The 57,671-nt window shown below is 69.3% G+C and carries 39 protein-coding genes, 1 tRNA gene and 3 pseudogenes (2 of these 43 only partly in view); 29 read left to right on the top strand and 14 right to left on the bottom strand.

What is annotated here, in order from left to right:
• Positions 1-306: the end of a hypothetical protein gene (locus tag O7615_RS06200; RefSeq protein ID WP_278176346.1), read on the top strand. The gene continues 444 nt to the left of window position 1, outside the view; only the last 306 of its 750 coding nucleotides appear in the window; its start codon lies off the left edge, out of view; its stop codon occupies positions 304-306.
• Between the two features lie 4 nt (positions 307-310).
• On the opposite strand, the gene O7615_RS06195 is transcribed toward O7615_RS06200, so the two are convergent.
• Together O7615_RS06195 and O7615_RS06190 are read right to left on the bottom strand one after the other, a co-directional pair.
• A complete protein-coding gene (locus O7615_RS06195) occupies positions 311-1,462 on the bottom strand; it encodes a hypothetical protein (RefSeq protein WP_278176345.1) in 1,152 nt (383 codons plus the stop codon).
• The gene (locus O7615_RS06190; RefSeq protein WP_278176344.1) at positions 1,459-2,589 is read right to left on the bottom strand and encodes an XRE family transcriptional regulator; all 1,131 of its coding nucleotides are present in this window, start codon (positions 2,587-2,589) and stop codon (positions 1,459-1,461) included. Before O7615_RS06190 ends, O7615_RS06195 begins: the two co-directional genes overlap by 4 nt.
• Positions 2,590-2,805: 216 nt before the next feature.
• Between O7615_RS06190 and O7615_RS06185 the strand changes: the two genes are divergently transcribed.
• Positions 2,806-3,246 (top strand): AAA family ATPase, encoded by a 441-nt coding sequence (locus O7615_RS06185; RefSeq protein WP_278176343.1) that lies wholly within the window; start codon positions 2,806-2,808, stop codon positions 3,244-3,246.
• A 363-nt stretch (positions 3,247-3,609) separates the two neighbouring features.
• Here O7615_RS06185 and O7615_RS06180 read toward each other — a convergent pair.
• Positions 3,610-3,783: pseudogene (locus O7615_RS06180) on the bottom strand (IS630 family transposase); the annotation flags it as partial.
• 521 nt (positions 3,784-4,304) lie between these two features.
• Here O7615_RS06180 and O7615_RS06175 point away from each other — a divergent pair.
• Entirely contained in the window at positions 4,305-11,075 is a 6,771-nt protein-coding gene (locus O7615_RS06175; RefSeq protein WP_347405073.1) for a polymorphic toxin-type HINT domain-containing protein, read from the top strand.
• A 695-nt stretch (positions 11,076-11,770) separates the two neighbouring features.
• Positions 11,771-13,012, top strand: a pseudogene (locus O7615_RS06170) (IS701 family transposase).
• Between the two features lie 139 nt (positions 13,013-13,151).
• Here O7615_RS06170 and O7615_RS06165 read toward each other — a convergent pair.
• Positions 13,152-13,467 (bottom strand): annotated as a pseudogene (locus O7615_RS06165) (IS1634 family transposase); the annotation flags it as partial.
• A gap of 423 nt (positions 13,468-13,890) precedes the next feature.
• Between O7615_RS06165 and O7615_RS06160 the strand changes: the two are divergent.
• Positions 13,891-15,399 (top strand): ISL3 family transposase, encoded by a 1,509-nt coding sequence (locus tag O7615_RS06160; RefSeq protein WP_278176342.1) that lies wholly within the window; start codon positions 13,891-13,893, stop codon positions 15,397-15,399.
• Positions 15,400-15,468: 69 nt separating this feature from the next.
• On the opposite strand, the gene O7615_RS06155 is transcribed toward O7615_RS06160, so the two are convergent.
• Positions 15,469-16,770 (bottom strand): IS256 family transposase, encoded by a 1,302-nt coding sequence (locus O7615_RS06155; protein WP_278176341.1) that lies wholly within the window; start codon positions 16,768-16,770, stop codon positions 15,469-15,471.
• Between the two features lie 50 nt (positions 16,771-16,820).
• On the opposite strand from O7615_RS06155, the gene O7615_RS06150 reads away from it, so the two are divergent.
• Positions 16,821-17,291 (top strand): hypothetical protein, encoded by a 471-nt coding sequence (locus O7615_RS06150; RefSeq protein WP_278176340.1) that lies wholly within the window; start codon positions 16,821-16,823, stop codon positions 17,289-17,291.
• Between the two features lie 63 nt (positions 17,292-17,354).
• On the opposite strand, the gene O7615_RS06145 is transcribed toward O7615_RS06150, so the two are convergent.
• Positions 17,355-18,227 (bottom strand): hypothetical protein, encoded by an 873-nt coding sequence (locus O7615_RS06145; protein WP_278176339.1) that lies wholly within the window; start codon positions 18,225-18,227, stop codon positions 17,355-17,357.
• A gap of 345 nt (positions 18,228-18,572) precedes the next feature.
• On the opposite strand from O7615_RS06145, the gene O7615_RS06140 reads away from it, so the two are divergent.
• Positions 18,573-18,644, top strand: a tRNA-OTHER gene (locus O7615_RS06140).
• A gap of 310 nt (positions 18,645-18,954) precedes the next feature.
• Here O7615_RS06140 and O7615_RS06135 read toward each other — a convergent pair.
• Entirely contained in the window at positions 18,955-19,716 is a 762-nt protein-coding gene (locus O7615_RS06135) for an XRE family transcriptional regulator (protein ID WP_278176338.1), read from the bottom strand.
• 137 nt (positions 19,717-19,853) lie between these two features.
• Between O7615_RS06135 and O7615_RS06130 the strand changes: the two genes are divergently transcribed.
• Both O7615_RS06130 and O7615_RS06125 read left to right on the top strand, forming a co-directional pair.
• Positions 19,854-20,024 carry a hypothetical protein gene (locus O7615_RS06130; RefSeq protein WP_278176337.1) on the top strand — a complete coding sequence of 57 codons (171 nt, stop codon included), beginning with the start codon at positions 19,854-19,856 and terminating at the stop codon, positions 20,022-20,024.
• A 4-nt stretch (positions 20,025-20,028) separates the two neighbouring features.
• Positions 20,029-21,249, top strand: coding sequence for a helix-turn-helix domain-containing protein (locus tag O7615_RS06125; protein WP_278176336.1), 1,221 nt, complete (start codon positions 20,029-20,031; stop codon positions 21,247-21,249).
• Positions 21,250-21,290: 41 nt separating this feature from the next.
• Here the strand turns inward: O7615_RS06125 and O7615_RS06120 are convergent, their stop codons facing one another.
• Entirely contained in the window at positions 21,291-24,359 is a 3,069-nt protein-coding gene (locus tag O7615_RS06120; protein ID WP_278176335.1) for a BTAD domain-containing putative transcriptional regulator, read from the bottom strand.
• A gap of 197 nt (positions 24,360-24,556) precedes the next feature.
• Here O7615_RS06120 and O7615_RS06115 point away from each other — a divergent pair, with 197 nt between their 5' ends.
• The 5 genes from O7615_RS06115 to O7615_RS06095 all read left to right on the top strand — a co-directional run bounded on the left by O7615_RS06115 (position 24,557) and on the right by O7615_RS06095 (position 29,392).
• The gene (locus O7615_RS06115) at positions 24,557-25,351 is read left to right on the top strand and encodes a hypothetical protein (protein ID WP_278176334.1); all 795 of its coding nucleotides are present in this window, start codon (positions 24,557-24,559) and stop codon (positions 25,349-25,351) included.
• 291 nt (positions 25,352-25,642) lie between these two features.
• Positions 25,643-26,200 carry a carboxymuconolactone decarboxylase family protein gene (locus tag O7615_RS06110; protein ID WP_278176333.1) on the top strand — a complete coding sequence of 186 codons (558 nt, stop codon included), beginning with the start codon at positions 25,643-25,645 and terminating at the stop codon, positions 26,198-26,200.
• A 138-nt stretch (positions 26,201-26,338) separates the two neighbouring features.
• The gene (locus tag O7615_RS06105; RefSeq protein WP_278176332.1) at positions 26,339-27,472 is read left to right on the top strand and encodes a M20 family metallopeptidase; all 1,134 of its coding nucleotides are present in this window, start codon (positions 26,339-26,341) and stop codon (positions 27,470-27,472) included.
• Positions 27,473-27,533: 61 nt separating this feature from the next.
• Entirely contained in the window at positions 27,534-28,670 is a 1,137-nt protein-coding gene (locus O7615_RS06100; RefSeq protein WP_278176331.1) for a glutamate--cysteine ligase, read from the top strand.
• 122 nt (positions 28,671-28,792) lie between these two features.
• Complete coding sequence (locus O7615_RS06095) at positions 28,793-29,392, top strand: nitroreductase family protein (RefSeq protein ID WP_278181991.1); 600 nt, start codon at positions 28,793-28,795, stop codon at positions 29,390-29,392.
• On the opposite strand, the gene O7615_RS06090 is transcribed toward O7615_RS06095, so the two are convergent.
• On the bottom strand, positions 29,376-30,920 hold the full coding sequence (locus O7615_RS06090; RefSeq protein WP_278176330.1) for an NAD(P)-binding domain-containing protein: 1,545 nt from the start codon (positions 30,918-30,920) through the stop codon (positions 29,376-29,378). The genes O7615_RS06095 and O7615_RS06090 overlap by 17 nt on opposite strands.
• 741 nt (positions 30,921-31,661) lie before the next feature.
• Here O7615_RS06090 and O7615_RS06085 point away from each other — a divergent pair.
• Both O7615_RS06085 and O7615_RS06080 read left to right on the top strand, forming a co-directional pair.
• Entirely contained in the window at positions 31,662-32,477 is an 816-nt protein-coding gene (locus O7615_RS06085; protein ID WP_278176328.1) for an AraC family transcriptional regulator, read from the top strand.
• 39 nt (positions 32,478-32,516) lie between these two features.
• The gene (locus O7615_RS06080; RefSeq protein ID WP_278176327.1) at positions 32,517-32,960 is read left to right on the top strand and encodes an SCP2 sterol-binding domain-containing protein; all 444 of its coding nucleotides are present in this window, start codon (positions 32,517-32,519) and stop codon (positions 32,958-32,960) included.
• Between the two features lie 48 nt (positions 32,961-33,008).
• On the opposite strand, the gene O7615_RS06075 is transcribed toward O7615_RS06080, so the two are convergent.
• The 3 genes from O7615_RS06075 to O7615_RS06065 form a co-directional block, all read right to left on the bottom strand.
• Positions 33,009-34,646: a GMC family oxidoreductase gene (locus O7615_RS06075; protein ID WP_278176326.1), complete on the bottom strand. Its 1,638-nt coding sequence runs from the start codon at positions 34,644-34,646 to the stop codon at positions 33,009-33,011.
• A complete protein-coding gene (locus O7615_RS06070; protein ID WP_278176325.1) occupies positions 34,643-35,212 on the bottom strand; it encodes a DUF5987 family protein in 570 nt (189 codons plus the stop codon). Before O7615_RS06070 ends, O7615_RS06075 begins: the two co-directional genes overlap by 4 nt.
• Positions 35,213-35,369: 157 nt before the next feature.
• Positions 35,370-36,365 carry a DUF1702 family protein gene (locus tag O7615_RS06065; protein WP_278176323.1) on the bottom strand — a complete coding sequence of 332 codons (996 nt, stop codon included), beginning with the start codon at positions 36,363-36,365 and terminating at the stop codon, positions 35,370-35,372.
• A gap of 262 nt (positions 36,366-36,627) precedes the next feature.
• Here O7615_RS06065 and O7615_RS06060 point away from each other — a divergent pair, with 262 nt between their 5' ends.
• Positions 36,628-37,701 carry a carboxymuconolactone decarboxylase family protein gene (locus O7615_RS06060; protein ID WP_278176321.1) on the top strand — a complete coding sequence of 358 codons (1,074 nt, stop codon included), beginning with the start codon at positions 36,628-36,630 and terminating at the stop codon, positions 37,699-37,701.
• Between the two features lie 308 nt (positions 37,702-38,009).
• On the top strand, positions 38,010-38,813 hold the full coding sequence (locus tag O7615_RS06055) for an AraC family transcriptional regulator (protein ID WP_278176320.1): 804 nt from the start codon (positions 38,010-38,012) through the stop codon (positions 38,811-38,813).
• 189 nt (positions 38,814-39,002) lie between these two features.
• Here the strand turns inward: O7615_RS06055 and O7615_RS06050 are convergent, their stop codons facing one another.
• Positions 39,003-39,686, bottom strand: a complete 684-nt coding sequence (locus O7615_RS06050; RefSeq protein WP_278176319.1) for a MerR family transcriptional regulator — start codon at positions 39,684-39,686, stop codon at positions 39,003-39,005.
• A 1,341-nt stretch (positions 39,687-41,027) separates the two neighbouring features.
• Between O7615_RS06050 and O7615_RS06045 the strand changes: the two genes are divergently transcribed.
• The 11 genes from O7615_RS06045 to O7615_RS05995 all read left to right on the top strand — a co-directional run bounded on the left by O7615_RS06045 (position 41,028) and on the right by O7615_RS05995 (position 57,295).
• Entirely contained in the window at positions 41,028-41,831 is an 804-nt protein-coding gene (locus tag O7615_RS06045; protein ID WP_278176318.1) for a TIGR03084 family metal-binding protein, read from the top strand.
• Between the two features lie 104 nt (positions 41,832-41,935).
• A complete protein-coding gene (locus tag O7615_RS06040) occupies positions 41,936-43,006 on the top strand; it encodes a carboxymuconolactone decarboxylase family protein (protein WP_278176317.1) in 1,071 nt (356 codons plus the stop codon).
• A 170-nt stretch (positions 43,007-43,176) separates the two neighbouring features.
• Entirely contained in the window at positions 43,177-43,761 is a 585-nt protein-coding gene (locus O7615_RS06035) for a hypothetical protein (RefSeq protein ID WP_347405072.1), read from the top strand.
• A complete protein-coding gene (locus O7615_RS06030) occupies positions 43,758-44,336 on the top strand; it encodes a copper resistance protein CopC (RefSeq protein ID WP_278176316.1) in 579 nt (192 codons plus the stop codon). The genes O7615_RS06035 and O7615_RS06030 overlap by 4 nt, the downstream gene beginning before the upstream one ends.
• Before the next feature lie 137 nt (positions 44,337-44,473).
• Positions 44,474-45,463: a DUF1702 family protein gene (locus O7615_RS06025; RefSeq protein WP_278176315.1), complete on the top strand. Its 990-nt coding sequence runs from the start codon at positions 44,474-44,476 to the stop codon at positions 45,461-45,463.
• Positions 45,464-45,802: 339 nt separating this feature from the next.
• Positions 45,803-51,631 (top strand): type I polyketide synthase, encoded by a 5,829-nt coding sequence (locus tag O7615_RS06020; RefSeq protein ID WP_278176314.1) that lies wholly within the window; start codon positions 45,803-45,805, stop codon positions 51,629-51,631.
• Between the two features lies 1 nt (position 51,632).
• Complete coding sequence (locus O7615_RS06015; protein WP_278176313.1) at positions 51,633-52,070, top strand: acyl-CoA thioesterase; 438 nt, start codon at positions 51,633-51,635, stop codon at positions 52,068-52,070.
• 55 nt (positions 52,071-52,125) lie between these two features.
• A complete protein-coding gene (locus O7615_RS06010) occupies positions 52,126-52,632 on the top strand; it encodes a flavin reductase family protein (RefSeq protein WP_278181989.1) in 507 nt (168 codons plus the stop codon).
• A complete protein-coding gene (locus tag O7615_RS06005; protein WP_278176312.1) occupies positions 52,629-53,987 on the top strand; it encodes a cytochrome P450 in 1,359 nt (452 codons plus the stop codon). The genes O7615_RS06010 and O7615_RS06005 overlap by 4 nt, the downstream gene beginning before the upstream one ends.
• Positions 53,988-54,338: 351 nt before the next feature.
• Entirely contained in the window at positions 54,339-56,261 is a 1,923-nt protein-coding gene (locus O7615_RS06000; RefSeq protein WP_278181988.1) for a CRTAC1 family protein, read from the top strand.
• Positions 56,258-57,295: an enediyne biosynthesis protein gene (locus tag O7615_RS05995; protein WP_278176311.1), complete on the top strand. Its 1,038-nt coding sequence runs from the start codon at positions 56,258-56,260 to the stop codon at positions 57,293-57,295. Before O7615_RS06000 ends, O7615_RS05995 begins: the two co-directional genes overlap by 4 nt.
• 99 nt (positions 57,296-57,394) lie before the next feature.
• Here O7615_RS05995 and O7615_RS05990 read toward each other — a convergent pair whose 3' ends face one another.
• Positions 57,395-57,671, bottom strand: partial view of a peptidase gene (locus tag O7615_RS05990; protein WP_278176310.1) — the final stretch only. Its footprint extends 515 nt past the window's final position; only the last 277 of its 792 coding nucleotides appear in the window; its start codon lies beyond the right edge, outside the window; its stop codon occupies positions 57,395-57,397.

Raw genomic sequence — 57,671 nt, 5'->3', positions numbered from 1 at the left:
CAGGTCACTCGGTCCGCGGTGGCGCCGGTCGCAGTGGAACTGGCCCTGGTCACGGCGCGTACGTTCCGGCACGGGTTGGAAATTGCGGGCCGGTTCACGCCGTTCTGCGCGCGGGCCATGGTGCTGAACCGGCGGCCACGGAATCTGGCTGATGTCCAGCTGCGGGCCGGCTTCTACGGCGTCGGGGTGATCGTCGCGAACGATCAGGTGACCGAGGTGCTGGTCGAGCCGGAACCGTTTCACCGGGTTCGGTTTGCCGCGGCGGGTTGGCGATTCCTCGAAGATGTCTACCGGGCGGTGCGGTAGCCCGTCAGCTGCCGCTGGGCTCGCCGGGAAGCGGGAGGTTCGCGAGCTTCTTTAACGCCGGTGAGGGCTTGAAGGCGTCGCTTTGCCGCACTCGGGTGTTCTCCTGCTTGTGCGAGTCGACGGCGGCCTTGCAGAAGCCGCGCCACCACTGCTGCCGTTCCGCGTCGGTGGCATGGTCGAGCAGGTCGGACAGCCAGCCGGTCCAGACGGCGGCGTTGTGGGCGTGCGCTTCGGCGCGTACGTCGCCGTTGAGGCTGTCGAACCGGTCGAGGGACGCGCCGTCGCACACCACGCAGTCGCAGCGCGGCGCCGGGGTGTTGGCGTACTTCTCGGCAATGATCCGGCCTCGGACGTACCGCAGCATCGACGGCAGCAGCACGGCCGGGGTGTGCGCCATCGGGTTGTCGGCGTCGGGCTTCTCGTCGGCCGGAATCAGGTGTCGCAGCGAGCCGCCGGCGCCAATGGCCGCGAACGCGCCGCCGTGCGCCAGGCAGTCAAATGCGGCCGGGACGTCCGCGCGCCACAGCCCCACGTTGGTCGTCTCGGCCAACAGACGCCGGAAGTTGGCGGTCGCCGCGGCGACATCGAACGGGTTCTTCTGCGCGCCGAACATGACGGCCTTCGGGTGCGCGATTCGTTGCAGGCCGGCGATCAACTGCGGCAGGTACTGCTTCTGCGTCAGCCAGGGAAGGGCCACCGGCACCGCGACGATCACGTCGTCGCGCTCGATCTTCTGGGCCTGGCGGACCAACGCCTTGAAGGCGGCCGAGTCGCCGGCCTGCACGTACCGGGACGGGGTGATCGCTGCGGCGGCGTGGCGTTGGCGCTGGCCGTCAAACACCGCGCCCAGGTCGCTGCCGAACAGCGTGCCGTCGCTTTCCGGCAGCGCGAAGGGCTCGGCCGCGGTCGCGGCCTGGTCCAGGTAGGCGGCGGGGTCGATCAACAGCAGGCTGCTGGAGTGCCGTGCGATGACATCGGCCTTGGTGTGGCTGCCCCGGCCGCACAGCACCAGGCCGCTGCGGTCCGCTGCCAGAAACGGCGGGACTCGCGGGGTGTATCTGGGGTTGTCCAGCAGGAAGATCCGGCCGAGGACCGTAGCGGTCGCGGATGTGGTGGGCTGCTGGCCCGGGCCGGGGAGCCCGTTCGGTTCGGTCATCGCATCACCTCGACGGGGGAAACGCCGGTTGAGTCGCCGGTGGAATCGTTGTTGTCGACGTACAGCCGCGCGAACTCGTCCGGCAGCAGGCCGGAAGCGTCGGCGAGCTGGTCGGGGCGGTAGCCCTGCTCGTCGCGGAGCCAAGTGACCAGTCCGGGCAAGAACCGTGGGTTTTCCCGGACCAGGTCGCTGGGTTCCTGGGTGCGGTACCCGAGCGCGGACATCTCGACCATCAGGTTGCGGTACTGCCAGTCGGTGACCACACCCAGCGTCGCCGCGCGCCGCAATAGGGCGGCCATCGACACGCCCCAGCGGTGCTTGAGGTCGAGGAGGCGGGCCAGGTCCAGCCGGCCCTGCTTCAGCTCGATACGGACGGCGTCAGCCGGCAGCAACAGCTCGCTGGCGAACTCGTCGGCCTGCCGCTCCTGGACCGCGGTAACGCCCGGTTCACTGTGCATGATCACATGGCCGAGTTCGTGTGCCAGGCTGAACCGGAACCGGTCGGCCGGCGCAAGCGCGTTGATCAGGAACAGCGGCGGATTCCCGTCGATCCATTGGGTGACGGCGTCCAGTTCACGCGCGCCGAGGTCGCGGACCAGCACGAGGCCGCCGGCGGCCTCGATCAAGGGGATCAGCTGGGGGACCGCACCGGGCGACAACCCCCACTCGCGGCGCAGCTCGGACGCCGCGTCAGCGGCGGTGTCAAAGTCGTCGACCACGATGCGGTGGAACCGGTGACGGTGCTCGCCGCCGGCAAGGGTGAGCAGGGCGCGCGTCTGCATCCGGGCCAACGCCAGCTCCGCGTGGATGCGACGAAGTGCGGGTGCGCCCAGCGAGGCGCGCTTGCGGTGGTGGACCAAGCCGACGCCGACGCCGTGCAGCTCCGGGTCGGCGCACAGCACGGCCACCGGGTACCGCAGCGCCTCGGCGTACGCCGCCAGCCGGGGGCCGGTAACCTCCAGCCGACCCGCCTCGGCCTTGCTGATGTAGCCCTGCGACACCGCCGTGCCGGACTGTCGGGTCATGACCTGCGCCAGCTCGGCCTGCGTCATCCCGCGCGACTCCCGGGCGAGAACCAGCATGGCGGCATGGGCCGCCACGTCAAGGTCCACGCCACCGTTGTCCACGCCGTCTCCTACCTACCTCACCTGACTTCCACCAACATTACCGCACGATTAGACCTCGCAAGCAAACCTAAAAATATTTCTCGTCGATTTGACACTCTTGTCACCGTAGTTCTAGTGTCCGGCGTCGTGCCCGCCTGGCGTGCCGGCGGCAGGCACCTCGCGCGCCAGCGACGGCGCACTGATCGGAACCGGTGCCGCGTACTCGAAGGAGCGCTGGTGTACCTGAGTCAGCTCGACGTCGAGGGCTTCCGCTCGCTGTCGCGGGTGTCGGTCGCCCTGGACCGTGACGTGTCGGTGCTCGTCGGCGAGAACAGCGGCGGCAAGACCAACGTCATCGACGCGTTGCGGCTGCTGACCGACCCGGTCGACGGGCGCCGCAACCTCTATCTCGACCGCGACGACCTCTTCCGCGGATCCGGCTGCGGACAGGTGATGCTGCGCGCCACCTACACCGGCTCGGCTGAAGATCTTGCCGCCTACCAGCACGCGGCCGGCCCCGACCTGGACCGCCTGCTGTACACGATGCGCTACATCCCGCCTGGCCCGGGACAGGCCCGCGGCCAGGTCGACTGGGTGGCCGGCAGTGGCGCCGACCCGTGCGATCCGCCCGGACCGCCACATCCTTGTCCACCTGGTCAGGCGAACCGGCTGCGGTGATCTCCTCGTTCAGCCGCCGCACGTCGGCGCGCATCCGGCGCTCATCGCGGTCGTAGGGAATGTCCGCCGATCGCAGGCCGAGTAGATCGTGCACACACGTCATCCGGCTGGACCCCTCGGCCGTCACGGGGATCGTGACGCTCGGGTTGTCGTCCAGATGCTCGAACGTGGTCGCCGCAAGCCATACCTCGGTCATCACGCCCTGATGGCGGATCGAGGACCGCCAGTCATTGTTGTTGATGATGTATTCGCGGGCCTGCTGCGCGGCCCAGGCCAGATGCTCCTGGCTCTGGATCTGCTGGATCAGCTCCGGACGGCCACCGGTTGCGGCCTTTGGCTCACCCAGTGGGCGCAGCCGGGTGCTTCGTCGCCCTGCACCAGACGGGCGATCGCCGGGACGGTGTTACCGCTGGCCGAGGCCATGATGACCATCGCCCGGCGCAACCGGATCGGAGAACCCGTCCCACGCCGCACGATCCGCTGTAATCGCCGGCCCTCGTCATCACTGAGCCGGCGAGCCCGAACAGGTTCCGCCATCCCGACAGCCTGACCCCCGACCACAGCCAACCCGGGAACGCTGACCGGCGTGTCACCCAACCCGGCCAACGTTCCCGGTCACAGCACTACACAACCAGCCGCCGTTCAACGCCACCGCACGTCCGGACCCTGACGGTCACCGCCAGATGCCACAGCAGTGGGCTTGACCCGTTTCGACGTGGTGATCTTCCGCCAACTGAAAATTTTGTTGAAGATCGCTTTGCGTGAGGGTGTCGGCGAGGTGGCGTCGGCGGGGTGGGCTTGTTGTGTGCTTTGTGGCGGTAGCGGGCGGTGGTTGTTCTGGGCTTGAGCACCCGGATGCGTACGGAGGGTGATCGTCCCTGATGGGTGGTGCGCCTCTGGGTGCCGATCTTGCTCTTGTGTCAGCGATCCCGGGTGTCTAGCGTGTCGATCACTTTTCTTGATCGACGGGGAGTGTTGTGATGCTTGCTGGCCGCCGTGGGGGCACTGCGTTCGACCGTTTTGGTGCGCGGGGGCGGGTCAGGGCTGGGGCGCTGGCGGTGGCGGTGTTGCTGGGGTTGTTGCCGGTGGTGCAGCTGCAGGCTCCGGTGGCTGCGGCGGGGCCGGTGTTGGAGCCGGGTGAGTCCCGGTCGGTGGCGAGTGTTGCGGTGCGGCAGCAGGCGCAGGATGCGGATCCGGATGACGAGGTGACGGTGACGGAGCCGCTTCCCGCGGGGACGTTTCCCGAGGGTGGTGAGGCGGTCCTCGATCTTCAGGGTGATGCTGGGGATCGGGAGGCGTTCGGGCTGACGGTCGAATCCGCCGGGGAGGGTGTGGCGGGGCGTGGTGTGGGGGCTGCCGGGGTCGGGTCGGTGCGGGTGCGGTCGTTTGACCGGGCGGTGTCGGTGGCGTTGGGTAACGCGGGTCCGTTGTATTCCCTGGCACGCGCGGATGGTTCGGCGGGTGCGGGTGAGGTGCAGATCGTCGTCGACTATGCGGGCTTCGCGCAGGCGTATGGGGGTTCGTTCGCTGACCGGTTGACGTTGGTGCGGTTGCCGGGGTGCGCGGCGACGACGCCGGAGGTGCCGGAGTGTTCGGCGGATCCGGTGTGGGTGTCGGCGGTCAATGATCCGCATGCGCAGACGTTGACGGCGGTGGTGGAGGTCGGCGGCGACGCCACCGCGGCTGGGAGCCGGACGGGTGCGTTCGAGGGCTTCGCGTCGGCGTCGTCGGTGGAGTCGGTGGGGGTGTATGCGCTGGCGTCGTCGGCGTCGGGCGGGTCGACGGGTTCCTACACGGCGACGGATCTGAAGCCGTCGGGATCGTGGCAGGTGGGGGAGAGCGCGGGGTCGTTCTCCTACTCGTATCCGTTGCCGGAGCCGCCGTTGCCGTATGGGCAGACGTTGGGGCTGCAGTTGTCGTACAGCTCGTCTGCGGTGGATGGGATGACGCACGGTACGAACAATCAGTCGGGTCCGGTGGGGTTGGGTTGGTCGTACTCGCCGGGCTACGTGGAGCGGATGTACAAGCCGTGCCGGACGTATCCGACGGAGATGTGTTGGGAGTCCCCGGACGGTGAGGACGGGGAGTCGGCCACCAACGATGTGGCGGCGTCGCATATCACGATCTCGCTGCAGGGGCAGTCGACGCAGATTGTGAAGACCACGGCGGGGGTGTGGAAGCCGGTCGACGATCTCGGGTGGCGGGTGGAGTTCCTGTCGGGTGGGGCCGAGGACGACGGTTACTGGAAGGTGTGGACGCAGGACGGTACGGAGTACCGGTTCGGGTATGTGCGGGACTCGGTGTGGAAGATGTCGTTCCTCGGCGACGAGGCGGGGGAGCCGTGCCACAACGTGTATCCGGCGTCGTGTCGGGATCCGTGGCGGTGGAACCTGGACCGGGTTCGTGACGCCAACGAGAACGAAACGTATCTGCACTGGACGCGGGAGACAAACCACTACAAGCGCGCCTCGGGTGGGTCGATCCTGGAGTACGACCGGGGCGGGTACCTGTCGGAGATCGAGTACGCGAAGAACGTGACGGAGGCGGGTGCGGTTCCGGTCGGCCGGACGGTGTTCGGGTGGGCGCACCGGTGTGTGGAGCGCACCGCCGAGGATGATCCGTTCAACAACGAGCCGGCCGATTGTCCGTCGTTGTCGTCGAACCCGAACTCCTACCCGGACGTGCCCGGTGACCTGGTCTGTGGGTCGTCGTCGTGTGGGAATTACACCCAGTCGTTTTTCACCGCCAGGATCCTGGACCGGGTCACGTCGTACCAGTGGAACGCCGGCACCGGGGCGTGGAACAACATCGGTCGGGTGCAGTTGCGGTACAAGGTGTCGAACCCGACCGGTCTGACCGAGCGGGTGTTCGTCCTGGACTACATACGGCCGAGCGGCCTGATCGGCGCGGACGCGAACAAGATTGACATGCCGCCGGTGGACTTCGACTACGTCGACGGTGTGCAGCCGAACTTCCGTGACGGCCGCGTCGACTACGACGAAGCCGGGTTGGGTGTGTCCGCGATGCGGATGCCGCGGCTGCTGGTGGTCCGCAACGGCTTCGGTGGTCGCACGGAGGTCACCTACGGCACGCAGAAGCCGTGCCCGCAGGGCGGGTCGAACCAGTCCGGGTTCAACAGCTGGCACAACGGCAAGCAGGGCAACTGGGACGTCAACACCGAGGACTGCTACCCGATCTTCCACACCCCGCCCGGCGCCGACCCCGGCTTCGGCATCTTCCACAAGTACCTGGTCAAGAAGATCGTGGAGAAGGACCAGGTGGGCGGTTCACCGGACCAGGTGACCCAGTACGACTACACGGTCGGGAACCCGGCGTGGAAGAACCCCAACAACCCCCTAGTCCCGGACGCCAACGAGACGTGGAGCATCTTCGCCGGCTACAACCGCGTCCGCGTGCTGCAAGGCTCCGGTACGGACCCCAGCAAGTACACGGTGTGGATGTCGAACTTCTTCCGCGGCATGTACCACGACATCTACGACCCCGGCAGCGGCGGCGGCATCAAAGAAACCACCATCACCGACTACGACGGCAACACCTACGACGACCACTACGCCCGCGCCGGCATGGTCCTGCAAACCCGGCACTACCGGATGACCACCTACAACGCCAACCCCGCCAACGCCGCCTACACCGAAGTCGAAAGCACCCGCTACGACCACGTCATCCAAGGCAGCTTCAACGGCCCCGGCTACGCCAACCCCCGCCAAACTCGCCTCGGCCTGGAAAACCACCGCGTCAAACTCGACGACGGCAGCTGGCGGCACAGCGAAGAAAAGACCATCTACGAGCCCACGTACGGGCTGCCCATCCGGTTCCACCAGTACCACCAGGTCGGAGTCGCGGACAACACCTGCACCTCTTACACCTACGCCCAGCAGGACGCCCCGAACTCTTTCTACATGATCAGCTTCCCGGAGCGGGTGGAGACCTGGACCGGCGACACCTGCGGCTCCGGGACGCTCCTGTCGAGGGAGGTCACGTTCTATGACACCTACACCGTTGAAGGCTCCCAGGCGCCGTTCGACGGCAACGTCGCCGAGACCCGCGTCTACACCAGCCCGACCAGCTACGTCTCCAGCGGCCGCAGCACCTACGACAACACCGGCCGCCCCTTGACTTCGACCGATCCGGCGGGCCTGACCACCACCACCAGCTACAGCCCGGTGGTGAACTGGCCCGACAACGGAATCACCAGCACCATCGGTGGCGGCTTCAACCACACCACCACCACGCTAATCGACCGGCACACCGGCCAACCGTCGAGGATCACCGACCCGAACGGCAAGATCACCGACCTTGTCTACGACCCGCTCGGCCGCATGGCAGAGGTGTACCTGCCGGGCCAGGCCAAGTCCTCCGCGGTGCCGTCGCTGCGATTCAGCTACCAGATCACCTCCAGCGGCATCGGCCAACCCACCGCGCCCGCGCGCACCAGGACCGAAACACTGCAATCCCACAGCGGCAACCCCGTCTACCTGAACTCCTACCAGTACGTGGACGGCCTCGGTCGGACCAGGGAAGCCCAGCAGCCCGGCCCGAACGGCGGACGCATCGTCACCGCCACCACCTACGACACCCGCGGCAACGCCTCCGCCACCACCAGCCCCTTCCACAACAGCTCAGCGGCAGGGTCCGGACTGGTCAACCCCAACCTTGCCACCGTCCCGGCCATCCACGAGACCACCTACGACCACCTGAACCGTCCGACGAGCCAGGTGGACAAGAAACTCGGCACAGCGTGGCGGCAGACGGCTACCACCTACCACGGCGACCGCGTCACGATTGTGCCGCCGGCCGGGGGCACCAAGACCGTCAGCCACGTCGACGTGCGTGGCAACACGACGCGCCTAGACCAATACACCTCGACCACCAACCCGAACACCTACCAGAGCACCATCTACACTTACGACCTGCTTGATCAACTCACTGCGGTCGTCGACTCAGCCGGCAACAGCTGGGGCAACACCTATGACCTCGCGGGCCGCCTTGCCCAGAAGACCGACCCCGACGCCGGCACTACCACTACCCACTACGACAGCGCCGGTCGGCTCTCCTACACCATCGACGGACGGGGACAGAAGGCCTCGGTCCAGTACGACGGCAAGTCCCGGACCATCGGCCGCTGGTCCGGTGACGTCGGCACCGGCACCCGCCTGGCCAGCTACGTCTACGACAGCCTCGCCAAGGGACAGTTGACCTCCTTCACCCGCCACGATGTCGGCGGTAACTACACCACCACGGTGACCGGCTACACCGACCGCTACGAACCCACCGGCACCAGCATCACCATCCCGGCAGCCGAAGGTGCTCTCGCCGGCACCTATACCAGCAGCTTCACCTACGACAAGGCCGGACACGTCACCACCAGCGCCCAGCCCGCCGCAGGTGGGCTACCTGCCGAAACCCTGACCTTCGGCTACGACAACAACGGCTACCCCACCACGATGGCCGGCGTCGACACCTACGTCGCCGCCACCAGCTACTACGCCCACGGCCCCACTCACCAACTCCTCCTCGGCGCCAGCGGCAAACGGGTACGACTCACGCAGAGCATCGACCAGCAGACCGGCCGACTCGACGCCACCAGCATCGACCTCGAAAACACGCCGGGCGCCTTCACCGCCAAGTACGCCACCGGCTACCGCTACGACGCCATCGGCAACGTCACCTCCATCCTCGGCAGCACCGACGGCACCGCCGACCAGATCGAATGCTTCCGCTACGACCCGCTACGCCGACTCACCACCGCCTGGACCGGCAACACCCCGACCGCCGCCGCCTGCGACCAAACCCCGCAACGCGGCGGCAGCATCGACCCCTACTGGCGATCCTGGGAATTCGACACCGTCGGCAACCGCACCAAGCAGACCGACCACAACCCTGCCGGCAACACCACCTGGACCTACACCTACCCCAATCCCGGGGCCAGCCGACCCCACGCCGTCACCAGCATCACCGCCACCGGCCCTCTCGCCGCCACGCCCACCCGATCCTTCACCTACGACACCGCCGGGAACACCCTGACCCGGCATGCCGACACCGGCGTGGCGCAGCAACTGGCCTGGGACGCCGAAGGCCGCCTCGACACCCTCACCGAAGCCACCGACGAAACCAGCTACATCTACGACACCGAAGGCAACCGGCTCATCAGCCGCGCACCCGACAAGACCACCCTCTACCTCGGCGCCACCGAACTCACCCTCACCACCGGCAGTAACCAACCCGACGGCACCCGCTACTACAGCGCGGCAGGCCGCACCATCGCCGTGCGCACCCTGATCGGCCTGGTCTGGAGCGGCAGCGACCACCACGGCACCGAACAAGTCCAGATCAACGCCGACGACCACACCACCAACCGCAAGCGCCTCCTCCCCTACGGCGAAGACCGCAGTACTACCCAGCCCGCCTTCTTCGGCACCCGCGGCTTCGTCGGCGGCACCCAAGACGACACCGGCCTCACCCACCTCGGCGCCCGCGAATACGACCCCACCACCGCCCGGTTCATCAGCGTCGACCCCATCCAAAACCTCGCCGACCCACAACAATGGAACGGCTACCACTACGCCAACAACAACCCCACCACCTTCAGCGACCCCAGCGGCAAAATCTGGACCGACTTCCTAGTCGGCAGTGACCCCCACTTCAACGGCCCGGGAGCGGGAACCGGCTCGATCGGCCCAGTCGGTAAAGGCGCTACCTCCAAGACCAGAAAAACAAACCACTGCGCCAACGGCAGCCCGTACGCCTGCCAAGCAGCCGCCGACAAGAAGGCATACGCCGCATCGGCCAAGACCAAAATAAAGACAAAGCCCGAACCCGGATTCGCCCGGCAACTCGCCAACGACCTAGGGTGCTCGCTGATCCTCATCTGCCGGGGGGCCGAAACGGTATACGGCATCGCCACCCTCGCGTCTGCCGTCTACCGAGGCGATTTCAGAGCCGCCGGCGCAGAAGCCCTCGGATTCCTGCCCGGCTGCACCAGGAAATGCGGCGACTACGCGGAAGACGCCTACAAATGGCTCCAAGGTAAACGCGGCAAACGAGGCACCGACGCCTGTCTCGTGCCCAGCGGGGGCAACAGCTTCGCCCGCGGCACCGAAGTCGTCATGGCCGACCGCACCACCAAACCCATCGAACACATCAATGCCGGTGACTGGGTCCTCGCCACCGACCCCAACACCGACGAAACCCGCCCCCGTCAAGTCACCGCCACCCACATCAACCACGACACCGAACTCGCCGACATCACCGTCGACCTTCCCGACGGCACAACCGCCGTCATCAACACCACCCAACACCACCTGTTCTGGAGCGAAACCCGCGACACCTGGATCGACGGCGGCGACCTCACCGTAGGCGAAGACCTCCTCAGCCTCCACGGCACCACCATCCCCGTCGGTGCAGTGCGCGCATACAACGGCGTCGCCGCCATGTACGACCTCACCGTCGACCAGACCCACACGTACTATGTGATCGCTGGCAACACCCCGGTTCTGGTACACAACACCAACGGTTGCCCACGAAATGGGCACCTAGCTGGTGGAAGCCATCCGAAGACTGGTGTTCCGTTCGATCAAAGTGGATATCCTGACTTCTCGGCCTGGCGTCATCCTGATGTGCCTGACGTCCGGATTGAGCTGTCCGGTAACCGGTCTACAGACTTCGCCCGCGCCAACCGAGCGGCTGGGCTGGATCGTACTCCCGATGGGTACACGTGGCATCATCACCAAGATGCGGGGCTCATGCAGCTAGTCGAGAGAGGCCCCCATGCAAAAACAGGGCACACCGGAGGATTCTCTGCGCGTTAGGGCGAAGTTATGATCGAGGTATTCGAAGATAATGATTACTACACCGGCCCACAGCTGGATGCTGGCAGGGTGCGTCAGGCAGAGGAAAGCTTGGGTGTACGCTTGCCGCGCAGCTACGTTAAGCTGCTGCTTCAGCGCAACGGGGGGGTCCCTCGGCGCCGTTGCTATCCGACCGACTTCAGTACGTCTTGGGCTCCTGATCACATTCAGATTAGCGCGATTCGTGGAATAGGTGGCGAGTGGGGAATTGATTCCACGTCTGGCCTGGGTAGCGCCGATATGATTGCAGAGTGGGGTTATCCGGAGATTGGAGTCGTTATTTGTGACATGCCGTCGGCCGGCCATGATGCGGTCATGCTTGACTATTCGGCGTCCGGTGATGAGGGTGACCCCGCCGTTGCGTACATCGACGAAGACCGAGTAGTCAGGCGTCTAGCTGTATCCTTTGAAGACTTCTTGAGTCGGCTTGTGTCGTGTGATCGTTTCGCCTAATGCCGAGGACGGTGCAGGGCGAAAGCCGTTTGGTTATGGTGCGACGTAGCCACTACGAGCGTGTTGGTAGCGCTGCCCGATGCGCTGACGGTAGTGGTCGTTCGCTCCAGTTGCTGTCACGGTTGCTGTCAAATGCTAGTAGTGCTTTGTCACTTTTTGGTATATTTCGATGATTGTTGGTGGGTTGAGTCGTTGGCTCCGGTGTGGATGTTCGGGAAGTAGAGCGTGTGGGTGACGGTCTGGCCGAGTTCACCGGTGAGGTGTTCGGGTCGTTGACTCGCGCCGGGTGGCAGGACCGGGCTGGGCAGTACGTGCGTGGGTTGATAGTGGACGGGCGGCGTAAGTCGATCCAGCCGATGGCGGGTCGTCTGCCGGGTGTGCATGATCAGGCGTTGAACCATTTCGTGACGAACAGTCCGTGGGACGTGGTGCCGGTGCGGCGGCGGCTGGCGGTGCGGATGAATGAGGCGATCGGGCCGGCGGCGTGGGCTTTGGATGACACCGGTTGGCTCAAGTGCGGCGCGGCGTCGCCGGGTGTGGCCCGGCAGTACACCGGTACGGCGGGCAAGGTCACCAACTGTCAGATCGGGGTGAGTCTGAACCTGGTCACTGATACCGCGTCGTGTCCGGTGGACTGGCGGTTGTTCCTGCCTGAGTCGTGGGACCCCGCCTCGCCGGCCGCTGCGGCTGATGTCGATGCGCGGCGTGCGCGGTCGCAGATCCGTGACGAGGTCGGGCATCGGGAGAAGTGGCGCCTCGGGTTGGACATGATCGACGAGGTGATCGGGTGAGGGCTGACGCCGCCGGTGATCGTGGCGGACGCCGGATACGGCGACAGCGGCGAGTTCCGCCACGGCCTGACGGAGCGTGGCTTGTCCTATGTGGTGCAGGTGGCCACCACGATCGGCGTTCAACGGCAGGAAGCGGCACGGACCGCGCCACCGGCGGCGTGGACAGGCCGGCGACCGACACTCCGATACCGGAGCCGGCGACCTCGGTCAAAGATCTGGTCCTGTGCCACGGCGCGGCCGCAGCCCAGCCGGTGTCCTGGCGTCATGGTTCGCGCACCCGCGCCGGTGAAGATGCACTCCCGGTTCGTGTTCCTGCGGGTCCGTCCAGCCGGACGGACCCTGCTCGCCGCCCACCGCGATCAGGACCTACCCGAAGCGTGGCTGATCGCCGAATGGCCACCCGACCGCGACGAACCCACCAAGTACTGGCTGTCGAACCTGCCCGCCACCACACCGAAACGCACCCTCATCCGATGGGCGAAACTCCGCTGGCGCATCGAACACGACTACCGCGAACTGAAAACCGGACTCGGCCTCGACCACTACGAAGGCCGCACCTGGCAAGGCTGGCACCACCACGTCACCCTCGTCTCCGCCGCCCACGCCTTCTGCACCCTGCAACGCCTCGACCCAAAAGCCCCCGCGCCGGCCTGACCCTCTACGCCCTACTCCGCGAACTACAAGCCCTCCTGACCAGGCTGAACGGCGCGTGCCCCACCTGCAAAACCCGCTTCCCCACCAGACGAAAACGTCCACACCAGCCACGATCATGACAAAGCACTACTAGGCACGTATCGATGATCCGGGCCAACACGAGCTGCCGGAACACGTCGTCTGAGCCCGCGGCGTGCTCGAACCCGAGCACCTGGTAGGCGTGCGTGAGAGCGTCCCACAGGTGACCCATTCGCGATGACGTGATCGGCAATGGACCACCCGCACTCCGCTGGGCGGGCTCAGAGCGCTCCAGGCCTAGGTCCAACTCGCCCTGGCCCGCGGACAAACGCTGCCGAGCGACCGCCCTCAACACCTCCAGCTCGAGCATCGTCGTGCGTCGACCCGATGTGCTTGATGTCGCGCGACCCTCGCCGCGAGGAGTACACGATCTGCACCGCCCTCGCGCCAGACACGGTCCTCACCGTGCGCACATACGGAGACATCAGCCCACCCTACGACCCCAGAATTAGTGCGTAGATCCGCTCACGAGGAGCCAAGAACCCGCAGGTCAGCGCAACGAGCCCGCTCGGGATCCATGATCGTGAGCCAAGTCAGGGCATGGTGCGGATTGCCAGGGGCCTCGGCCGGAAGAGCCAGCGCGAACGCAACGCCCACAGCCTGCTAGTCGGCTCGTTCGTGAAGTACAAACCTCCGCAGCGTCGTCTCTAGCTCCGACCTGGAACCTTGGTACGACAAGCTGTCCAGCAGCTTCGGGTGAAGGGGTCTGTCAAACGAACGGCTCTGTCTCACATTCGGTGGTGACCGAAGGTAATCGATGTCGTTGAGGTCATGTGTGCAAGATCGATGATCTGACGAAGATGGTGTTCTCGGGGTTGTCCCCGCTGGTGATCGATGACGTCACGGACGAGGGCGAGCGGATTCTGGTGCGGGCTCGGACTCCTGAAGCGACGGTGGCGTGTCCGGGCTGCAAGGTGGTGACGGGCCGGGTGCACGGGTATCACCAGCGGACTCTGGCGGATGTGCCGGTCGATGCCCGGCCGGTGGTGCTGCGGGTACGAGTGCGCCGTCTGGTGTGCCCGACGCAGGGCTGCCGTCGCACGTTCCGGGAGCAGCTTCCGGGAGTTCTGGAGCGTTACCAGCGTCGCACGTCCCGGTTGATTTCGCAGGTGGCTGCGGTCGTGCGTCAGCTGGCCGGCCGGGCCGGTGCTCGCCTGATGTCGGTCCTGGCGATGGTCGTCATGTCCCGGCACACTGCCCTGCGGGCGCTGCTGCGTATTCCGTTGCCGCAGCGGCGGGTGCCCCGCGTGCTCGGGGTCGACGACTTCGCGTTGTGTCGTCGTCGCCGTTACGCCACCGTCCTGATCGACGCGGTCACCCGTGAGCGCATCGATGTGCTGCCCGACCGCAAGGCCCACACGTTGGAGACGTGGCTGTGTGAGCATCCCGGTGTCGAGATAGTGTGCCGGGACTCCTCCGGCGCCTACGCCGAAGCGGTCCGCCGCGCCCTACCCCAGGCGGTGCAGGTCGCCGATCGCTGGCACCTGTGGCACAACCTCGCCGAAGCCGTCCGCAAAGAAGTCACCGCACACAGCACGTGCTGGGCCACCACCGGCCTACCGCCCCAGGACGGCATCCGGGCCGTGACCACCCGGCAGCGGTGGCAGCAGGTCCACGATCTGCTCGACAAGGGCGTCGGCCTACTCGAATGCGCCCGCCGCCTCAACCTCGGCCTCAACACCATCAAACGCTACGCCCGCATCAGCCAACCCGAACGTCTGGTCCGCGCACCCCAGTACCGGCCCACCCTCGTCGACCCCTACCGCGCCCACCTACGCCAACGCCGCCAACAGGACCCCGCCGTCGGCGCCACCCAACTCCTCGCCGAGATCAGGGAACTGGGCTACACCGGCAGCCTCAACCTGCTCTACCGCTACATCACCCAAGGCCGCGTCGAAGCCGACCGCCCAGCCCTGTCACCCCGACGCCTCACCCGCTACCTCCTGACCCCACCCGATCAGCTCACAGACCACCAACGGTCGCTCGTCGACGCCCTCACCGCCGCCTGCCCGGAGATGACCACGCTGACCGGCTTCATCGGCTCGTTCGCCAGCCTCCTCACACCCGCAGCCGGCAACGACCACCGTCTCGACACATGGATCACCGAGGTCACAACAACGGACCTGCCCCACCTACACACCTTCACCCGCGGCCTCGGCCTGGACCGCGACGCCGTCAACGCCGCCCTGACAACCCCCTTCCACAACGGCGGCACCGAAGGCGTCAACACCAAAACCAAATTGATCAAGCGGCAAATGTACGGACGCGCCGGGTTCGACCTTCTACGACACCGAATCCTGCTCGGCTAACCGGCACCCTCCGTCACCACCGAATGTGAGACAGAGCCAAACGAACGGTGTAACTCGGGTTGTTGACGTCTACTTGCGGCCTGCGGACAGGCGTCCTTCGAAGGCGATGTCGAAGGCGTTGAGGGCTGGTTTCCAGCGGATCGTCCACCGCCGGCGGCCCTGCCCGGTGGGGTCGAGGCTCATCACGGCGAGGTAGACGCATTTCAGCGCGGCGGCCTCGTTGGGGAAGTGGCCGCGGGCGCGGACGGCGCGGCGAATGCGGGCGTTGACGCTCTCGATGGCGTTGGTGGAACAGACGACGGTGCGGATCTCGGCGTCGAAGGCCAGGAACGGCACGAACTCGGCCCACGCCTGCTCCCACAGCCGCACGATCGCCGGATATTTCCCGCCCCAGGCCTCGGTGAACTCGGCGAACCGGGCTCGGGCAGCCGGCTCGGTCGGCGCGGTGTAGACCGGCCGCAGAGCTTTCGCGATGGCGTCCCAGTGCTGCCGGCCGGCATACCGGAACGACGCCCTCAGCAGATGGATCACGCAGGTCTGCACCACCGCTTCGGGCCACACCTCGCCGATCGCGTCGGGCAGCCCTTTGAGCCCGTCACAGACGACCATGCACGCGTCCGCGACGCCGCGGTTCTTCAGCTTGGTGAGGACCTGCAGCCAGAACTTGGCGCCCTCACCGCCGTCACCGGCCCACAGCCCGAGGATGTCCCGGGTGCCCTCGACGGTGACGGCCAGGGCCAGGTAGATGGGCCGGTTGGCGACCTTCCCGTCGCGGATCTTCACGTGCACCGCGTCGAGGAAGATCACCGGGTAGACCGGGTCCAAGGGCCGGTTCTGCCACTCGGTCATGCCCTCGACGACCTTGTCGGTGATCGTCGAGATCGTCTGCCGTGACACGTCGGCGCCGTAGACCTCGGCGAGGTGGGCCTGGATCTCCCCGGTGGTCAGGCCCTTGGCGGACAGCGAGATGACCATGTCGTCCACGCCGGACAACCGACGCTGCCGCTTGCGGACGATCTGCGGAGCGAACGACCCCTCCCGGTCGCGCGGCACGTCAATCTCGACCGGTCCGACATCGGTGAGCACCGTCTTGGCCCGCACACCGTTGCGGGAGTTCCCGCCGTTCTTGCCCGCCGGGTCGCCCTTGTCATAGCCCAGGTGATCGGTGATTTCGCCCTCGAGCGCTGATTCCAGGACTCGCTTCGTGAGCTGCTGCAGCAGACCACCGTCGCCGGTCAGCTGCAGACCCGCCGCACGGGCCTGCTCCACGATCTGGGCGACGAGTTCCCCGTCGAGACCCTCCGCCGGTTGTCCCGGCCCGTTCTTCACCACCGCGGCAGTATCCACGGCGGCCATCGATCCATCAGACATCAGGTGCTCCTCCTTGATCAGGAGTTACACCGTTCGTCTTACAGTCCCTCGTGAACCGTTTCTGGGAGCAGCGGGCGATCATGAGTCGGCACGAGGGCGAGCTGCGGCCGGAATTGCTGTCTCGGGCGGAGTCGTACGCCCGTCGCGCGGTCACCCTGGTCAGGGACTCGTACAGTCTCACCACGCTCGGCGTCGTGCTGCTAGCCAAGGCGGCGCGTAGCGACGAGACCCTGCTGTCGGCGTACTACGACGACGCGATGGATCAGTTCGAGGCGGCGCACGAACTGGAGACGAGCGACCTGGTTACGTGGATGGCCTATCTTCGGCACACGCTGTCGGTCCTTGAGCGGCTGATGGTCATCGAGACGACGGGCGACCTGCAGGAGCGGATCGTCGACCACTGGCCGCGGATCTACGGCCAAGTCTCCGTCGCCACATCCAGCGACGTCACTCAAAGTGATCTACGGGCGCTGCGTCGCAAGTTCGACGCCATCGAGACAGGCGCGATCCCCAGAGATTGAATCGGTAGGCCCGGCCGGCGGCAGCCCAGGGTCAGCCGAAGGAGGCAGCGTTTGTGTACGGCGTCAGTCGTTGTCCGGCGCTGGGGTTCCGGCCGCTTGCCGGATCAGGTCGAGTAGCAGGCGCTGGTGCGCGGCGATGTGGGCCGAGTTGACGCTCATCCGGTACCGGCCCCACCGCGTCGCGTACGACAACACGTCGAGGCCGGAAGCATCCAACAGGGCGCTGGTCTCGTCGCTGCGTGGCAGCCGGATCTCCAACACCGCGTGACTGCGCCGCGGTCGCACTTGCACGAAGTTGTCGGCGATGCCATCGCGGGCCAGACCGATGTAGTGCTTGTTGTACTTCAGCTGCATACCGGGCGTGATGGTGTTGACCAGCGCCAGCACCTCGTCTGCGATCGATACCGACGCCGACGAGCTGCGTTGCACCCAGTACGACCGGTCGGTCGCCTGCCCTGGCTCGTCTTCTTCATCCGTGCCCAACCGGGTGACGTCCAGTACGGTCGTGGCACTCAACGTCAGCGTCCCGCCCACGTTGAGGGCACGCATTTGAATGGCAACAAGCGGGATGGCCCGGTTGAACAGGCTGATCACGTTCAGGAACCGGCTGGTGATGTCCTCGGCGACCAGCACCGCGACGTGCTCGTACTGCGGGTACCGGGACCGCTCGATGTCCCAGTACTCGATGGTGCGGATGATGTGCGCCTCGTCGGTGGGACCGAGCTGGATCTCCACCTCGTATCGGGTGGGCTCGTCCGGGTCCACGAGGAGCAGGTCCAGCCGGCCTGCCCGCGGTTGCCGCCGCTCCGCCTGCATCAACACCAGGTCGCCCAACCCGAGCAGGCTCGGGTCCTCGGCGATCAAACCTTGTAGCCACTTCTCCGAGAACTGCTGGTTACCCCGCAGGCTGACCGGCTTTGCCTTGCGAAACTCCACCTACGGCACCCCTCTCCTCGCCAAGACGAAACGGCACCGCCGAGTATGCACCCACTCGCGCCCGTCCTTGCATCGACGACGGCGCTTCGTAGCGGGCTACCACCCATCCAGCCACCAGCCCTCCGGCGGAGCGGGGCACGGCATCAGGATGTGACCGTTGATCTTTGCCTGGCCGGCCGCGACAAGCATCTGCCGCGCTGAACCCGAACGGCCGTGACGCAACCGATCCGCCCTGGCGCGATGGCCCCCCGTTTACCCCCCGAAAATCCCTTCCCGACGTTGACCATCAGTGACAGACGCCGATCATCAGCTGCTGGCGTTTGCACAGCTCAATGCCCAGTTCTGGGGACTGATGACAAGTTCGGGGTTGTCACTGTCGGTAAGAGGGGGTCAGGGGTTCAAATCCCCTCAGCTCCACCCAGTTCAAAGGCCGTTTCCCTGGAGGGAGACGGCCTTTTTCGATCTTGCATAGCAGCCGTCGATCGGAGGGGTGTTGGGGCTGGGCGCGAGCTAATCCGGGCAGCGGTGTGGAGTGCATCGTGAGGTAGATCAACCCCTGCTCTTCGTGAACCGTGCGGCCCAGTTCGTAGGGCTCGGAGGACAAGCACCGACGGCACAGGCTGATGTACCGCACGTTCGGAGGCTATCCGGGCCTCCTTTGCAGAAGCGGATGCCCCATTGCGTCAACAGCAACGCCGACAGCAACCGGACCAGGCGGGCAGCAGCGCTATGTCGCGGGCGTGGTGTAGCGATCGAGCGTCGCCTTCGAGGTCGATGCGTCCCGGAAGACAAGCTCCCACGGGCCGGTGTTCACGTCCATGTCCTTGCCGAAGCCGATCCACTTTCCGGCCATCCGTCGGCCGGTGGGCTCGGCGATGAGTTGGATCGCCCCGTGATATCTGGCGCCCCGGTAGTAGCCGGTGGGGTCGGTCTGCTCGACCCAGGTGCCGGTGACGACGGCACCGTCCACGGTCAGGTCCAGCGAGAGCGACGACGACGCCGATCCGGGCAGGCTACGCGCAGTTAGTCGGTCCCCGTGCTGAAGCATCACGACGAAGTGTTGTCCGGCGAAGGAGTCTCCCCGGCCGCTCGAGTGGTACTGGTAGCGGCTGAGCCACACGCCTTCGTACGACCGGTGGGCCGTGCTGGGCTTGGTCGCCGGCGCCGGCGTGGCCAGGCTGGAGACGGGAGACGTCAGGTCATGGCCCCCACGTTCGTCATCGGCGACGTGGCCGCCGGGCACCGCAGCGAAGCCCAGTAGCGAGATGGGTAGCCCGGTGACGACTTCCAGCGCGCGAGCGTAGACAGGGCGCGGCGCAGCGATCGCGCCGGACTCCCATCGCTGGACGAGTCTCTTGTTGGCGTCGTTGGGCTCGCCGACGCGGTGGCCGGCGGCCTGGAGCGCGCGAGCGAAGTCGTCCTGGCTCATGCGCATTCCGGTGCGGACGGCGCGTAGGGCGGTGTTGGGGGCGGTCATGACCGCCACCATAGCGCCATGTCGCCTTAATGTCGCCGCCTATGTGGCCTAATTGTCGGTTCTTGTGCCGTCGCGGCAGGTGACATCCCGACGTCACTGTGGACCTGCGACGGTCGGCGCGCCGCCGCGTACTACTGGCGGAGGTGGGGATGCCCGGTAAGGGTGACGAGCCGGCGGTTAGCCGGGGCGAGCAAATCCAGGCGGCCGAGCGAGATGCGGCCAAGCGGCGGCTTCTCGCCGAGGCGGAGGCCGACCGGATCCCCGTGGAGGAGAACAGCCGGGCCACACCGGATCGGCGGTGGCGTGGTGGGCAGCGTTGAGCTGATGCCAGTCGGACGGCGGGTAGCGTACTGGCGGGGCCGACGGAAGCTGTCGCAGCAGGTGTTCGCCGACAGGCTCGGCAAGTCGAAGAGCTGGGTCGACAAGGTCGAGCGCGGCGTTCGGTCGTTGGACAAGCTGTCCACGCTCCAGGAGATCGCCCGCGTACTCCGCATCGATACCGCCGCTCTGGTCGGTCGGGACGTCGAGGCGACCCAGGCCACGAAACGCGGCGACGGCGTCGACCGGATCAGGGCGGCGCTGTCCCGGTACGACATCCCGTTGGGCAAGCCAGTGGTTCGCCAGGTGTTGCCGGTGGACCGGATGCTGCGGGATGTGGGGTATGCGTGGACGACGTTCCAGTACGCCCGCTACCCGCAGCTGGTCGACCTGGCACCGGACCTGCTCACCAACGCGCAGCGCACCCATGCTATCGATCCGGGCTCGGGCCGGGTGCCGCTCGTGGAGGCGTACCGGATCATCGCCGCTCTGCTGGTCAAACTCGGAGACGCCGAGCTGGCGTGGTTAGCCGTTGACCGGGCAATGCTCGCCGCCACCGGCGACCGGAACCTGGTGGCCGCCGCAGCCGTGCAACTCGGGCAGGTGCTGCGCGCGCTCGGACGGGCGCGGGAAGCGAAGTCGGTGATGCTCAGCGCCGCGTATCGGATCGCCCCGCCCGTGATCGAGCACGGCACGCCGGCGCAGTTGTCCCTGTGCGGAACCCTGCTCATCCAGGCCGCCCTGGCGGCGGCACAGGACGGGAACGAGGCCACCGCCAGCGAGCTGATCGACGAGGCAGCGGGCATGGCGGAGCGGGTCGGCGACGGGTACGACCATCACCGCACCGGTTTCGGGCCCACCGCCGTCGACCTGGCCCGCACCGCCATAGCCGCCGAAGCCGGCGACGCTCGTGATGCGATCGTCTGGCACGAGAAGGCCACCAAACGGCTCGGTTGGCGTGGGCTGCCCGCCGAACACCGCGCTGCGCACCTGCTCGACGTCGCACGCGCCTACCTGCACGCTGGCGATGCGGGCAACGCCGCCCGCGTACTGACCGAGGCCGAGCGCACCGCACCGGCCGAGATCATGTACCGGCCCGTTGCCCGGGATGTCCTTGCCGAGGTTGCCCGCGACCCGCGCGCCACCACAGCTCCACCACGGAGCAGCAGGTCAAGGGGCGGGTTCTCGGATGATCGGGAACGCGTCCTTGATCATTTGTCTGCCTGAGCGTCCGCCGGTCAAAGCGCCAGACCGGTGCAGGGCCGTGCTCAGGTCGGGCCGGTGGCGGTGCCGCAGAGGTCGCGCCGGGCCTGCGCCCGTACGCCGATCGTCGACATCGCCTCGGTGTAGCGCCGGTACGCCTCGCCCGCCTCGCCGTGGCGGCCCGCCGCCACCAGGGTCCGGATGAACTCGCCGTGCACACCCTCGTCGTAGGGCTCCAGATCGAGTGCCCGGCCGAGGTGGCGAACGGCCTCGTCGACCTCGTGCGCACCGCGGGCCAGCGCCGCCAGCGTGCGCACCACCCGCAGATAGACCCGCCGTACGTCGTCGCGGGTCGACCGCGACCAGTCGTCGTACGGTTCGTCCTCCAGGAAGTCGCCCCGGTAACGCCGTTCGGCGAGAAGAAGCGTGGCCCGCGCACCGTCGGTGTCACCCTGCTCGGCGAGCCGGAGGCCGTGGGTGGACTCGGTGAGGAAGTCCTCGACGTCGAGTTCGACGTGGCTGACGTCGAGCGCCAGACTGGCGTGCGCGGCGACGACGAAGTGGTCGGTCGAGGCACGGCGCCCGGGGTCGAGAACCGTACGCAGGGTGGACAGGGCCACGGACAGCCGGTGGCTGACCCGGCCGGGATCCTGACCCGGCCAGAGCAACTCACCGAGCTGTTCCCGGGGCGTCGCGCGACCGCGCCGGCTCGCGAGGATCCGCAGCAGATCTCGGGCCTTGCGCGACTGCCAGGCCACCGTCGGGACCTGCGCACCGTCCACGAAGAGCGCGAACCGGCCGAGCGTGTGGATCCTGACCCGGGCCACGTCGTCCGACCGGCTGACGGTCGGCGCCGGCACCTCGACCAGGACCAACCGCTCGGCAGCCAGTTGGGCGGCGAGACGCTCCGCGGGGTCCGCCCCCGACATCCGCCCCAGCAACACCGTCAGCCGGTCCGCCGCCACCGGCGACCGGATGTCGCGCAGGATCGCCACCGCCTCCCGCCACGCGCGGCGGGTGTCGTCGGTGCCGGTGGCCGCAGCCCCGCGAAGCTCCAACGCCTCCGCCAACGCGGCGCGGTCGCGGTGCCGCCGGGCCGCCTCGGACGCCATCGCCGCGACCTCGGCCGCCCGCAGCCGGTCCCCGGTCTCCAGGACCACCCAGCCGAGCGCGAGCCGGGCGGTCGCCGAGTCCGGGCCGCGTTCCCGCTCGACCGCGCGCTGGGCCAGGGCCGTTGCCGTGGCGGCGTCCTCGCCGGCCAGCACCCGGGCCAGGCCCGCGAGCGCCGGTACCTGGGCCTGCAGGTCGGCGGCCGTCTCGCTGGCCCGCAGCGCCTCCTCGTACGCCGCCCGAGCCAGCGTGGTGCGACCGCGCAGCGCATGGATCTCACCGACGCCCACCAGGGCGTACGCGACGTTCTGGGACCCCATCCGTTGCAGGATCGGTATCGCCCGCTCGTAGCACGCCGTCGCCTCGTCCAGCCGACCCAGGCGGAAGAACGCGGCGCCCTCGTTGCACAGCGCCAGGGCGAGCATCGCGACGTACCCGTTGGCGTACGCCAGTTCCACCGCGGGCCGCAACTCGGCCAGCGCTTCGAGGTAGCGACTCTCGCCGACCAGGGCGGACGCCCGGTTGGTGCGGATGCGGGTCACCTGAACGGTGTCCCGCGCGGCCTCGGCGGCCCGCAGTGCCTTGTCGTGGTGCTCGTCGGTGGCCGGCCGATCACCGCGCAGTTTGGCCTCCAGAGCCAGCGCGGCGTGCGCTGCGGCCAGCGCGTCGTCTCCGCCCACCGCCATCGCCGCCGCCAGCGCCCGTCGGGCACTGTCCCGGCACGCGGTGGCGTCGCCGGTCATCCAGTACGCCGCCGCGCTCCACGACAGGAGCCGCACGTTGTCGATGGACGGATGGGCATCGAGTCGCCTCCGCCGGAAGATGTCGGCGGCGCACCGGGGCTTGCCGCGCAGGTAGTGCACCAGGCCGTACCGCCAGGCGAGACCGGCGGTGAGGCACTCCCGCCGACCGGCCAGCGTCGCGTACTCGGCGATCGAGGCATCGAAGTCGCCGCGGACCTGTAGCGCCTCGCCGTAGAGCAGCCGCAGGTCGGCGGAGCGGGCCTGCTCGGGCAGGGACCGGAACGCCGTGACGATCTCCTCTGCCCCGCCCGAGACGAGCATGCCGGCACCGTGGTCGGCGAGCAGTTGTGCCGTGGCTCTGGCGGCACCGAGCCGTGCGTACGACCGCAGGGCTGGCACCGGGCACCCGTGCTCGACATACCACGGTGCCACCCGCGCGTGCAGGCGGGTCAGCTCCGCGGCGGACAACGGGAGGCAGCGACGGGCGACCTCGGCGACGACCGGCACCACGCGGTATTCCTGCCCGTCCGCCGTCAGGGGGCGGAGCAGGCCGGCGCGGGCCCACTGGGCGAGCAGCCGTTCGCCTCGTCGGTGCCCGAGGATCTGGCACAGGTCGGCGTGGACCGGATCGAGATGCGCGGCGTCCCGCAACAGCCGGCACACCTGCGCCGGCAACTCGGCGAACACCTCCCGCAGCAGGTACGACTCCAACGGCGTGCCCGGACCGGCCCACTCCTGCCCGTCCGCGTTACCGGCACCGGCTGCCCGGGCGGCCAGGGCGACCAGCGCCGGCCAGCCGGCGGTGTGGGCGTGGATCCGGGTCGCGAGCGTCGGGTCGGCCAGCCCGTGGTCGGCGAGGACCGTCATCACCTGTTCGGGCGAGAACGCCAGCTCCGCCGCGGCGTGCTCGACCAGTAGCCCTGCCTGCCGTCGCGGGGCCGGTGCCGGCGGATACCGGGTCAGCACCACCACCCTGAGCCGTCGGGGGAGCAGTTCCACCGTCGCCAGCAGCGTCTGCGACTGGGGGTGGGACAGCCGTGGCACGTCGTCCAGGACGATCCAGCCCGGTCCGTCGGCGGGCAGCTCCGCGACCCAACGGGCACCGAGCGCGGCGAGCCGTTCCGGGTGATCGGTCGTCAGGTCGACGGCCTCGGCGCCGGCACACCAGCGGGCCACGCGGTCGCGCAGCCAACCGCGTACGGTGAGCGTCTTGCCGTAACCGGCGGCGGCGACGACGAAGGTGCACCGCCGGTTCAGCACCCGATCCTCCGCCACGGCCATCCGATGCCTTCCGGGTCGAAGCTGGTCCACCTCCATTGGGCCCCCTGCCGGGGGCGGGGCGTACGTCAGCGTCGCCGTTGCGACAGCACGGGCCGGCGGAATTGACGCCACCTTGACAACGCCTTGAGCTGCGCCGCCGACGATGGCCAGGTCTGCGGGCTGAGCACCGCGGTCATCGATCACCACGAGGAGGTGTCATGAGAAGACTGCTACCGGGACGCGCGCTGCTCGCCGTACTGGTCGTCCTGCCGACGACGCTGGTCACGGCGTCGGCAGGCGCGGCGAGTGCCGCCGACGAGCCGAAGCCGAGGGTCCAGAGCGACGAGCCGGTCGACCGCGAGATCGAGCTGGCGCGGCTGAGCTATCAGAACGGGGTGCGGGTGGTGTTCGCCCGGGACGAGGAGTCCGGTGACTGGGGCCTGCGGGAGGACGGCCAGGTCGAGCGCAACGCGCCGCTGGTCGACGACCGGCTCGGCATGCTGGCCGCGTACCTGAGCATCACGCCGAAGTCCGTGCCGGTCCCGCGTGAGTTGCTCGCGGAGCCCGCGCCGGGCACGCCGACCCCGCCCGAGCTGGCCGGCCGGACCATCGTGCCGGCCCCGGTCGTCGCCGACGACCTTGCCGTGCCACGGGGTGGTCCGGCCACGGCGGCCATCACGACCTGCTGGGACCTGTACTGGAACTCCTACCACTGGTTGGAACTGCCCGGGTATCCCCAACCGAGTTCGGTGTACCACCCGGAACGGGCCTACTACTCGTCCAGCTTCGGCGGGATGGCCATGTACTCGCACAGTTACCTGGCCAACTGCGGCGGCGACGCCGCCCGGCACCGCATCTACTACCGGCAGGCCGGCAACTACAAGAAGCACCATGACTACCAGGTGCCGTCCTGGCACTGGCAGAGCGTGAAGAAGGGCTCGGTGCACCGCTACCGCAAGGTGCTCTACGACGGCGCCTGGGGCGACACCCGCAACGGCCGGTACACGGGCTGACCGCCCGCGCACGGTCACGTTGGGCTCCCGGCGCGCGAGCTTGTGCCGGGTTCGGCGCGGCGGCCATGCCGCGTCGGACCCGCCCACCACTGCCGACGGTGCCGTCCGGTGCCCGCTTTCCGCTGGCGACCGCGGCAACGCCTGTCGATGGCCGACCACGTCAGGTGGGCAGAGCGCACGAATGAAGAACTTCGGATCCTGCGGGGCGTGTTCAATCGTCGTTGGTGCCGCAGCCTGTCCGTGAGCGGCCACGTCTGCCCGGCGGCACCGGACGACTGGAGGTCTGAGGCCATGGCGCATATCGATCTGGGTATCGACGAGAAGCAGTTCCCCGGCATCTCCGGGCCGATGCGGTACCGTCCGGAGACCGCCAAACCCCTCAACGAACTGGCCGAGGTGCTGCTGCGCGGTCCGCACTCGCTCCCGGCCGGTGAGCGTGAGCTGATCGCGGCGTACGTTTCCGGGCTGAACGAGTGCAGGTTCTGCTGCGCGTCGCATTCGGCCTTCGCCGCGGCGCAGCTCGACGAGGGCATGCCCCTGGTCGACCAGGTACGCGCCGACCCCGACGCCGCGCCGATCTCCGCCAAACTGCGGGCGCTGCTGCGTATCGCCGCTGCGGTGCAGGCCGGCGGTCGTAGCGTCACCGCCGAGATGGTCGACGCCGCCCGCGCGACCGGCGCCAGCGACCTGGAGATCCACGACACCGTCCTGATCGCCGCCGCCTTCTGCATGTACAACCGGTACGTTGACGGGCTCGGCACCTTCGCCCCCGAGGGGCAGGACGCCTACGTCGAGTCGGCCCGCCGGATCGTCGAGTTCGGCTACGGTGCCGCGTCATCGCCCAGCTGAGCAGCGCGCCGATCGCCTGAGCACGCGTGAGGATGACCGGATTTCAGCCCCCTGACATGGTCGATGGGCCACACCCGCTCAGGCCCTTCGCCTCGTCACGCTGGGGGATCAATGGACCCATGCGCCCTGCTCCACGCGGTGCGACAACTCCGGACGGAGATGGTGGATCGGCTCGCCGTTCTCGTGGCGTCCGAGTCGGCGCCGGGCTCGCTGCCTCATCTGGAGTCCTGCGCCGATCTGCTCGCCGGGTGGGGAGAGGAGGCGATGGGCCGACCCGCCCAGCGTGTCGTGATCGACGGGCTGCCGCACCTGCTGTGGCCGGCGGCCCGTCAGCGGGTGCTGCTCCTGGGCCACTTCGACACCGTCTTCCCGGTCGGCACCACCCGATCCCGCCCCTTCCAGGTGCGCAACGGCATCGCGACGGGGCCTGGTGTGTGCGACATGAAGGGCGGCATCGTGCAGATGCTCACGGCGCTGCGTCTGATCGAGGACACCTCGGCGGTCGGCCTGCTGCTCACCTGCGACGAGGAGACCGGGTCCGGCACGTCCCGACCGTTGATCGAGCGCGAGGCACGGCGCTCCGGCGCGGTTCTCGTCGGCGAGGCGGCCACCCCGGACGGCAGTGTGAAGGTGGCCAGGAAGGGTGGCTCGGTGTACCGCCTCACCGTGCGCGGCCGGGCCGCCCACGCGGGCACCGAACCGCACCGCGGGGTCAACGCCACGGTCGAGGTCGCCCACCAGGTCCTCACGCTACGGGCGCTCGATTCGGCGGCGCGTACCGGCACCTCCGTCACACCGACCCTGCTCTCCGCCGGCACCACGACCAACACGGTGCCCGAGCGGGCCAGCGTGGCCGTGGACGTCCGGGCCTGGACCGGTGCCGAACTCGACCGCGTCGACCGGGCCATCCGTGGTCTGGTGCCGGTCCTTCCCGACGCGACGCTGGCCGTGGAGGGTGGTGTCAACCGCTACCCGATGTCCCCGACACTCGCCCAGCCCCTGCTGGAAGTCGCCCAGCGGGTCGCGGAGCAGCTCGGCATCCCGACCCTGGCCGGCGCACACGCGGCCGGCGCGTCCGACGGCAACTTCACCGCCGCCCTGGGCGTGCCGACCCTGGATGGCCTGGGCGCGGTCGGCGGCGGCGCGCACACCCCCGAGGAGTACGTCGAACTCGACCGCATGCCGGAGCGGACCGCACTGCTGGCCGGGATCGTCAGCCAGCTGTCCATCATGGAGCGTGTCGGGTCTCCGGCGGCAAGCTCGGCCCCGTAGGGTTTCACACTGTCGGCGACCGGCCGGCGGCGAGGGGCCGAGGCGGGTGACTGTGGGACAGGTGCCGGAATCATCAATCCCCCTGCTCGGGGTCGAGGAGGAGTTCCTCGTCGTTGACGCCGGCCGTGGCGAGGTCGTCCCCGAGGCAGCCACCGTGGTCGAGCGGGCGCGGCGGGCACTGGGCGCCCGGGTGGGCGGTGAGATCACCAAGTTGCAGGTCGAGACCCGTACCGAGCCCTGCCTCCGCCTGGCGGACCTGTCCACACAGCTGACCGAGGGGCGTGCCGCGATACAGGCCGCCGCGTTGTCGGCGGGCCTGCGGGTGATCGCGAGCGGCTCGCCAGTCCTCGGCCGGGCGGTGCCGCCGCCGATCACCGAAGGCCCGCGTCAGGACCGCGGCACCGCGACGTTCCGTGGGCTGCATGACGACATCGCCATCTGCGCCGTCCACGTCCACGTGGCGGAGCACGACCGGGACCGCGCCGTGCTGATCTGCAACCACCTGCGCCAGTACCTGCCGGTGCTGTTGGCGCTCACGGCGAACTCGCCGTACTGGTCGGAGCGGGACACCGGCTACGCGAGCTGGCGCACCATCACCTGGCAGCGCTGGCCGGTCGCCGGCCCGCCGCCGTTCCTGACCTCCGCGCGGGAGTACGACGCCCGCGTGGATGCGTTGCTCGACGCGGGCGCATTGGTCGATCGTGGCACCGTCTTCTGGGATCTCCGGCTGTCCGAGCACAAGCCGACGATCGAGGTGCGGGTTGCGGACGTGCCCGTCACCGCGGGGGAGTCGGCTGCCCTCGCAGCCCTGGTGCGCGCACTGGTGACTGTCGCCGGCGAGGCGGTCGACCGGGGCGACGCAGGACCGAAGCTCGCCTCGGAGGTCATGCGGCTCGCGTACTGGCGGGCGGCCCGCGACGGGATGGGCGGCCACGGTGTCGACACCGTCAGCGGCACGGTGCTACCCGCCGCGGTGCTCGCCGGGCGACTGGTCGAGGTCGCCCGACCGGTGCTGGCGGAGACGGGTGACCTCGGCCGGGTCGAGGGCTGGCTGGCCCGGCTGGCCGAGGAGGGCGACGGCGCGGCCCGGCAGCGGGCGGCCGCGGCCCGTCGCGGGTGCCTCGGTGACGTGGTCGACGAACTCGCCACCCGGACCGCGCCCGGGGTGCCCGTGGCCGAAGACGGCACGCTGGCGTAACGACGGCACGCCCGGCCTCCGTGATGCTGGTGACACGGACCCCGGCCGGGAGGCGACAGATGACCGACACGGTTCCACTACCGACGATTCCGATCCGGTACGACCGCAGGCCGCCGGCGGACATGGTGCGCGAGGCGGAGGGGTTCGCGGAACGGATGGCGCGGCGGCGTTCGGTGCGGGACTTCGCCGCCGATCCGCTGCCCGACGGGGTGATCGAGGCCGCGATCAGAGCCGCGTCGACCGCGCCCAGCGGTGCCAACGTGCAGCCGTGGCGGTTTGTCGTGTTGACCGACCCGGCCCGCAAGCGCCGCCTGCGCGAGGCGGCGGAGGCCGAGGAACGCACGTTCTACCACCGCCGCGCCTCAACGGAGTGGCTGGATGCCATCTCCGCACTCGGTACCGACTGGCACAAGCCGTTCCTGGAGACCGCACCAGCCGTCATCGTCGTCTTCGAGGTGCACCAGGGACCGCACAGCCCGAAGCCCTACTACGTCAAGGAGTCGGTCGGCATCGCGGTCGGCCTGCTGATCTCCGCGCTGCACCACGCCGGCCTGGTCACGCTGACGCACACACCGAGCCCGATGCGTTTCCTCAACGAGGTGTGCGAGCGCCCTCCGGAGGAGCGCCCGTACGTGGTGATGCCGGTGGGCTACCCGGCACCCGATGCCCGGGTCCCCGACCTGACCCGTAAGACGCTGGACGAGATCATGGTGCGTCGGTGAGGTCTTGGGCCAGGAAGTCGACCAGCGGCTCGACGTGCCGGTCCGGGCGGCGCCACTCGGCGAGCAGGTCTTCCAGCAGATGCAGCTCGGCACGCAGGTGCGGTCCGTGGTATCGGCGGATGACCGGATGGATGAAGGCGCTCTCCCTGGCCCGATCGGGGGTCGGGTGACGCTCGATGGCGAAGACGTCGCCGTAGTCGTCGCGACCCCACCGCAGCGCGAGCGTGTACCAGTGCGGGGCGTCCGCGAAGCGCTCGACCGCGTAGTCTTCCGGCAGGTCCTCGTAGTGGTGGAAGTCGCCGGTGGCGTCGTCGCGGACGAAGACGTCGCAGAGGTACTCGAACTGGGTCCACAGCGCCGAGCTCCAGTTGACCCGGTCGAGCATCAACTTGGCCAGGGACGCGGCGTCGGCCGGCGTCGTCGTGGACGGCAGCGGCACGTCGTCGTACCGCTCCCGCAGGATCCGGGTGAACGTGCGCAGGTTGTAGCGGAAGCCGTCGATGAACGGCGACGATGCGTGCTTGACGTCGCGGTCCTGGGCGATCGTGCCGGCGAAGTACAGGTCGTCGACGTTGGCCGACTGCCAGTCGGGACGCAGCCCGGGCATCCGGCCGTCGCGCACCATGTCGGGTCGACACGTCTCGTCGAACAGGGACGTGTCCATCCGGAAGCCGGTACACCGCAGCACCGCGTGGTAGTCGAGTAGGGCCGTCTCCCCGTCCGCATGGGTATAGGTGATCGACACCTGGAACCGTCCGTCGACGGGGCGGATCTCGTCGATGGTGCAGTCGAGCACCGAGTGCAGCGTCTTGAACTGGTAGCTGTCCAGGATCGCGCCGTACTGGCCGCGGACGTCGCCGGGGTGCTTGGTGTTCCACGCCAGCCGAAGCGGTTGCCGGCTGGCAAGGTGCACCATCGACGCCTTCCCGAGGATCGCCGACGCGGTCTCGAACGCCGAGTTGCCCTTGCCGATGATGAGCACCCGCTTGCCGGCGTACGCCTGCGGGTCCAGATCGATCTCCTCGTAGCCGGTGGCGTGTTCGATGCCCTTGATCGCCGGAACGAAGGGCCGACCCCAGCCGGTGGCGACGACGAGACAGCGGGCGCGCAGCGTACCCCGGTCGGTGGTGATCGTGAAGCCGTCGCCGGCTCGGGCGATCCGGTCGACCGTCGTGCCGTACCGGACGTTGAGCTGGTGCACCCGCTGGAACTCGGCGAGGTATCGCACCAGGTCATCCGCTGCGGGAAGGTACTCGTCGCTGAACTTCGGGAACAGCAGGTCCGGGGAGTCGTTGAGCAGGGAGTTCCAGTCCCACCGCAGGCGGATCTCGGGATCGGTGCTGTCGGTGTGCACCTTGTTCAGCGAGATGAGCCGGCGGTGCCGCGGGAAACGCCGGAAGAACGAGCCCGGCCCATCGCCGCGTTCGAGGGTCACGTAGTCGGCGCCCTGCTGCTGGAGGTAGTAACTCAGCTGAAGCCCGGCAGGGCCGGCTCCGACGATGACGTAGGTGTGCTCGCTGTCGACCATCGTGGCCCTTCCACACGGAGACGGATCTACCGACCATGCAGGGGAGCGCTGAGGGGTGTCAATGCGTGGCGGGCCATCATCTCGACGCGTCGACGGCGCGCGGCCCGTCGCGGCGGGGGACGCCCGCCGCGACGGCGCCGACGGCGACCAGGCCGTGATTCGGAGGTGTACGTCGGCCGCCCGTCGCGGGTGCAGGAGGACGGCCGCCCACCATTGTGTGACTGGCCACCGATTTCTCTACACCCTGCCAGCCGCCGGTCGGGCATGCATCTTCATTATTGCCGTGCCGGCGGCCAGGTCGCGCAATTCGCAAGTTGATGCACGGCGCAGCCGTGACCGATTGTCAGCGTGGAATAGTTTCCTGGTGTCCGTTCCGGCCTGCACGGAGGTGCCCACGTGCAATTGCGGGTCGATCTCGACCGTCCCGCACCGCAGGGCCGGCCGGCGAGCGCGCCGGTGGGGCAGTTTTTCCTGGCCAGCGGCGTGTTGGACCGCTGTCCGGAGCCCGACCTTGGGCCCGCGCAACCGCCGTCCTGGATGTACGGAAAGCGAGAAGTGCGGGTATCCATTGTTTACTTCGATATTGCGGAGCGCGGTCGACGTGTTGCCCGCGCATCTTCTGCCCGGCTATTCTTGGCACCGTGAGCAATTTGTAAAAGTAAATTGCTTGCAGCAAACTGCGTAACGCTTCGGGCGGTTTGGGTGGATTACCGCTGGTGGGAATCGGAGGTGTCATTTGTCATGGCAGACGCTGCCGAACGGGCCGTGCTACGCACCATCGAGGTCATGCGGGATCGCTTGGGGGAGCCGCTGACCGTGGACGACCTGGCCAAGGCCGCCATGTTCAGCAAGTTCCACTTCACCCGCCTCTTCCAGCGCGTAACCGGCATCTCGCCCGGACGCTTCCTGTCGGCTCTGCGCCTGCAGCAGGCGAAGCATCTGCTCGTCTCCACCGGCATGAACGTGGCCGACATCAGCGTGGAGGTCGGCTACAACAGTGTCGGCACGTTCAGCAGCCGCTTCAGCCGCAGCGTGGGGATGTCCCCGACGGCGTACCGGCGTCGCGCCGGCTTCGCGCCGGCGATCCACGTCGACGCCGGGGCCCGTGCCGGGTCTCCGTCCAACGCGCGGCTCACCTTCGGTCTGCACACCGTTGGGCCGGACGGCGACGCGCCCATCTTCGCGGGCCTCTTCCCCGGGCCGATCCCCGAGGGGCCACCGGTGCGCTGCGCCGTGCTGGATCGTCCCGGGCGGGTCAGCTTCAGCTCGGTACCGCTCGGCACGTGGTATCTGCTCGCCCAGTCGGTCGGCCGGCACGCGGCGCACCCGGTCGCGGACTGCGCCTGCCCCGACCGCCCGGTGTCGGTGGCGAGTCACGGGCCGGTGCTGGTCCGGTCGAACTCGGTCATCTCCGCCGACCTGGTGCTGCGTCCGATGGGCGCGCTGGATCCGCCGGTGCTGCTGGCTCTACTCGACGTGCGAACGTACGCCCGGGCCACGCAGCAGGCGGAGCAGGCAGGGCGCTCGCCGTACCTGGGTGAGGGTGCCGCGGCCTGATGCGGCCGGGGTTTGTCAGCGAACCGAAGGGAGTGGTCGATGGCGATCACGGTTGATCCGGGCGAGGACCGAATGGTCTTCGCCCGGCAGGTGAAGGCCGCATCGGACGCGGAGTTGACGGAGATGCTCACCGGCCACCGACGGACCGCCGTTCTCGATGGACTCGTGCGCGGGATGCCGGACGTGTTTCGGGCCGACCGGGCCGGAACCCTGGACGCGGTGGTGCACTGGCGGGTCACCGGTCGTGCGGACGGCGCGGACGACGTGTTCGAGCTGCGGATCGCCGACGGCCGGTGCGTCGTGTCCGGGCGGCCGGAGCGCAAGCCCCGGCTCGTCCTCCGCATCGACGGGGTCGACTTCGTGAAGATGACGACCGGCAACGCGGACGCGCGGATGCTGTTTCTGCGCGGCCGCCTGCGGGCGCGCGGGAATCTCGCGCTCGTGAACAAGTTTCCTGGTCTGTTCGAGGTGCCCAAGCCCTGAACGGTTCTCGGCCGGGGCCCGACGCGTCGGGCCCCGGCCGAGTTGTTCCTAGGCCGCGACGTCGACCCGGGAGCCCCGGGCGCTGGTGACGGCCCCTGGCGGATCCGCCACGTAACGGGTCCGTACCCCGCGCCGAGCAGCCGCCTCCACGATTCCCGGCACCGCGCGCTCGGCGAGCGCCGCGATCGTGAAGGCCGGATTGACGGTCAACGCCCCGGGCACGGCCGAGCCATCCGTCACGAAGATGCCGGGATGGTCGCGCAGCTCGTGCGTGTCGTCCAGGGCGGAGGTGTCCGGATCATCGCCGATGCGGCAGGAGGAGAGCGGATGCACGGTGTAGGCGCCGATGACGTCGTTGCTCCACGGCATCACCTCGGCGAGCCCGTCCCGTTCGAGGATGTCACGCACGTCCGCATCGGCCCGTTCCCAGCCGGCCAGCGTGTTGGCCGTGGGCCGGTAGCGCAGGGGGCCCTTGCTCAGCATCTGCTGGGAGATCCGGTCGGCGTTACCGATCGTGGGCGGCGGGCCGAAGACGCCCTCGTTGTCGTCCTCGGACATGATGAAGACGGTCAGCCAGGACTGCCACCGGCGGAGCAGCTCCTTCTTCTCGGTGCCGAACCAGCTCGGCCCGGTCGCGTCGCGTACCTGGGCGAGAATGGTGCCGAAGCCGGGAGGAAAGTACAGCTGTTCCAGCGAGTGGCGGCTGAACTCGGGAAGAGATTCGTCCAGCTTGTCCCAGCTGGCGCAGACCGGTCCCTTGCCGATCTGGTACGCCTCGTAGGCGATGCCGTCGCCCCGGCTGAGGCCGAGCACCTCCCGGATCTTCTGCTCGTTCATCACCGCCGTGTTGAGCCGCTCGCCATTGCCGGAGAAGTACCGGCCCACCGCAGGGGGCATGGCGCCCAGGTCGTCCTCGGAACGCTGCAGGATGGCGGGCGTGGCCGCGGCCCCGGCCGCGACGACGACGATCCGGCAGTCGATGGCGCCGCTGCCCGTGACGACGCGATAGTCCACCTCGTCCACGGTGTTGTAGTGCACGCGGTAGCCCTCGGGGGTACGGGAGATGCGCTGGACCTCGTGCAGCGGCCGGATCTGCGCACCGTGCGCCACCGCGGCCGGCAGGTAGTTGAGCAACAGCGAGCGCTTGGCGTCGAACCGGCAGCCGGACATCATCCAGTTGCAGTTGGTGCACTTGGCGCGGTCGATGGCCGCCGGCACCGGGTTCGCGGTACGGCCGGCATGCGTGCACGCCGCGGCGAACAGGCCGCCGGAGTAGGTGACGTCGTTCCAATCCTGAGGAGTGATCGGCAGCGCCTCGGCGACCCTGTCGTACCACGGGTCCAGCGCGGTCCTGTCGATGGACTTGGGCCACATCCGGCGTCCCGCCCCGCCCATCCGGGAAAAGGCGTGTCGTGGTGCCCGGGGCATGGCCGCGAAGTAGACGACGCTGCCGCCACCGACACAGTTGCCACCAAGGATGTTCATCCCGTCGCCCATGGTGAACTCGAACGCCCGGGTGCTCGAACTGCCGAACTTGAAGTCGTGGTCGAAGTCCTTGCCGGTGAGCCAGGGCCCGCGCTCCAGCACGACGACCCGGGCGCCGCCTGCGGCGAGCCGGTAGGCCGGGATCGAGCCGCCGAAGCCGCTGCCGATCACCAGGACGTCCGTACTTTCGATGGTGGTCATGCGGGATCTCCCGAGGGCGTGGTCTGTGGGTGGACGGAGGCGAGGGGGCGCCGGTAGGAGTAGTCCGGGAAACGCCACAACCCGTCGGCGTCCGGCGGGGCGAAGCGCATGGTGGTCAGGCCGGGGTGCCCGGCCGCCATGGCCTCGGTGGTGTGCACCGACGCTCCGGTATCCCAGGCCATGGCGCTGAACATGGCCAGTGGCACCCACAGGTCCTGCTCGGGGTAGCCGGGCGCCATCAGCTCGGCGGCGAGTGCCGTCCGGTCGGCGAAGTCGAGCGCGACGAAGGCGGGCACCTCGGAGTCGAGCACGCGCCCGTGTCGGTCGGCGTACGCCTGGGCGTGGTCGTTGAGCCCGATCGCCAGGCTCTCCAGCATCCCGGCGAGGCCGCCTTCCACGGAGGTCATGAGGTCGACCGCTCCGCTGGCGACGGCTCCGCCGCCGCTGGCGGCGCCGGCGATGGCCCGGTCCTGTGGGTGTCGGCGTTCGCCCGGGATGATCGTGTCCGCGAAAGCCTCAAGTGTCATGATCTCGGAGACGTCAAGCTCCGTGACTTCGGGTGGCATGGGTACGCCCTCTCGTCAACGTTCCGGGCCGGAACCCCATCGTGGTGCGCCCGGTTGTCGCGGTCACCTCTTGGCTTGCGCGAGGAGGGCGGGCGGGGGGACGAGCGCACGGTCCCGCCTGAGGACCGGCCTGACCGCGACGCGGACCGGAGACCGGTCAGCTTTCGGGACGCCCCTGCCGGATCGGCGTGGCGCCGGTGTGCCCCGAGAACATCTCGGTGATGCGCTCCCGCCACTGCGCATAGGCGGGGACGCCGTTCTCGGTAAGGCCCTCGCGAGCGGTGTCGGTGGCTGCGGCCGCGGTGGCGACGTCGGTCCCGCACAACACCTGGGTCGCCAACTCGTTGTGGGGCACGACCAGTCCCGCCCGGAGCCGGGCCGCGGCCGCGAACGCCGCACCCTGGGCGACCCAGCCACGGTAGGGCCCGGCAGCCCTGGCGAAGGTTTGCAGCTCACTCCGGTCTACGCCGCCGGCGTAGGTTGCCGCCAGTCCGGCGCCGCTGTACAGGTCGGCGCGCCGTGCCTCGGGGAACGCGTCGAGCAGGGCGGCGACGCGCGCCGGGTCGGCGCCGCCGACGAACCAGCAGGCCCGGCCGATGCCCTGGTCGATCACCTGGTCGACGTGCCAGGCGGGGCCCGGCACGCGCGCCGCGAGACGCGGGGAGCGGAACTGCTCGTGCACGTACCGCCGGGTGTGGAAGTACGCCTGGTGGAAGCCGTACCCGTCCAGCATCAGCCAGCGCAGCAGCGGATCCGGCGCGTGCAGCGTGTGCCAGCGGAATCGGGGCAGGCGTGCCATTGCCCAGCCGACCCCGACGTAGACCATGTACACGTGGTCGGCGCCGGGCCCGGCCAGGAAGTCGCGCACGTGGCGGGAGCGGCCGGGTAGCGCGTCCAGGATGGCCAAGGCCATGCCGGCGCCCTCGTACGCGAAGCCACGGAAGGTGGCCGAGAGGGTGGCCAACTCGGCGGCGATGTCCTCGGGGCGGCCGGTCGCGGCGGCCGCCCCGAAGCCGGCGAGGAAGGAGCGGCCGACGGTCTCCAACCGCTCCACCGCCGCCGGAGACTTCACGTGGAAGCCGCGGACGTCGACCCGTGTCTCCGAGACGTTCGGTGTCATGATGCGCCGTCGCAGGTTGTGCCACGTCGACATGTGCGGCCTCCGCTGGTGTGGGTTGGACGGGTACGGGCCACGGCCGGTGTTGCCGTGAGTACATCGTGGATGGCACCCCGCTCGACCGCGTCTCCTGGTGTGCGGGGATCGTCCCGGTGCCGACGTGTCCGGCGTGGTGGCGAGCGAGCCGTACGGTGTCACCGGAACCGGTCGTCCCGCCGGGCAACGCGGAAGATGTCTGCGCGCCGGCGGCTCCCGGACGATGGTGCCGAGCTGTGTCGTAGCGCGAGAGGAATCTGCCGTGTCGTCGTTGTTCTCACGCTCGGCCCGGCGGGCGTCGCTGAGTCACATCCGCCGGATAGCCCCGGTGCCGCCGGGGTCTGCTACCGGTGTCGTGGTGCGGGTCTACGGTCAGATGGAGGCCGAGTTCGGCATGCTCGCCCCACCGGTCGCGCTGCATGCCGCCGCACCGGAGACGTTGGCCGCCGTCTGGATGATGCTGCGGGAGACGCTCCTGGCCGGCGATCCCGCGGATCGCGCCGCCAAGGAGGCGGTCGCCGCGGCGGTGTCCCGCGCCAACGCGTGTCCGTACTGCGTGGAGGTGCACGGCGCCGCGTTCGCCGGGGTGGGCGGGGACGGCCTCTCCTCCGGGGTCGTCACGGGGCATGTTGACCAGATCGACGATCCCTGGCTCCGCGAGTTGACGATGTGGGCCGCCGCCAGCGGACACCGCGCGGCGGGCGCCCGCCGACGGGCTCCGTTCGAGGTGGACCGTGCGCCGTCGTTCATCGGCGTGGCGATGATGTTCCACTACATCAACCGGATGGTGACGGTGTACCTGGGCGAATCGCCGTTGCTACCCATCCCGCGCGGCGGACATGCCCTGGCGCGGCGCATGGCGGTACGGATCTTCGGGCACTTCGCCCGGGTGGGCCTGCCGGCGGGGCTCGCCACGGAGCTGCTGCCGGCCGCGCCGGCACCGGAGGACCTGGCGTGGGCGGCCACCGGTTCGGCCATGGCGGACGCCCTGGCCCGCGGGTTCCACGCGGTCGACCGGGCCGGTACGGCCGCCATCCCATCGCAGGTGCGGGCGGTCGTGGCCACGGGCCTCGACGATCCCGACGCCACTCCACCCGGGCTGCTCATCGACGACTGGCTCGCCGGTCACCTGACCGGCGTTGCCCCGGCGGATCGGCCGCTGGCCAGGTTGGCGTTGCTGACCGCGTGGGCGCCGCACCGGGTCACCGACACCGACCTCGCCGACCTGCGGGCCGCCGGGCTCGACGATGCGGCACTGATCCGCGTCACGGCCTGGTCGTCCCTGGCCGCCGCGCGTCGGATCGCCGTCCGACTGTTCGACGATCTGCATCGATAACCCGGGGTAGCGCGGTTAGCACACCCGAATCACGGTTCGTGTTTCCGCTGCGCCGCCCGTTCGTATAATCGGAATTGGCTATGTCCGGTATCCATCCTGCTCGACGATTGCGCTTAGTGACGGTGGGACCGTCTGGGTGTGAGGGCTTGCCCGGCGCGGGTCGCTCGGTTAGCCTTGCGGGAAAGCTTCACCTAATTGACGGACATCGAAACTCACTTACCTAAGTTACCTGCTCAGGCCAAGTCTGGCCGATCGTGTGCTGCCCTCAAACGGTGCTAATCCGGCATTTCCTTATAGGGGAGGACCTGATGGGTGAGAATTCGGAAACGGCCGTTCTAAGAGCCATTGCGGCCATGCAGGAAAGGTTGGACGCGCCAATTACCGTGGCGGATCTAGCCCGCGAGGCGATGTTTAGCAAGTTCCATTTCACTCGCATGTTCCAACGGGTCACGGGGGTTTCTCCCGGGCGTTTCCTCGCCGCCCTTCGGCTACAGCGGGCCAAGGAACTGTTGGTCGCTACCTCGATGAAGGTCGCCGACATCAGCATCAGCGTCGGCTACACCAGCGTCGGCACCTTCAGCACCCGGTTCAGCCGCAACGTCGGGATGTCCCCCACCACCTACCGCCGCCGGGCCGGCCACGCCCCGGGGGCTCGTGCCTGCGCCGAGGCCGTCCGCTTCCGCAGCGCGCACCTCACCTGCCACGTCCGGTCGCCCCGTCCGGATCCAGACGCGGTGATCTTCGTCGGGTTGTTCGCCGACCCCGTTCCCGAGGGGCGCCCGGTGCGTTGTGCCGTGCTGCGGCAGGCGGACCGGATCGTCTTCGACAACCCCCCACCGGGTAGCTGGTACCTACTCGCCCAGGCGGTCACCATCCGCGAGCGGGGCGCCGGCCCGGTCCGTGACCGGACCGACCGCCCGGCGTCCGTCGGGGCCGCCGGACCGATCACGATCCGCCCGCACGTGCCCGTCTCCACCGACCTGGTCCTGCAACCGGCCGGAGCCCTCGACGCACCGGTCCTGCGCGCCCTGCTCGACGTCCGGATGTACGCCCTCAGCCTGGTCAGCGGCGACCAGCCGGACGCGACGGGGACGTTGACGGACGCCGCGTAGGCGCGCCGTATCCCGGGCGGTCCGGCAGCAGCACCTCGACCGCCTGATGTGGCCGGACCGGCCAGATCTATTTCGGACACCGGCGCGGCCGGCACCATGCCGGTCGAGGGCACCGCCGGCGTTCGACCGCTCGGCCCCGGACTCCCGCCGCCACCGCTCGCCGATCGACTGTCGTCGACCATCGACGGGTCAGCTGCGAACCGACGGAACCTGCGGTTCGTCAGCCCGTTCGTCTCGTGGCTCCGGAGCGATTCTCCCGAACCGCTGTGCCGCGAGGTGCTCCTGGGCCATTCCCCGCAGCGCGGACAACGCCACGTCGAAGAGAACGGCTCGGGCTGCGGCCGCGCCCCGGTCGACGTCGCCGTCGGTGGGCAACAGGCTCAACTCGCGGTCCGCAAACTGTTCCGCGAGCAACGCGTACGGCCGGAAGAAGTCGATGCCATCCCCGCAGCCCAACTGGCGGAGGGCGTACACCACCCGTGCCAGGCGAGCCCTGCCCGGCGCGGCGGGATCCACCGTCCAGCCGAGAGCCCCGATGAAGCGGTCGACCTCCTGCCGGACCAGCTCCACGTCGTTGTCGGCCGTCGAGCCGCTGTCCTGCGGGTGTATCGCCCGGCTGACCGCGGCGTACAGGTCGGAGAGCGGCGGCCGGTCGTCGTCGATCGCTGACAGCAGCTCCAGGACGGACGAGAGTTCGAGCTGGCCGATACCGGTCAGTGCCCGGATGAAGAACAGCTGACGACGGTGGGACTCGCCGTACCGGGCCTGGTTTCGGCCGGTCGGCTGGCCGGGCGGGAGCAGCCCCTCCCGGAGGTAGAACTTGATCGTGGCGACGGGCACGCCTGTGCGTTTGCTCAGGTCAGAAATGCGCATGTGCAGCCCCCGGCTGGTAAACGGCGTGGTCGTGAGGTTCTCGCAGCTGGAACCCGGTGACCCGGTGGTGTTTCATCGCGTAGGCGTCACGGGCTGTCCGGGGCGTTGGCGGGCCGGGGTTCGACGAGGCGCATCGGTCGGCAGCTCACGCCGTCGAGCGTCCCCGACTCGCATGTCCGGTTGAGCTCACCCGTCCGGGGTTCGCGTGGCGGTGGTCGGGCGGCCCGCGGCCTGCGCGCTGGAGCCCCTCATGATGCCTCCCCCTAGAAAACGGATCGTGGCAGAGCCTTCGTCCGGCACTATCAACTTTGCGTGAGAATTGTCTGTCAATGGGATTCAATAATCTGCATTATCGATGCTGATGGTGGGCATCGAGAGTGTTTCTGCGTACACATTTTATGTGTCTGTCTGCTTGCTGTCAGGTCGTCGTGCTTTCGGTCGAGGCTAGCCGATCTCTGAGCGGTTGACCATAGCGGCGATCGCCATCGGACAGCGCCGGGCAATCGCCCAGGAGCATCGATCACTGGCAGTGCCCCTGCTGCCAGGGAGCGTTATATGTTTCTATGCGGATAGCGGCACGTCCGAACTTTCTAGGCGATGCCCACCTTGACCAGCCGTTACAGGTTGTACCGCGCTAATGCGGATAAAGGTGGCATTGGCTCGAACGATAATCGCGATAAGTAAACGTACGACTACCTTGAGCGACCGCCCCTGGAGGTGCTCGCTCCTGTCGCGAGCGGCCGTCGGCGGCCAGTCGGATCTCTTTTCCGAATAGTTTTTCTGGCCGGAATGGGTGCATGCGCGATGCGTTATCTGTTGATTCCGTGGCGGCGATGAATCGTATCCTTCGGGTGCATCAACAAATCGATTAACAGGGGAGCGCCCTCGGCGTTGTGTTTCGGGTCGACTCTGGCGCGGGGGACGGCTGCGGAAAGCGGCGTACGCCGGATGGATGTTAGTGACTGTGTGATGACTGGCGCTGATGTGCGGTTGACGGTTCGGCTCCGGCGTGGATTGTCCGCCCGCATTCGGAGGCGATGGCGCCGGGTGAGTCGACGGGTCGTGCGGGCTGGACGATGTGGCACGTCGCATGGCCATACACGGGCGATATTACTGCGAGAGTATGCAATCGGCCCGGCCAGTCAGGACGGGACGAAGCGGTGAATTGCATCTCCTGGCATGCGCTGCTGACCGTGGTCAGCAGGTCGCCACCCGGTGTCCGGTGTCCGGCGGCTCGGACCGCCGGGTTCCGCATTCTCGGAGAGGAACGGGCCGCGCGCCGGGGATACGTTCGGCCGACCGGGATCCCGACACGGCTCACCGGCCAGGAGAGGACCGAACGTGACCCAGACCAATCAGGTAGTCGCCGACCTGACCAAAGAAGGCGATGAACTCGACGAGATCGTTGCCCGCCTCGACGACGCGGACTGGGACCGGCCCACACCGGCACCCGGCTGGACAGTCAAGCACCAGGTCGCCCACCTGGCCGCGACCTTCCGGCTCGCCGCGATGGCAACGGCGCAGCCCGAGGCCTTCCAGAACCTGCTCACGCAACTCGGCGACGACTTCGACGCCAACGTCAACGCCGCGCTCCAGCCGTACCTGGCCGCCCCGCCGCAGGCGCTACTGGGTCGTTGGCGCGCCGAACGCGCCGCCGCCGAGGGGGCCCTGGCGAAGGTGGCGCCGGAGCATCTGGTGCCATGGCTGGTACGACCGCTGCCGGCGGGAGTCCTGGCGGCGGCCGGGATGATGGAGCTGTTCGCCCACGGCCAGGACATCGCCGACACCGTCGGGGTGCGACCGCACCGCACCGACCGGATCCGGCACCTGGTCGCCTTCGCCGCCCGCACCTGGGACTTCGGCTACCTGGTCCGGGGCATCGACCCGCCCACGCAGCCGATCCGGCTCGACGTGACGGCTCCCTCGGGCGCGCAGTGGACGTTCGGCCCGAGCGACGCGACGCAGTCGGTCAGCGGACCGGCGGTGGACCTGTGCCTGCTGGTCACGCGCCGCCGGCACCGCGCCGACACGGCACTGGTGGCGCATGGGCCGGACGCAGACCGGTGGCTCGACATCGCGCAGGCGTACCGGGGCCCGGCCGGGCCGGGGCGGGCCCCCGGCCAGTTCGCCGGTGCCCGTCCCTGAACCGCCGTCTCGCCGCGCCCGCCCAGTCCCGGGCGGGCGCGGCGGATCCTTAGTTCTCCTGCCGTGCGCAATGCCATCGGCGGTCGAAGGTAACGGAGCAGCAGATGGTCGCCAGACGGGTCGCCTCATCCGTGGTGCAGCGCCAGGTCAAGTACGTCACTCCGGTCTCGGTAGGTGCCGCCACCGGCATGATCGCCGGGATCTACGGTCAGATCCAGGAGGAGCAGCGGCTGGTGATCCCGCCCGCGCTGTTGCACTCGCCGGCGCCCGAGACGCTCGCGGCGTACTGGATGTTGATGCGAGAGCCGCTGATGACCGGTGGGGTTGTCGACCGGGCCGGTAAGGAAGCGGTCGCCTCGGCCGTGTCGGTGGCCAACATCTGTCCGTACTGCGTGGACATGCACAGCGTCGGCATGTACGACCTGGCCACCGAACACGACGCCGAGGCGGTAGCGGCCGATCGGATCGAGGACGTCCTCGACGCCCGCACCCGGTGGGCGGCGCAGTGGGCCCGGACCGCACACCTCGCGGACGGACCCGCGCTGGAGCCGCCGATGGCCGGCCCCGTGGCCCGCGCGGAACTGGTCGGCGTCGTGGTCAGCTTCCACTACCTGACCCGGATGGTGAACGTCTTCCTGTCCAACTTCCTGCTGCCGCCCGGGCTGCCACCGGGCGCGCGGCGGCGGCTCAAGCGGGGGATCAGCGCGATCCTTCAGTCCACCCTGCGTACGCCCCGGGAGCCGGGCCGCTCGCTGCGGTTCCTGGCCGACGCGCCGTTGCCGGCCGACGCCGCCTGGGCGCGGGGCAGCGCCGTCGTCGCCGCCGCGGTGGCCCGGTCGTACGCGGCGCTGGAGGCGGCCGGCGAACGGGCGCTCAGTCCGGTGGTCCGGGACCTGGTCCGTGAGCATCTGGCGGGCTGGCGTGGGGAGGACACCGGGGTCAGCCGGGAGTGGTGCGAGCGCACGGTCTCGGGGCTAGCTGCCGCCGATGCTGCCGCCGCGCGCCTCGCGCTGCTCACCGCGGTCGCCTCCTATCAGGTCGACGAGCACGTGATCGAGGAGTTCCGCCGTCACCACGTCGAGGATGCGACGCTGGTGCGGGCCGCCGCGTGGGCGAGCTACGTCGCGGCCCGCGCCATCGGTGCGCGACACGTGCCGGCGCAGACGAGTCACTGAAACCTCTTACTTTCCCACGCGGATCGGGTGGTACAGCTCCATCGATCATTGCCGAAGTATTGAGCAATATGGAGGATGTGGGGACCGCGCTTTCCTTGCCAGGCTTGACCTCCGGGCGCACACCCGCATCGGTCGCTAGCCGGCGATCGTCCGTCTAAAGAGGAGCGCGAGTGAGCAGCGTCAGTACGAAACCGGCGACCAGCGGCGGGCTGCTGGACTCTCTGAACGGGCGCCATCATCGGGCGGCGCTCAACATCTTCATGGTCATCGTGATCGCACACTGGGCCGAGCACCTGACACAGGCGTTCCAGATCTGGGCCCTGGGCTGGGAACGGCCCGCCTCTCGGGGGGTCCTGGGACAGTACTTCCCGTGGCTGGTGAGTTCCGAGTGGCTGCACTACGGGTACGCGATCGTCATGCTGGTCGGGCTGTGGGTCCTCCGGCAGGGCTTCGTCGGCCGGGCACGAACCTGGTGGACGGTGGCCCTGGCCATCCAGTTCTGGCACCACATCGAGCACCTGTTGCTGCTGCTCCAGGCGCAGCTCGGCTTCACCATCGCGGGCCAGGCGGTGCCGACCAGCATCCTGCAACTCGTGCTGCCCCGGGTGGAGCTGCACCTGTTCTACAACACCATCGTGTTCATACCGATGGTCATCGCGATGTACCTGCACCTGCGTCCGAGTAACGCCGAGGCTGAGCAGATGGACTGCAGCTGTCGCCCGCCGCAGCAGCTGGCTTCGGTCTCCGGGGCATGACCGCCGATACCTCGAGCGTCGCGCAGCCGCCGCCCGCCGCCGATGGCCGTACCTGGCCGCGGCGGGTCGCGGCGGCTGCCGTCGGGGTGGTGGTGCTCGCCGTGGCGCTGCTCACCTGGTGGGCGTCGAGCCAGTCGGTGGAGCTGCGGGAGGTCACCCCCGCCGACGGCGCGGCGCTGGCGGCTGGTCCCGCGGAGGTCGCGCTGACCTTCAGCGGCGAGCCCGCGGTCGAGGAGATGCACCTGGTCGTATCGCGTGACGGCGTCTCCCTGCCCGCCCGGGAACTGCTCGTGCGGAACAACCAGGTGGTGCTGCCGGTGACGGTCACCGATCTCGGCGACTATCGGATCGCCTACCACGTCCGGATGGCCGACGGCGCCGAGTTCAGCGGGATCAGCGCGTTCCGGGTGGGTGGTCTGGCCGAACCCGCGCCCACGCCCGCCGGGAGTCAGGTGGCCGCGAGCGGTCACGACCACGACCCCACGGATCCGACCAGTGGGGCCCTGCTCATCCTGAACCTCCTGCTGATCACGACGGTGGTCGTGCTCATGGTGCGCGGGCCCCGCCGCAGGTAACGCACGGGTCGCAGGTAAGCCTGCGTCGCAGGTCAGCACGGGTCGCAGGTCAGCACGCGAGGAGACGCCGCCGACGGCCGGCGGCACCCACGATGGGACGGGTGCTGGACGCACACCTGCGGCAGAGAGGGAGTGCCATGGCGACGACACTCGGAACCCTACGGAGACTGGCCCTGGCACCGTCGCTGGACGAGGTCAGTTTCCGGCGTCGAGGCTTCCCGGCGGCCCCGTCGGCCGCGACGCGGAAGCTGGAAGCGGTGCCACAGGCGGTCGTGTGCGGCTTCGAGTGGGGCATCGAGGGCTCCAACCTGGCCGACCTGGAGCACCGCCTGGAGCTCGTCGACCCGGAGCTGCGCGGCTTCGCGTACGAGGGCGCGACGATGGCCTACACGGTGCGGGACGCCACCGGTCGACGGGGCCGGCGGACGGAGGAGTTGCTGCGCGGGCCGGGTCAGCCGCATCTCTTCCTCGCCTACATCGGCATCGGCTTCGCCATGGCCCGGCTGCCCCGGGTGCTGTGGCGCAAGGTGGTCCCCGATCTCACGGGTTCGCCGTACCACCCGACGATGAGCTGGCTGGCCGTCGACGGGTACGGCTTTGACAAGGCGTACTTCGACACCGCCCGCTACCTCGACGGTCAGCAACAGCCCGCCCCGTACCCGTGGCAGGGCGCGCCGGCCTACTTCCCGCGTGCGGCGGACCAGGGTGTCGGGCGGGCGATCTGGTTCATCCACGGGGCCGTCGTACCGGACTGCGTGGCCGCCGTGGAGCGGTTCGCCGTCGAACGCCGTGCCGACCTGTGGAGCGGTCTGGGGCTGGCCGCGACGTTCGCCGGTGGGGCGGACGCGGCAGCGCTTGCCGGGCTGCGCGCGGCGGCCGGAGCGTACGCCCCGGACCTCGCCCAGGGCGCGGCGTTCGCTGCCAAGGCGCGGGCCTGGTCGGGCTACGTGCCCGAGCACAGCGAGGTCGCGATGCGGGCACTCGGCGACTGCGATGTGGCCGCTGCGGCAGTCATCGCCGACGAGGTGGCCGGCGCGTTGGGTGAGGGCGATGAGGTGCCCGCCTACGAGCGGTGGCGCGCTGCCGTCCGGGCCCGATTCGTCCTGACCCGGTTGCCCGGGAGCTGACCCGCCACATCCCCGGCTGGCACCCATCCTGTGGCCGGCGGTCCATCACGACCGCCGGCAAAAGGGTGGGTGCAATGTGCGTTTCCGGCCCTTCACTGCGCAACGCTGAAGAAGACGCCGTAATTGCTGGCCTGCGACGATGCTAGTGCGGCCGATTATGGGCTGCGCGGGATCACATTTCCCAGGAAAGCTTGAGGTGCTGAGCACTTCTTCGCTGATTAATGCGGAAGTGTCACTGAGGCGCGGTGCGCAGAGAAATGCGACCGCCACGTTACCCACAGACCGTCACGATCGCTGGGCCGCACCTGCCGACAGGCCCTGGAGGAAAGGTTGATCTGTATGACCAGGATCGCCGTCGTCGGGATGGCGTGCCGATTCCCGGACGCCACGTCGCCGCGGGAGTTGTGGGAGAACGCACTGGCCGGCCGCCGTGCTTTCCGACGGCTGCCGGACGAGCGGATGCGGCTGGAAGACTACTGGGATCCCGATCCGCGCACCCCGGACCGCTTCTATGCCCGCCACGCCGCCGTCATCGAGGGATACGAGTTCGACCGGATCGCCTACAAGGTGGCCGGCAGCACCTACCGCTCCACCGACCTCACCCACTGGTTGGCGCTGGACGTGGCCGCGATGGCACTGGCGGACGCGGGCTTCCCGATGGCGGAGGGCGCGCCCCGGGAGCGTACCGGTGTGGTGGTGGGCAACACGCTGACCGGCGAGTTCTCCCGCGCCAACCAACTGCGCCTGCGGTGGCCGTTCGTCCGGCGGATGGTCGCCGCCGCGCTCAAGGAACAGGAGTGGGACGACGATCAGCTCGCCTCGTTCCTGGACAGCTTCGAGGCGACCTTCAAGGCGCCGTTCCCGGCGGTGGACGAGGACACGCTCGCCGGTGGGCTCTCCAACACCATCGCCGGACGCATCTGCAACCACTTCGACCTCAAGGGCGGCGGCTACACCGTGGACGGTGCCTGCTCGTCGTCCCTGCTCTCGGTCGCCACCGCCTGCAAGGCGCTGGTCGATGGCGAGCTGGACGTGGCGGTGGCCGGCGGGGTGGACCTCTCCATCGACCCGTTCGAGATCATCGGCTTCGCCAAGACCGGCGCGCTGGCCACCGGGGAGATGCGGGTCTACGACCGTGGCTCCAACGGGTTCTGGCCCGGGGAGGGCTGCGGCATGGTGGTGCTGATGCGTGAATCGGAGGCACGCCAGGCCGGGCACCGGGTCTACGCCACGATCGCCGGGTGGGGCATCTCCTCCGACGGGCGCGGTGGCATCACCCGCCCGGAGATCAGCGGCTACCAGCTCGCGCTGCGCCGGGCGTACGAGCGGGCCGGGTTCGGCATCGAGACGGTCGGCATGTTCGAGGGCCACGGCACCGGCACCGCGGTCGGCGACGCCACGGAACTGCGGGCACTGTCGCAGGCCCGGATGGCGGCAGACGCGGGCGCGCCACCGGCGGCGATCAGTTCGATCAAGGGCATGATCGGCCACACCAAGGCCGCCGCGGGGGTGGCCGGCCTGATCAAGGCGGCGATGGCGGTGCACCAGGAGGTGATTCCGCCGACCATCGGCTGCGTCGACCCGCACGAGCTGTTCGGTGGCGAGGCGGCGGCCCTGCGTGCCGTGCGCAAGGCCGAGCGTTGGCCCGCGGAGACTCCGGTGCGCGCCGGGATCACCGCGATGGGGTTCGGCGGCATCAACACCCACGTGGTCCTGGAGAACCCGAGCCCGCGTCGCCGGGCCCGGCTGGAGAGCCGCACTCGCGCGCTGGCGGCGTCCCTGCAGGACACCGAGTTGTTCGTGGTGGACGCCGCCACGCCGCAGGAGTTGGGCGAGCGGCTGGACCGCCTCATCGAGTTCGTCCCGAGGATCGCGTACGCCCAGCTCGCCGACCTGGCCGCCACGCTGCATCGGGAGTTGCGTGACCTGCCCTACCGGGCGGCGGTGCTGGTCTCCTCGCCCGACGACGCGCAGCGGCAACTGCGGCGGATCCGGGACGCGCTCGACGCGGGCGAGGTCGAGCTGTTCGGCCAGGACGGGAAGGCATTCCTCGGCCACACCACCGGCCCCGGCCGAATCGGCTTTCTCTTTCCCGGCCAGGGCTCCGGACGCGGCACCTCCGGCGGTGGGTTGCGCCGGCGCTTCGCCGAGGTCGACGAGGTCTACCAGGAGGCGAAGCTGCCGACCTCCGGCGACATGGTGGCCACCGAGATCGCCCAGCCGCGCATCGTCACCGGCGCGCTCGCCGGTGTCCGGGCCCTGTCGATGTTGGGCGTGGACGCCACCCTCGCGGTCGGTCACAGCCTCGGCGAGATCGCCGCGCTCAACTGGGCTGATGCCATCGACGACCAGGCGTTGCTGCGGATCGCGGCACTGCGCGGACGCATCATGAGCGAGCACAGTTCCTCCGGCACGATGGCCAGCATCGGCGCCCCGCCCGAGGTGGTGCAGCGGATCACCGCCGACCTTCCGGTGGTGGTCGCCAGCTACAACGGGCCGGCCCAGACGGTGGTGGCCGGTACGGCCGAGGCCGTGAACGCCGCCGGTCAGCGGGCCCGCGACGAGGGTCTCGGCAGCACCCCGCTGCCGGTCTCGCACGCCTTCCACTCGCCGCTGGTGGCGCCGGCCGCCGATGCCTTCGGCGCGGCGCTGGCCGAGGAGACCTTCGGCCCGGTGGGCCGGCGCATCGTCTCCACGGTCACCGGCGGCGCACTGCCCGCCGACACGGACGTGCCGGCGCTGCTGCGCCGGCAGATCACCGACCCGGTGCTGTTCACCCAGGCGATCTCCGCCGCCGCCAAGGACGTCGACCTCTTCGTCGAGGTCGGTCCCGGCCGCGTGCTCTCCGGACTGGCCACCGCCGCCACCACGGTGCCGGCGGTGGCGCTCGACACCGACGACGAGTCCATCGCCGGGCTGCTGCGGGTGGTCGCCGCCGCGTACGTCGTCGGCGCCGCCCCGGTCAGCGTGGAGCTGTTCCATGGCCGGCTCATCCGGCCGGTGCAGGTGGGGGAGGAGTTCAGCTTCTTCGCCAGCCCCTGCGAGGCGGCGCCCAGGCTGGCGCTGCCGGTCCGACCTGCCGCCGACCCGGCGTCCCCGGCCGCCCAGGTCGCCACCGACAACGGGTACGCGGCCGTACCGGTGGCCGCCGCCGGTGACGTGCCGGCCCCCACCACCGACTCCACGCTGGAGCTGCTGCGCCGGCTCGCGGCGGAACGGGCAGAGCTGCCCCCGGAGTTGGTGCAGGAGCAGAGTCTCCTCCTCGATGACCTGCACCTGAGCTCGATCACCGTGGGCCAACTGGTCAACCAGGCGGCCCAGCAGCTCGGAGTGCCTCCATCGCAGACGCCGACCAACTTCGCCACCGCGACGGTCCGGGAGCTGGCCGACGCGTTGGACCAGATCGGCGGCACCGTCCGCAACGGCGCGGCGGAAGCGCCCGCGATGGTGGCCGGCGCGGCCGACTGGGCCAGAGCCTTCGCGGTCGAACTGGACGCGGTCCCGCTGCCGCCGCGGGTGGCGACGGAGGCCAACGGCCAGTGGCGGCTGCACGTCGACGAGGAGGGGCACCCGTTCGCCGAGCGGCTGCGCGGGGTGCTGGAGCGGTCGCAGGTGGGCTCGGGCGTTCTGGTCTGCCTGCCGGAGACCTGCCAGGAACGCCACCTCTCCCATGCCCTGAAGGGGGCGCAGAGCGCCGCCGCCTCCGGTGACCGCCTCGTGCTCGTCCAGCACGGGCGGGGCGCGGCCGGTATCGCCAAGACCCTGCGCCTGGAGGCGCCACAGGTCCGGGTGACCGTCGTCACCGTCCCGGCGGGGACGGACCCGGTGGACCGGGTGGTCGCGGAGGTCGCGGCCACCGCCGGATTCATCGAGGCGCACTACGACGCCGACGGGCGCCGCCTGGTGCCCACCTTGCGAGCCCTGCCGGTGCGGCCGGTCGACCCGGTGCGCCCGCTGGGCGAGGACGACGTGCTGCTGGTGACGGGCGGCGGCAAGGGCATCACCGCCGAGTGTGCCCTGGCGGTGGCCACCGACGCCGGTGCCCGGCTCGCGGTGCTCGGCCGCTCCGACCCCGCCGACGACCCGGAACTCGCGGGCAACCTGAAGCGGATGGCGGAGGCCGGCGTGCAGGTGTACTACGCCCGCGCCGACGTCACCGATCCCGCCCAGGTGCGGTCCGCGGTCGAGGAGGTGACGGCAGCACTGGGTCCGGTGACCGCGGTGCTGCACGGCGCCGGCCGCAACGAGCCGGCCGCGCTGACCGCGCTGGACGGGGAGGCGTTCCGGCGAACCTTCGCGCCGAAGGTCGACGGGCTGCAAGCGGTGCTGGCGGCGGTGGATCCGGAGCAACTGCGGCTGCTGGTCACGTTCGGCAGCATCATCGGCCGGGCGGGCCTACGCGGCGAGGCGCACTACGCCACCGCCAACGACTGGTTGGCGGACCTGACCACCGACGTCGGGCGGGAGTACCCGAACTGCCGGGCGCTGTGCCTGGAATGGTCGGTCTGGTCGGGCGTCGGCATGGGCGAGCGGTTGTCGGTGGTCGAGGGCCTGGTCCGCGAGGGGATCACCCCGGTCACTCCCGACCAGGGTGTGCAGCTGCTGCGGCGGCTGCTCGGCGACGGCCGTACCCCGCCGGTCACCGTGGTCAGCGGTCGGGTGGAGAGCATCGACACGGTACGCCGGGATCTGCCCGAGCTGCCGTTGCTCCGATTCGTCGACCGCCCGCTGATCCGCTACCACGGCGTGGAGCTGGTCACCGAGCTGGACCTCAGCGCCGGCACCGACCTGTACCTCGCCGACCACCGGCTGGACGGGAACCTCCTGTTCCCCGCCGTGTTCGGCATGGAGGCGATGGCACAGGTCGCCTCGGCCGTCACCGGGCGAACCGAGCCGCCGACCTTCGAGCAGGCGCGGTTCCTGCGTCCGATCGTGGTGCCGCCGGAGGGCAGCACCGCCGTCCGGGTCGGCGTGGTGGTGGTCGACGACGACACCGTCGAGGCGGTCATCCGCAGCAGCGAGACGAGCTTCGCGGCCGAGCACTTCCGCGCCCGGTTGCGCTATGCCGCCGCCGCGCCGGCCGACGGTCCACCGGAGCAGGTGGCCGACGGGTTGCCGGCGGTCCCGCTCGATCCCGCCGTCGACCTGTACGGCGGAAGCCTGTTCCAGGGCGCTCGGTTCCACCGCCTGCGGACCTACCACCGGGCGGCCGCCCGGCACGTCGATGCCGACCTGGCCGCCGAGCCGGCCGAGTGGTTCGCCGGGTACCTGCCGGAGACGCTGCTGCTCGGTGACCCCGGGGTGCGGGACGCCCTGATGCACGGCAACCAGGTCTGCGTCCCCGACGCGACACTGCTGCCCGTCGGGGTCGAGCGATTGCAGCCCGCCGGCCAGCGGCTGTCCGGGACCGGTCGGTTGCGGTACTGCGCCACCGAGCGCAGCCGCGACGGCGACACCTACACCTACGACGTGGTGCTGCGCACCGACAGCGGTGCGGCGATCGAACGCTGGGAGGGACTCCGGCTCCAAGCGGTCCGGAAGTCGGATGGTCGCGGACCGTGGGTCGCGCCGTTGCTCGGCCCGTACCTGCAACGGACCGTCGGCGACCTGGTCGGCGTCGACGTGGACGTGACCGTCGAGCCGCACGCCGGTGGGCCGGGCGCCGTCGGTGACGGTGAGCACGTGCGTCGGCGGCGTGCCGTCACCGCGCTCGCGGCCGGCCGCTCGCTCGGCCGGCCCGCCGAGATCGGCTACCGGCCTGACGGGCGCCCCGAACTGGCCGGCAGCGCGACGCTCTCTGCCGCCCACACCGACGGGGCCACCCTCTGCGTGACGTCGCAGGCGCCGGTCGCCTGCGACGTGGAGACGGTGGTCCGCCGCACGGAGGAGGACTGGCGGGGGCTGCTCGGGCCGCACAGCGACCTGGCCCGGCTGATCGCCGACGCCGGCGAGGAGTTCGACGCGGCGGCCACCCGGGTCTGGACGGCGGTCGAGTGCCTGCAGAAGGTGGGGCTGACCCAGCGCGCCCCGCTCACCCTGATGCCGTCGCCGCGGCCGAATTGGACGGTCTTCGCTTCCGGTGAGTTCCGGATCGCCAGCGTCGTGGTGGCGGTACGGGACATCGCCGAGCCGCTGGTCTTCGCGATTCTGGTCCAAGGGGGCAACTGAGATGGACAAGTACTTCGAGTACCTGCACACCGTGGGGTTCGAGGAGACGAACCTGGTGGGCAACGTCTACTACGTCAACTACCTGCGCTGGCAGGGACGCTGCCGGGAGATGTTCCTCAAGGACCGGGCACCCGAGGTGCTGGTCGACCTCCGCGACGACCTGAAGCTGTTCACCCTCAAGGTCGACTGTGAGTTCTTCGCCGAGATCACCGCCTTCGATCAGCTGTCGATCCGGATGCGGCTGACGGAACTGGCCCAGACCCAGGTGGAGTTCAGCTTCGACTACGTGCGGCTGGACCCCGGTGACGGGGAGACGCTGGTGGCGCGGGGCCGGCAACGGGTGGCCTGCATGCGTGGCCCGAACACCCGTACCGTGCCCGCGCGGGTTCCCGAGGCCCTCGCGAGGGCCCTCGCGCCCTACACGGCGGCGCGGGTCTGAGGCCACGACAATGGGAGCAGAACGCGTGGACGTACCGCCGACGCCGCCCGCCGGCGTGGCCGACCCGTTGGCGCTGCGGAAGGCGTTCGGTGCCTTCGCCACCGGCGTCACCGTCATCACCGTCGGCGGACCGCTACCGCACGGCATGACGGCGAACTCCTTCACCGCGGTGTCACTGGACCCACCCCTGCTGCTGGTCTGCGTGCAGCGTGACGCGGTCATGCATCGGCGGCTGGCCGACCACCGGCACTTCGGGGTGTCCGTGCTCGCCGCCCACCAGGAGGACGTGGCCCGGTACTTCGCCGACCGGCGGCGCCCGCTGGGCCGCGAGGAGTTCGCGGGCGTCGACTGGTTGCCGGGACCGACGACGGGAAGCCCGTTGATCGCCGGCGCACTGGTGCACTTCGAGTGCGAGCTGCGACAGGCGTACGACGGTGGCGACCACACCATCTTCCTCGGCGGCCTGCTCTCCATGGACCGACGGCTCGACGACGATGTCCTGCTCTTTCTGTCCGGCAGGTTCCACCAGATCAACCAGGAGCGGAGTGACGTGACGACATGACGACCACCAAACGGTACGCACGCACCCCTCCGGGCCCGTCCCGGGCATCCGCCCTCCGGCTGCTGGCCGTCATGACGCGGGACCGCCTGCACATGATGACCTCCGCCGCCGAGCGTTACGGTGACGCGGCGCGGCTGCCGGTCGGCCCGAAGACGTTGTACCTCTTCAACCACCCGGAGCACGCCAAGCACGTACTCGCCGACAACAGCGGCAACTACCACAAGGGCATCGGCCTGGTCCATGCCCGGCGCGCGCTCGGCGACGGTCTGCTCACCAGCGAGGGTGAGCTGTGGCGCAAGCAACGCAAGGTGATCCAGCCGGTCTTCCAGAGCCGGCGGTTGGCCCGGCACGCCGACGCGGTGGCCGAGCAGGGCGGCAAGTTCGTCAGTCGGCTGCGCGCCCGGGCCGGTGACGAGCCGGTGGACGTGGTGGAGGAGTTGACCGGGCTCACCCTCGGCGTCCTCGGCCGGACGCTGCTCGACGCCGACCTCGACGGATTCGACAACATCGGTGGCTCCTTCGCCGCCGTGCAGGACCAGGCGCTGTTCGAGTTGGAGTCGCTCAGCGCGGTGCCGATGTGGGTTCCGCTGCCACGGCAGATGCGGTTCCGGCGGGCCCGTCGGCATCTGCAGGAGGTGGTCGACCAACTCGTCGCGGCCCGGGCCGCGGACGTGGCCGGGCGGGACGACGCCCTGTCCCGGCTGATCATCTCCGCCGGTGAGGAGTCCGACCCACGGGTGGGTCGGCAGCGGTTGCGCGACGAACTGGTGACCTTGCTGCTCGCCGGGCACGAGACGACGGCGAGCACCCTGGGCTGGGCCCTGCACCTCGTCGACGACCACCCGCAGGTGCGCGAGCGGCTGCACGCGGAGGCGGTCGAGGTGCTCGGCGACCGGTTGCCGGTCTACGAGGACCTGCACCGACTGCAGTACACCACGATGGTGCTGATGGAGTCGATGCGGCTCTACCCGCCGGTGTGGCTCCTGCCCCGGATCGCCCAGCAGGAGGACGAGGTGGGCGGATACCGGGTGCCCGCCAGGGCGGACGTGCTGATCTGCCCGTACACCCTGCACCGGCACCCGGCGTTCTGGCCGGATCCGGAGCGGTTCGATCCGGAGCGGTTCGACAAGAACGAGATGCGGGACCGCCCCACCTACGCGTACCTGCCGTTCGGCGCCGGCCCACGATTCTGCGTGGGGAGCAATCTCGGCATGATGGAGGCGGTGTTCGTGCTCGCCCTGCTGGTCCGGGACCTGCGCCTGAGCAAGGCGCCGGGACACCGGGCGATCCCCGAACCGATGCTGTCGCTGCGGATGCGCGGCGGGCTTCCGATGCTGATACGGCCACTGAGCTGAAAGCGCCGCCGCCATCGCGTACGGCAAGCGGATCACCCATCTTGTGGATTGCGCTTCCGGACCGATGGCGGCAAGCACGGCAAGACCAGAGAAGACAGTTCCGAAGGTCCTCGAAAGAATATTCATGGCGATGATTAAATGCCGTTGCCCCGAACCTCCTGAATCGGTGCTCGGCATTTCCCAAGGTGGCCGATCTTTCTTTCGTCCGCACTGGATCGCCGAGCGTCGGCCCGTTCAAGTGCCGTCCGCCTAGCTCGTCGAGCGGGTGTAGAAATGCGCGCCCAGATGGAGGAGGAACTGTTGCCACCGCAACCCGTCGGCCGTGTCCGCCGACTAATCCCTGGCATTTTTGTGCTGGTCGTGTGCCTGGTTCTCTACGGGGCCGCGCAGCTACCTCAGGCATCTGCGGCGACCCGGCAGTCGCTCGCGGAGAGCTACGAGTTCACCGAGCTGCCCATCGCGCTGCCGCCAGGGCTGCCGGAGCGCACGGTGCGGCCGGTGAACCCGGCGTACGAGCACATCCGGGCGTGGGTCTCATCCGTCGGCGCCGCGATCGCCCTGAACGACCTGGACGGCGATGGCCGCTCCAACGACCTGTGTCTGGTGGACAGCCGCAGCGATGCGGTGATCGTCACCCCGGCACCCGGTGGCGGCGCGACGTACGAGCCCTTCGTACTCGATCCCAGCAGCCTGCCGATCAGCGACATCATGGCGCCGATGGGCTGCGCGCCCGGCGACTTCAACGCCGACGGCCGAATGGACCTGCTGGTCTACTACTGGGGCCGCACGCCCATCCTGTTCATGCAGCGGACCGGCGACGCGCCGCTGAGCATGAACAGCTTCCACGCCACCGAGCTGGTGCCGCAGCAGGCCCCCGGCACGGGCGTCTACCGCGGCGCGCTCTGGAACACCAACGCGGTCGCCATCGCGGACTTCGACGGTGACGGACATGTGGACATCGGCGTCTTCAACTACTTCCCGGACACCAAGGTGCTCGACCCGCTGGGGCAGCCGCACGTGCAGATGAACGACTCCATGTCGCGAGCCCAGAACGCCGGCGGCGCGCACGTGCTGCGGTGGACCTCGGCCACCACCGGCGACGAGCCGTCGGCGACCTTCGAGGAGCAACCGGCCGTCCCACCCGCGTACGCCACCGGCTGGACGCTCGGTGCCGGCTCCGCCGACATCGACGGGGACATGCTGCCGGAGCTGTATCTGGCCAACGACTTCGGCAACGATCGCTTCTTCCACAACGTGTCGACCCCCGGCAACATCCGCTTCAAGCTCGCGGAGGGCCGTCGGGGCGCGTTCACGCCCAAGTCTTTGGTGGTGGGGCACGACTCGTTCAAGGGCATGTCGATGGAGTTCGGTGACCTGTTCGGCACCGGCAAGTACGACATCTTCATCAGCAACATCACCACGAGCTGGGGACTTGAGGAGAGCAACTTCGTCTTCCGTAACACGGCGGCCAGCCCCGCGGACGCTCGATCCAGGATGGAACAGGGGATCGCCCCGTTCGACAACGAGGCGTCCAAGCGCAACCTGGCCTGGGTCGGTTGGGGTTGGGACGCCAAGATGGCCGACTTCAACAACAGCGGCGAGCAGGACCTGGTGCAGACCGCCGGCTTCGTCAAGGGCGAGATCAACCGCTGGTCCTGGCTTCAGGAACTGGCCGCCACCAACGACCTGCTGCTCCGCAACCCGGCCATGTGGCCGCAGTCCGAGCCCGGTGACGACATCGCCGGTTCCCAGCCGTTCGCGTTCTGGGTGCCGGAGGAGAACGGCCGCTTCGCCGACGTCGCGTCCGAACTGGGCATGACCGACACGACTCCGAGCCGGGGCGTGGCGATCGCCGACGCCGACGGCGACGGCGGGCTCGACTTCGCGGTGGCCCGGCAGTGGGGCGCCCCCAGTTACTACCGCAACGCCAAGCCGGGCGACGGCAACTTCCTCGGCCTGCGCCTGTTCCGGCCGGCACAGGGCGAGGCCGGGGGCGGCCAGGCGATTGGCGCGCCGGCCTACGGCGCCCAGGTGAAGGTCACCACCGCCGACGGTCGTACCCGGATCGCTCAGCTCGACGGTGGCAGCGGGCACTCGGGCAAGCGCAGCTTCGAGGTCTTCTTCGGGCTGGGCGCGGCTGGGTCGCAGCCGGTGTCGGCGGAAATCTGCTGGCGGGACTACTCCGGTGCGGTCCACGTCCAGACGCTCGACCTGACCGCCGGGTGGCACGACCTGATGCTCACGAATGAGGTCCGAAAGGTGCAGGCGTCATGACCGATGTGAAACGCGTCGCCCCTGTCGACGGCCACGCCGTCGGGGCCGGATCGGCTGTGGCCGATGCGCGCCCGGGGGCCCAGCCGGCTCCGTCGACCGGGCGCACCGCACCCCCGCGCGTCGACAGCAAGGACCCGCGGTACCTGGCACTGCGTAACTTCGCCATCTCGATGAGCATCTTCAACATCCTCGGCTACACCGTGCTCGGCTTCGAGCAGCCGTGGACCTGGCCGCTCTTCGCGTTGGCCGTCGGCTACAGCACCGAGCTCATCGTCGAGTTGGTCGCCGCGCGGGCCAACCGACGGCCGGTGGGCTTCCTGGGCAACGGGGCCTGGGGTGTGTACACCTTCCTCCTACCCACGCACATCACCGCGCTCGCGGCCAACATGCTGCTGTACGCCAACGACGTGTTCTGGCCCATCGCGTTCGCGGTCGTGGTGGCCGTTGGCCAGAAGGCGGTGCTCCAGGCCCCGATCAACGGCCGGATGCGGCACTTCATGAACCCGTCGAACCTGGGTATCACCGCAGCGCTGCTGGTGTTCCCCTGGGTGAACGTCGCGCCGCCGTACCAGTTCACCGAACACGTGTCGGACGTGATCCGGATCGCGATCCCGCTGATCATCCTCACCGCGGGCACCGTGCTCAACGGCATGCTCACCAAGCGGATTCCGTTGATCGTGGGCTGGCTGGGCGGCTTCGTGATCCAGGCGCTCATCCGCCACTGGTTCATGGACGTGCAGCTGTGGGCCGCCCTGGGCGTCATGACGGGCGTCGCCTTCGTGCTCTTCACCAACTACATGGTCACCGATCCGGGTACGACGCCGTCGTCCGGGAAGTGGCAGTTCATGTTTGGCTCGGGGGTAGCAGCGGTGTACGGCGTGCTCATCGCGTTCAACGTCGTCTACACGTTGTTCTTCGCGGTGACCCTGGTATGCCTGATCCGCGGCACGTTCTGGTGGGTCAGGTGGCTCCGGGAGCGCCGGGCGGCGGCGCCGTCCCCGGCCGGCGAGACCCTACGGCCAGCCACCACCTAACCACGGATCATGGAGCCGGCCGGGGCGTTGTTTGCCCCGGCCGGCTTCAGGCCGCCGGCAGGCGCGCGCCCGGCACCTGGCGCGACCTGCCGGCGGGGCTCATCGGGCGGTGGGGCGGCGGGTGAGGGCGAAGCCGACCACGCCGGCCAGCGCGGCCAGCATGCCGCCGGCCGTGGTCCAGATCCAGCGGGAGCCGGCCTCGGGCAACCAGCCGGTGAGGCTGACCTTCCCGCCGTCGTCCTCGTCGCCCTCCGGTGTGGCGGTCGGCTCCGCGCCCAGCACGGTGCCGGCCTTGGCGGGCGGCACCAGCGGGGCCGCGAGGGTGCCGTCCTCGGAGGAGGAACCGGCCTCGCCGACGGTGGAGATCAGCAGGTCC

The sequence above is a fragment of the Micromonospora sp. WMMD1082 genome, from assembly GCF_029626175.1.
Taxonomy (GTDB): Bacteria; Actinomycetota; Actinomycetes; order Mycobacteriales; family Micromonosporaceae; genus Micromonospora.
This window is presented reverse-complemented; position numbering and strand designations above follow the sequence as displayed.

What these genes read in the sequence shown, in the direction of transcription:
- O7615_RS06090 (WP_278176330.1), bottom strand. Translation starts at nt 30,920, where the DNA reads ATGGTCGACAGCGAGCACACCTACGTCATCGTCGGAGCCGGCCCTGCC.
- O7615_RS06020 (WP_278176314.1), top strand. Translation starts at nt 45,803, where the DNA reads ATGACCAGGATCGCCGTCGTCGGGATGGCGTGCCGATTCCCGGACGCC.
- O7615_RS06110 (WP_278176333.1), top strand. Translation starts at nt 25,643, where the DNA reads ATGGCGCATATCGATCTGGGTATCGACGAGAAGCAGTTCCCCGGCATC.
- O7615_RS06130 (WP_278176337.1), top strand. Translation starts at nt 19,854, where the DNA reads ATGCCCGGTAAGGGTGACGAGCCGGCGGTTAGCCGGGGCGAGCAAATC.
- O7615_RS06050 (WP_278176319.1), bottom strand. Translation starts at nt 39,686, where the DNA reads ATGCGCATTTCTGACCTGAGCAAACGCACAGGCGTGCCCGTCGCCACG.
- O7615_RS06030 (WP_278176316.1), top strand. Translation starts at nt 43,758, where the DNA reads ATGACCGCCGATACCTCGAGCGTCGCGCAGCCGCCGCCCGCCGCCGAT.
- O7615_RS05995 (WP_278176311.1), top strand. Translation starts at nt 56,258, where the DNA reads ATGACCGATGTGAAACGCGTCGCCCCTGTCGACGGCCACGCCGTCGGG.
- O7615_RS06040 (WP_278176317.1), top strand. Translation starts at nt 41,936, where the DNA reads ATGGTCGCCAGACGGGTCGCCTCATCCGTGGTGCAGCGCCAGGTCAAG.
- O7615_RS06115 (WP_278176334.1), top strand. Translation starts at nt 24,557, where the DNA reads ATGAGAAGACTGCTACCGGGACGCGCGCTGCTCGCCGTACTGGTCGTC.
- O7615_RS06095 (WP_278181991.1), top strand. Translation starts at nt 28,793, where the DNA reads ATGGTGCGCGAGGCGGAGGGGTTCGCGGAACGGATGGCGCGGCGGCGT.
- O7615_RS06005 (WP_278176312.1), top strand. Translation starts at nt 52,629, where the DNA reads ATGACGACCACCAAACGGTACGCACGCACCCCTCCGGGCCCGTCCCGG.
- O7615_RS06055 (WP_278176320.1), top strand. Translation starts at nt 38,010, where the DNA reads ATGGGTGAGAATTCGGAAACGGCCGTTCTAAGAGCCATTGCGGCCATG.
- O7615_RS06125 (WP_278176336.1), top strand. Translation starts at nt 20,029, where the DNA reads ATGCCAGTCGGACGGCGGGTAGCGTACTGGCGGGGCCGACGGAAGCTG.
- O7615_RS06135 (WP_278176338.1), bottom strand. Translation starts at nt 19,716, where the DNA reads ATGGTGGCGGTCATGACCGCCCCCAACACCGCCCTACGCGCCGTCCGC.
- O7615_RS06080 (WP_278176327.1), top strand. Translation starts at nt 32,517, where the DNA reads ATGGCGATCACGGTTGATCCGGGCGAGGACCGAATGGTCTTCGCCCGG.
- O7615_RS06085 (WP_278176328.1), top strand. Translation starts at nt 31,662, where the DNA reads ATGGCAGACGCTGCCGAACGGGCCGTGCTACGCACCATCGAGGTCATG.
- O7615_RS06015 (WP_278176313.1), top strand. Translation starts at nt 51,633, where the DNA reads ATGGACAAGTACTTCGAGTACCTGCACACCGTGGGGTTCGAGGAGACG.
- O7615_RS06155 (WP_278176341.1), bottom strand. Translation starts at nt 16,770, where the DNA reads ATGTCTGATGGATCGATGGCCGCCGTGGATACTGCCGCGGTGGTGAAG.
- O7615_RS06075 (WP_278176326.1), bottom strand. Translation starts at nt 34,646, where the DNA reads ATGACCACCATCGAAAGTACGGACGTCCTGGTGATCGGCAGCGGCTTC.
- O7615_RS06025 (WP_278176315.1), top strand. Translation starts at nt 44,474, where the DNA reads ATGGCGACGACACTCGGAACCCTACGGAGACTGGCCCTGGCACCGTCG.
- O7615_RS06070 (WP_278176325.1), bottom strand. Translation starts at nt 35,212, where the DNA reads ATGCCACCCGAAGTCACGGAGCTTGACGTCTCCGAGATCATGACACTT.
- O7615_RS06195 (WP_278176345.1), bottom strand. Translation starts at nt 1,462, where the DNA reads ATGACCGAACCGAACGGGCTCCCCGGCCCGGGCCAGCAGCCCACCACA.
- O7615_RS06120 (WP_278176335.1), bottom strand. Translation starts at nt 24,359, where the DNA reads ATGGCCGTGGCGGAGGATCGGGTGCTGAACCGGCGGTGCACCTTCGTC.
- O7615_RS06065 (WP_278176323.1), bottom strand. Translation starts at nt 36,365, where the DNA reads ATGTCGACGTGGCACAACCTGCGACGGCGCATCATGACACCGAACGTC.
- O7615_RS06160 (WP_278176342.1), top strand. Translation starts at nt 13,891, where the DNA reads ATGGTGTTCTCGGGGTTGTCCCCGCTGGTGATCGATGACGTCACGGAC.